This window comes from Mesorhizobium sp. M0870 (assembly GCF_040319775.1).
In the GTDB taxonomy this organism is placed as follows: Bacteria; Pseudomonadota; Alphaproteobacteria; order Rhizobiales; family Rhizobiaceae; genus Mesorhizobium.
The window spans coordinates 166389-223086 of record NZ_JAMYOI010000004.1 but is presented as its reverse complement, the minus strand read 5'-3'; the positions used below and the strand labels follow the sequence as shown (position 1 = coordinate 223086).

At 62.9% G+C, this 56698-nt stretch carries 51 protein-coding genes and 2 tRNA genes (2 of these 53 only partly in view); 20 read left to right on the top strand and 33 right to left on the bottom strand.

Annotated elements, in window-relative coordinates; genetic code table 11:
* Positions 1-182, bottom strand: partial view of a DUF308 domain-containing protein gene (locus NKH97_RS07365; protein ID WP_352795897.1) — the 5' end (the start) only. The gene continues 376 nt to the left of window position 1, outside the view; 182 of the gene's 558 nt are visible here — the first part of the coding sequence; its start codon is at positions 180-182; its stop codon lies beyond the left edge, outside the window.
* A 139-nt stretch (positions 183-321) separates the two neighbouring features.
* On the opposite strand from NKH97_RS07365, the gene NKH97_RS07360 reads away from it, so the two are divergent.
* Both NKH97_RS07360 and NKH97_RS07355 read left to right on the top strand, forming a co-directional pair.
* A complete protein-coding gene (locus NKH97_RS07360; RefSeq protein WP_352795895.1) occupies positions 322-909 on the top strand; it encodes a TetR/AcrR family transcriptional regulator in 588 nt (195 codons plus the stop codon).
* A gap of 82 nt (positions 910-991) precedes the next feature.
* The gene (locus tag NKH97_RS07355; RefSeq protein ID WP_023812303.1) at positions 992-2170 is read left to right on the top strand and encodes a BaiN/RdsA family NAD(P)/FAD-dependent oxidoreductase; all 1179 of its coding nucleotides are present in this window, start codon (positions 992-994) and stop codon (positions 2168-2170) included.
* A gap of 2 nt (positions 2171-2172) precedes the next feature.
* Here the strand turns inward: NKH97_RS07355 and NKH97_RS07350 are convergent, their stop codons facing one another.
* The 6 genes from NKH97_RS07350 to NKH97_RS07325 are packed head-to-tail and all read right to left on the bottom strand — an operon-like array spanning position 2173 to position 4505.
* Positions 2173-2574 (bottom strand): DUF1801 domain-containing protein, encoded by a 402-nt coding sequence (locus NKH97_RS07350; RefSeq protein ID WP_023812302.1) that lies wholly within the window; start codon positions 2572-2574, stop codon positions 2173-2175.
* A gap of 41 nt (positions 2575-2615) precedes the next feature.
* The gene (locus NKH97_RS07345) at positions 2616-3008 is read right to left on the bottom strand and encodes a VOC family protein (protein ID WP_352795892.1); all 393 of its coding nucleotides are present in this window, start codon (positions 3006-3008) and stop codon (positions 2616-2618) included.
* 29 nt (positions 3009-3037) lie between these two features.
* Positions 3038-3472, bottom strand: coding sequence for a DUF1801 domain-containing protein (locus NKH97_RS07340; RefSeq protein WP_352629347.1), 435 nt, complete (start codon positions 3470-3472; stop codon positions 3038-3040).
* A gap of 11 nt (positions 3473-3483) precedes the next feature.
* The gene (locus NKH97_RS07335; RefSeq protein WP_023812299.1) at positions 3484-3705 is read right to left on the bottom strand and encodes a hypothetical protein; all 222 of its coding nucleotides are present in this window, start codon (positions 3703-3705) and stop codon (positions 3484-3486) included.
* 54 nt (positions 3706-3759) lie between these two features.
* On the bottom strand, positions 3760-4185 hold the full coding sequence (locus NKH97_RS07330; RefSeq protein ID WP_023812298.1) for an SRPBCC family protein: 426 nt from the start codon (positions 4183-4185) through the stop codon (positions 3760-3762).
* Complete coding sequence (locus NKH97_RS07325) at positions 4182-4505, bottom strand: ArsR/SmtB family transcription factor (protein WP_023812297.1); 324 nt, start codon at positions 4503-4505, stop codon at positions 4182-4184. Before NKH97_RS07325 ends, NKH97_RS07330 begins: the two co-directional genes overlap by 4 nt.
* A gap of 155 nt (positions 4506-4660) precedes the next feature.
* On the opposite strand from NKH97_RS07325, the gene NKH97_RS07320 reads away from it, so the two are divergent.
* The 3 genes from NKH97_RS07320 (at position 4661) to NKH97_RS07310 (ending at position 7973) form a co-directional block, all read left to right on the top strand.
* Entirely contained in the window at positions 4661-5221 is a 561-nt protein-coding gene (locus tag NKH97_RS07320; RefSeq protein ID WP_023812296.1) for an RNA polymerase sigma factor, read from the top strand.
* Between the two features lie 2 nt (positions 5222-5223).
* Positions 5224-7338 carry a YfbK domain-containing protein gene (locus tag NKH97_RS07315; RefSeq protein WP_352795889.1) on the top strand — a complete coding sequence of 705 codons (2115 nt, stop codon included), beginning with the start codon at positions 5224-5226 and terminating at the stop codon, positions 7336-7338.
* 365 nt (positions 7339-7703) lie between these two features.
* Positions 7704-7973 carry a hypothetical protein gene (locus NKH97_RS07310; protein ID WP_352795887.1) on the top strand — a complete coding sequence of 90 codons (270 nt, stop codon included), beginning with the start codon at positions 7704-7706 and terminating at the stop codon, positions 7971-7973.
* 16 nt (positions 7974-7989) lie between these two features.
* On the opposite strand, the gene bmt is transcribed toward NKH97_RS07310, so the two are convergent.
* Positions 7990-9012 (bottom strand): betaine--homocysteine S-methyltransferase, encoded by a 1023-nt coding sequence (gene bmt, locus NKH97_RS07305; RefSeq protein WP_023812293.1) that lies wholly within the window; start codon positions 9010-9012, stop codon positions 7990-7992.
* A 132-nt stretch (positions 9013-9144) separates the two neighbouring features.
* Positions 9145-10002 (bottom strand): helix-turn-helix domain-containing protein, encoded by an 858-nt coding sequence (locus tag NKH97_RS07300; RefSeq protein ID WP_023812292.1) that lies wholly within the window; start codon positions 10000-10002, stop codon positions 9145-9147.
* A 230-nt stretch (positions 10003-10232) separates the two neighbouring features.
* On the opposite strand from NKH97_RS07300, the gene NKH97_RS07295 reads away from it, so the two are divergent.
* Together NKH97_RS07295 and NKH97_RS07290 are read left to right on the top strand one after the other, a co-directional pair.
* Positions 10233-11243 carry a fatty acid desaturase gene (locus NKH97_RS07295; protein WP_031213520.1) on the top strand — a complete coding sequence of 337 codons (1011 nt, stop codon included), beginning with the start codon at positions 10233-10235 and terminating at the stop codon, positions 11241-11243.
* A gap of 91 nt (positions 11244-11334) precedes the next feature.
* A complete protein-coding gene (locus NKH97_RS07290) occupies positions 11335-12162 on the top strand; it encodes a phosphate/phosphite/phosphonate ABC transporter substrate-binding protein (RefSeq protein ID WP_023812290.1) in 828 nt (275 codons plus the stop codon).
* On the opposite strand, the gene NKH97_RS07285 is transcribed toward NKH97_RS07290, so the two are convergent.
* The 3 genes from NKH97_RS07285 to NKH97_RS07275 all read right to left on the bottom strand — a co-directional run bounded on the left by NKH97_RS07285 (position 12127) and on the right by NKH97_RS07275 (position 17810).
* Positions 12127-13482, bottom strand: a complete 1356-nt coding sequence (locus NKH97_RS07285; protein ID WP_023812289.1) for a M24 family metallopeptidase — start codon at positions 13480-13482, stop codon at positions 12127-12129. The genes NKH97_RS07290 and NKH97_RS07285 overlap by 36 nt on opposite strands.
* Before the next feature lie 9 nt (positions 13483-13491).
* Positions 13492-16062 carry a GcvT family protein gene (locus NKH97_RS07280; protein WP_128303962.1) on the bottom strand — a complete coding sequence of 857 codons (2571 nt, stop codon included), beginning with the start codon at positions 16060-16062 and terminating at the stop codon, positions 13492-13494.
* Between the two features lie 170 nt (positions 16063-16232).
* Entirely contained in the window at positions 16233-17810 is a 1578-nt protein-coding gene (locus tag NKH97_RS07275; protein ID WP_023812287.1) for a trimethylamine methyltransferase family protein, read from the bottom strand.
* Positions 17811-18062: 252 nt separating this feature from the next.
* Between NKH97_RS07275 and NKH97_RS07270 the strand changes: the two genes are divergently transcribed.
* The 7 genes from NKH97_RS07270 (at position 18063) to NKH97_RS07240 (ending at position 28211) form a co-directional block, all read left to right on the top strand.
* Positions 18063-19238: an MFS transporter gene (locus NKH97_RS07270; protein WP_352609560.1), complete on the top strand. Its 1176-nt coding sequence runs from the start codon at positions 18063-18065 to the stop codon at positions 19236-19238.
* 195 nt (positions 19239-19433) lie between these two features.
* Positions 19434-20573: an MFS transporter gene (locus tag NKH97_RS07265; protein ID WP_502897072.1), complete on the top strand. Its 1140-nt coding sequence runs from the start codon at positions 19434-19436 to the stop codon at positions 20571-20573.
* A gap of 61 nt (positions 20574-20634) precedes the next feature.
* Positions 20635-22707, top strand: coding sequence for a prolyl oligopeptidase family serine peptidase (locus tag NKH97_RS07260; RefSeq protein WP_352795880.1), 2073 nt, complete (start codon positions 20635-20637; stop codon positions 22705-22707).
* Positions 22708-22963: 256 nt separating this feature from the next.
* Positions 22964-24343 (top strand): aspartate aminotransferase family protein, encoded by a 1380-nt coding sequence (locus NKH97_RS07255; RefSeq protein ID WP_352795878.1) that lies wholly within the window; start codon positions 22964-22966, stop codon positions 24341-24343.
* A gap of 143 nt (positions 24344-24486) precedes the next feature.
* Complete coding sequence (locus tag NKH97_RS07250; RefSeq protein ID WP_352795876.1) at positions 24487-24852, top strand: hypothetical protein; 366 nt, start codon at positions 24487-24489, stop codon at positions 24850-24852.
* Positions 24853-24933: 81 nt separating this feature from the next.
* The gene (locus NKH97_RS07245; protein WP_023812283.1) at positions 24934-25578 is read left to right on the top strand and encodes a cytochrome c oxidase assembly factor Coa1 family protein; all 645 of its coding nucleotides are present in this window, start codon (positions 24934-24936) and stop codon (positions 25576-25578) included.
* Between the two features lie 194 nt (positions 25579-25772).
* Complete coding sequence (locus NKH97_RS07240) at positions 25773-28211, top strand: GcvT family protein (protein WP_352439873.1); 2439 nt, start codon at positions 25773-25775, stop codon at positions 28209-28211.
* A 330-nt stretch (positions 28212-28541) separates the two neighbouring features.
* Here the strand turns inward: NKH97_RS07240 and mmsB are convergent, their stop codons facing one another.
* A complete protein-coding gene (mmsB, locus tag NKH97_RS07235) occupies positions 28542-29426 on the bottom strand; it encodes a 3-hydroxyisobutyrate dehydrogenase (protein WP_352609570.1) in 885 nt (294 codons plus the stop codon).
* A 24-nt stretch (positions 29427-29450) separates the two neighbouring features.
* A complete protein-coding gene (locus tag NKH97_RS07230) occupies positions 29451-30617 on the bottom strand; it encodes an isobutyryl-CoA dehydrogenase (protein WP_352609572.1) in 1167 nt (388 codons plus the stop codon).
* Between the two features lie 149 nt (positions 30618-30766).
* Here NKH97_RS07230 and NKH97_RS07225 point away from each other — a divergent pair, with 149 nt between their 5' ends.
* Together NKH97_RS07225 and NKH97_RS07220 are read left to right on the top strand one after the other, a co-directional pair.
* On the top strand, positions 30767-31381 hold the full coding sequence (locus NKH97_RS07225; RefSeq protein WP_352609573.1) for a dimethylsulfonioproprionate lyase family protein: 615 nt from the start codon (positions 30767-30769) through the stop codon (positions 31379-31381).
* Positions 31381-32856 (top strand): cobyric acid synthase, encoded by a 1476-nt coding sequence (locus NKH97_RS07220; protein WP_023812277.1) that lies wholly within the window; start codon positions 31381-31383, stop codon positions 32854-32856. Before NKH97_RS07225 ends, NKH97_RS07220 begins: the two co-directional genes overlap by 1 nt.
* A 277-nt stretch (positions 32857-33133) precedes the next feature.
* Here the strand turns inward: NKH97_RS07220 and NKH97_RS07215 are convergent, their stop codons facing one another.
* From NKH97_RS07215 to NKH97_RS07200, 4 genes are all read right to left on the bottom strand, one after another.
* Entirely contained in the window at positions 33134-33553 is a 420-nt protein-coding gene (locus NKH97_RS07215; RefSeq protein ID WP_023812276.1) for a VOC family protein, read from the bottom strand.
* Between the two features lie 72 nt (positions 33554-33625).
* Positions 33626-34456 (bottom strand): helix-turn-helix transcriptional regulator, encoded by an 831-nt coding sequence (locus NKH97_RS07210; RefSeq protein WP_023812275.1) that lies wholly within the window; start codon positions 34454-34456, stop codon positions 33626-33628.
* Positions 34457-34558: 102 nt separating this feature from the next.
* A complete protein-coding gene (locus NKH97_RS07205) occupies positions 34559-34729 on the bottom strand; it encodes a hypothetical protein (RefSeq protein ID WP_023812274.1) in 171 nt (56 codons plus the stop codon).
* Between the two features lie 51 nt (positions 34730-34780).
* A complete protein-coding gene (locus NKH97_RS07200) occupies positions 34781-35566 on the bottom strand; it encodes a TSUP family transporter (protein ID WP_023812273.1) in 786 nt (261 codons plus the stop codon).
* 148 nt (positions 35567-35714) lie between these two features.
* Between NKH97_RS07200 and NKH97_RS07195 the strand changes: the two genes are divergently transcribed.
* Entirely contained in the window at positions 35715-36146 is a 432-nt protein-coding gene (locus NKH97_RS07195; protein ID WP_352609576.1) for a TerB family tellurite resistance protein, read from the top strand.
* Between the two features lie 21 nt (positions 36147-36167).
* Here the strand turns inward: NKH97_RS07195 and NKH97_RS07190 are convergent, their stop codons facing one another.
* The 5 genes from NKH97_RS07190 to NKH97_RS07170 all read right to left on the bottom strand — a co-directional run bounded on the left by NKH97_RS07190 (position 36168) and on the right by NKH97_RS07170 (position 42787).
* A complete protein-coding gene (locus NKH97_RS07190; protein WP_023812271.1) occupies positions 36168-37790 on the bottom strand; it encodes an ABC transporter ATP-binding protein in 1623 nt (540 codons plus the stop codon).
* A complete protein-coding gene (locus NKH97_RS07185) occupies positions 37787-38656 on the bottom strand; it encodes an ABC transporter permease (RefSeq protein ID WP_023812270.1) in 870 nt (289 codons plus the stop codon). Before NKH97_RS07185 ends, NKH97_RS07190 begins: the two co-directional genes overlap by 4 nt.
* Positions 38653-39600, bottom strand: a complete 948-nt coding sequence (locus NKH97_RS07180; protein ID WP_023812269.1) for an ABC transporter permease — start codon at positions 39598-39600, stop codon at positions 38653-38655. The genes NKH97_RS07185 and NKH97_RS07180 overlap by 4 nt, the downstream gene beginning before the upstream one ends.
* A gap of 265 nt (positions 39601-39865) precedes the next feature.
* Positions 39866-41344 carry an ABC transporter substrate-binding protein gene (locus tag NKH97_RS07175; RefSeq protein ID WP_023812268.1) on the bottom strand — a complete coding sequence of 493 codons (1479 nt, stop codon included), beginning with the start codon at positions 41342-41344 and terminating at the stop codon, positions 39866-39868.
* 162 nt (positions 41345-41506) lie between these two features.
* Positions 41507-42787, bottom strand: a complete 1281-nt coding sequence (locus NKH97_RS07170; protein ID WP_352795869.1) for an acetylornithine deacetylase/succinyl-diaminopimelate desuccinylase family protein — start codon at positions 42785-42787, stop codon at positions 41507-41509.
* Positions 42788-43009: 222 nt separating this feature from the next.
* Between NKH97_RS07170 and NKH97_RS07165 the strand changes: the two genes are divergently transcribed.
* Positions 43010-43438: a L,D-transpeptidase gene (locus NKH97_RS07165; protein WP_023812266.1), complete on the top strand. Its 429-nt coding sequence runs from the start codon at positions 43010-43012 to the stop codon at positions 43436-43438.
* Positions 43439-43499: 61 nt separating this feature from the next.
* On the opposite strand, the gene NKH97_RS07160 is transcribed toward NKH97_RS07165, so the two are convergent.
* The 10 genes from NKH97_RS07160 to NKH97_RS07115 form a co-directional block, all read right to left on the bottom strand.
* Positions 43500-44483: a lipid A biosynthesis lauroyl acyltransferase gene (locus tag NKH97_RS07160; RefSeq protein ID WP_352795962.1), complete on the bottom strand. Its 984-nt coding sequence runs from the start codon at positions 44481-44483 to the stop codon at positions 43500-43502.
* A 13-nt stretch (positions 44484-44496) separates the two neighbouring features.
* A complete protein-coding gene (locus NKH97_RS07155) occupies positions 44497-45525 on the bottom strand; it encodes a zinc-binding dehydrogenase (RefSeq protein WP_352773731.1) in 1029 nt (342 codons plus the stop codon).
* A 37-nt stretch (positions 45526-45562) separates the two neighbouring features.
* Positions 45563-46834 carry a beta-ketoacyl-ACP synthase gene (locus NKH97_RS07150; protein WP_352679782.1) on the bottom strand — a complete coding sequence of 424 codons (1272 nt, stop codon included), beginning with the start codon at positions 46832-46834 and terminating at the stop codon, positions 45563-45565.
* A gap of 51 nt (positions 46835-46885) precedes the next feature.
* Entirely contained in the window at positions 46886-48076 is a 1191-nt protein-coding gene (locus NKH97_RS07145; protein WP_128303982.1) for a beta-ketoacyl-ACP synthase, read from the bottom strand.
* 56 nt (positions 48077-48132) lie between these two features.
* Positions 48133-48414 carry an acyl carrier protein gene (locus tag NKH97_RS07140; RefSeq protein ID WP_010909964.1) on the bottom strand — a complete coding sequence of 94 codons (282 nt, stop codon included), beginning with the start codon at positions 48412-48414 and terminating at the stop codon, positions 48133-48135.
* A 233-nt stretch (positions 48415-48647) separates the two neighbouring features.
* A complete protein-coding gene (locus tag NKH97_RS07135; protein ID WP_352795866.1) occupies positions 48648-49790 on the bottom strand; it encodes a slipin family protein in 1143 nt (380 codons plus the stop codon).
* A gap of 352 nt (positions 49791-50142) precedes the next feature.
* Positions 50143-50212: transfer RNA gene (locus NKH97_RS07130), tRNA-Asn, on the bottom strand.
* A gap of 2 nt (positions 50213-50214) precedes the next feature.
* Positions 50215-50288 (bottom strand) — tRNA-OTHER (locus NKH97_RS07125).
* A 229-nt stretch (positions 50289-50517) separates the two neighbouring features.
* Complete coding sequence (locus tag NKH97_RS07120; RefSeq protein WP_352795864.1) at positions 50518-51066, bottom strand: histidine phosphatase family protein; 549 nt, start codon at positions 51064-51066, stop codon at positions 50518-50520.
* 103 nt (positions 51067-51169) lie between these two features.
* Positions 51170-54190, bottom strand: coding sequence for a caspase family protein (locus tag NKH97_RS07115; protein ID WP_352795862.1), 3021 nt, complete (start codon positions 54188-54190; stop codon positions 51170-51172).
* Between the two features lie 143 nt (positions 54191-54333).
* On the opposite strand from NKH97_RS07115, the gene NKH97_RS07110 reads away from it, so the two are divergent.
* Both NKH97_RS07110 and NKH97_RS07105 read left to right on the top strand, forming a co-directional pair.
* A complete protein-coding gene (locus NKH97_RS07110) occupies positions 54334-55284 on the top strand; it encodes an AEC family transporter (protein WP_128303984.1) in 951 nt (316 codons plus the stop codon).
* Between the two features lie 223 nt (positions 55285-55507).
* Positions 55508-56698, top strand: the 5' portion of a protein-coding gene (locus NKH97_RS07105; RefSeq protein WP_352720050.1) for an NAD-dependent succinate-semialdehyde dehydrogenase. It continues 267 nt past the right edge of the window; 1191 of the gene's 1458 nt are visible here — the first part of the coding sequence; it begins with the start codon at positions 55508-55510; the stop codon falls past the right edge of the window.

The window sequence follows — 56698 nt, the reverse complement described above, 5'->3', positions numbered from 1 at the left end:
ACCCTGGCGTCAACCAGGTTGGCAAAGGCGTCCCATGCCGGGTAGATCACGAGCAGAAACGCGGCGGGATGGGATTGCCCGCTGAAGAGAATGGCGGCAGCAACCCAGGCGATAGAGAATATGGCGCGTCCAAAATAATAGGATCGCAACCAGTTGGACCGGATCGAAGATTGGCTTTGCATTGGCAGGCTCCTTGTTGTTGCCTACCTACCAGTAGGAAGGTATGTGCTTTGAGTCAACCCGGCGCTCGAACACCTCTCCGTGAGAAGCGAAAACGATGCACAACGTTGACAGTTTGCCTACCAGAAGGTAGGTCGCGATATGAAATCAATGACTTCGACTTCAGAAAAAATTCTCGATATCGCGCAGTCTCTCATCATCGCGGGAGGCTATAACGGGTTCAGCTATGCCGATATCTCGGCTGCGATCGGCATCAGGAAGGCGAGCATCCACCATCACTTTCCGACGAAGGCCGAGCTGGTCTCGGTGCTGGTGGATCGTTACAGGCGGCAGGCCGAAGTGGGTTTGGAGTCTCTCCGGGGAGAACTCTCAAGCCCTGCTGAACAACTGCAGTCCTACATGAACTATTGGCGGACATGCATTCGCGATGCCTCGCCGTCCTTCTGCGTCTGCGCGATGCTCGCCGGCGAGATGCAGATGCTGCCGGAAGAGGTCGCATCACGCGTTCGTGCCCATTTCCAAAATCTCGCGGGATGGCTTACGTCGGTGCTGCGGGCTGGAATGGAGCAGGACTTGTTCCGCTTGAACAACCGGCCGGAGGAGGAGGCCCAGATGCTGATGGCATCGGTTCATGGGGCAATGCTGTCCGCGAGGGCTTTCAGTGATCCCGGGCTGTTCACCACAATCGTCACCCTCCAGATCACCATGCTGCTGGGACGGAATTGCTAGAAAACTGTCGGGCCAAAGTGGTATCAGGCAGCACAATTGGCGCGGCCCCATGTGAGTGGGTCGAGCGGAAACGAATAGCCTGATGCAATCCTATGATGTCGTGATCATCGGCGCGGGTGCCGCCGGAATGATGTGCGCCGTGGAGGCGGCCAAGCGCGGCCGTTCGGTGCTGATCCTCGATCATGCGGCAATGCCTGGCGAGAAGATCCGCATCTCCGGCGGCGGCCGGTGCAATTTCACCAACATCCATGCCAGCCCGAAGAATTTTCTGTCGGGCAATCCGCATTTCTGCATTTCGGCGCTCAGCCGCCACACGCAGCGCGATTTCATCGCCCTCGTCGAACGCCACCGCATTGCCTATCACGAGAAGACGCTTGGGCAGCTGTTCTGCGATGGCTCCGCACGCCAGATCATCGACATGCTGGTCTCGGAAATGCGGGGCAGGGGCGTGGAGCTGGCGCTCTCGGCCAGCGTTGAGGATGTCCGCAAAACCGTGGAGGGGTTTGCGCTCACCCTCTTCACAGGCTTGGTTACTTGCCAGTCGCTGGTCGTGGCCTGCGGCGGCAAGTCGATCCCCAAGATGGGGGCGACCGGTTTCGGCTATGAGCTTGCCGAACGGTTCGGCCTTGCTGTTGTCGAAACGCGGCCGGCGCTGGTTCCGCTGACCTTCGACGCAAACACGCTCGAGCGGCTGGCGCCGCTGGCCGGCAATGCCGTGGACGCGGAAGTCGCCTGCGGCAAGACGCGGTTCTCCGAAGCGATGCTGTTCACGCATCGCGGCGTCAGCGGACCGTCCATCCTGCAGATCTCGTCCTATTGGCGCGAGGGCGATGAAATCCGCATCGCCATGCTGCCGGGAGTTGACGTGGCGGACCTCATCCGCGTGGCCAAGCGAAGCAATGGGCGGCAAGCGGTACAGACGGTGCTGGCAAATCATCTGCCGAAGCGGCTTGCGCAGTCGATCGCCGAGCGCACCGGGATCGACGGCAACCTTGCCGATCTTTCCGACGCCCAGATGAAAACCATAACTGCCGCAGTCAATGACTGGCGCATCAAGCCTGCCGGCTCGGAGGGCTACCGCACCGCCGAAGTGACGCTGGGCGGGGTCGACACCAACGGGCTGGACCAGAAGACGATGCAGGCGAAATCCGTGCCGGGCCTGTTTTTCATCGGCGAAGTCGTCGATGTCACGGGTTGGCTGGGCGGCTATAATTTCCAGTGGGCATGGTCATCGGGCTGGGTGGCGGGGCAGGCGGCCTAGACTTACGTCCGTGGCTTCGTCCCAGCAGCCGCCTTCTTCTTCTTTTTGGCCTGGTTGTAATCGATGGCGGCACGGACGAGGTCTTTCAGGGCGCCCTCGTCGAGCTTTTCGCCCTCGAACATGTCGATTGCCCGCCACACCTTGCCGCCAAAACCGTTGTTGAACAGCTTGTCGGGGTCCGGCAGGCTGGCGCCATGGGAAAAGGTCAGCTTCACCTTGTCTTTGTGGGCGTTGCCGACCACGATGTTGCCGTCGAGGCACCATACCGGGCTGCCCATCCACTTCCACTCCTCGACGATGTCCGGGTCGGCTGCAAGGATGGTCTTGCGGATGCGGGCGAGCGTCTCGCCGCGCCAGTCCGAGAGGCCAGCGATCAATTGGTCGATTTGTTGCGAGGGGGTCATTGGGTGCCTTCCTGTGCCTCGACGCGTTCAACCGCTGCCTGTCACCAGCGCGTCAGTTGGGTGATCTGAACGAGATTGCCGCAGCTGTCGTTCAGCTGGACGATGGTCGAACCGGTTACGTCGGTCGGCGGCATGGTGAACGCGCCGCCCTTCGCCTTGATGCGCTCGTAGTCGCCCTTGACGTCGTCGGTGAAGAACATGATCGCGGGCTGGCCCTGCTCGAAGATGGCTTCCTGATAGGCCTTGGCGGCCGGGTTGTCGTTGAGCGCGAGTTGCAGCTCGGTTCCATCAGGCTCGTCGGCTGAGATCACTGTCAGCCAGCGAAAAGGCCCGTTGCTGAAATCGGCTTTTTTGGCGAGGCCCAGCACGTCGGTGTAGAAGCGCAGTGCGTTTTCCTGGTTGTCCACATACACGCTGGTCAGCTTGATCTTCATCGCTCTTTCTCCTGTGTGTTATTCGGCCGTTACGGGATCCAGCCGGGCTGCGCGGCCGCCTGCTTGACCCAGTCCGCCATCCGCGCCTCGTCGAACTGGTCTTCGCGGATGTCGATCCAGCGCACATCCTTGCTCTTTGCCGTGCCGCCTGGTGGGATCGGCTGCAATGAGATGCCACTGAAAAAGGTCACCTTCAAATAGTGGGTGAAGACATGAAACGACACGAACCAGCCCTGGCCTTCGATGCCGTAGAAGGGCGAGTTCCATCGCACGGCTTTGCGGACGTCCGGCACGTTGCGCTCGATGAGCGCGTCGAGGCGTTCGCCCAGGCCGCGCTTCCAACCCGGCATCGCAGCGATATAGGCCTGCACCGGGGCGTCACCATCGCCCTTGGCGATTTGCGGGTTGCCGCCCGAGAGCAGCACTGGCGCAGCCTTGGTCAATTGACCCTGTGTCTTGACCATTCTACCCACTCCTATCCGCGCGCACGCTGCGCGCCGCGTCCCTTGGCGGCATAGGGCAGCACGAACATGTACAGGCCGCTGAACAGCAGCAGGAAGAGCGGCAGGAGCGGCGAGTAGACCACCCAGGCGGGAGGCTGCCCGAATGCCATGGTGGCGAAGTTGGCGATGACGGTCAGCGTAAAGATGATCGACAGCCAGCGATGAATTTGCCGAACCCACATGTTCCAGTCCAATAGTTCCTCCTGTCAAAACAGCCGACGCGGACCACCGATCCGCACCGGCGGGTTTCAATCTATCCGCGCCAGGACTTGACTCAGATTTGCAAGGTACTGCCGCCACCCGCTCGTCGCGCCCCGGTACGCCTGCTCCTGATCCGGCCGGAAGCCGGACTGTTCCATGCGCAACCGGGTGCCCGTGCTGGTCGGCAGGAGAGTCCAGGTGACGACACTCTCAAGGCCATAGGCCTGCCACGTGTAGGACAGTGTCTTGTTCAGCTCGACGGCTGTTACCTGACAGTCGACAACGATGCTCACGTCAAGTTGCGGTTCCTTTCGCAGCTTGAAACGGTGGTCCACGACTGGCTGGAAGTCGTTCTTCATCAACCATTCCTCGATGAGATGCGGCTGGGTCAGCGCGCGCCAGATTTTTTCCGGCGGATAGGGGATCTCACGTTCGACGATGACGGAGCGCGTTTCGGTCGCGATGTTGGTCATTGGTCCATTCTTTTGAGCAAATTTTCGAGATCATCGAACCGGCTCTGCCAGAACGCATTCATCTGGTTCGTCCAGTCGGTCAGCGGGGAAAGTGCTGCGAGCTGGGCGCTATAATGGGTCTGCCGTCCTTGATGGCGGTCACGCACGAGCCCGGCCTGCCTGAGCACGCCGAGATGCTTCGACACCGCCGGCTGCGAGACCCCCGACTGAGCCGTCAGGGCACCGACCGTCTGCTCGCCTTGCCGGCACAGGCGCTCGAAGATCGCACGACGCGTCGGATCGGAGAGCGTTCTGAAGAGGACGTCGTGAGCGTTGTTCATTTTGGATCGATAACCCGGTGGCTATTGATTGACGTATAACCGCCGAGATATGGATGTGTCAAGCGGGGTGCCGGCGGTCACGATCCGGCGGTTTCCAAAAAAATCTTTCCATTGCCCCAAGGATTAGCCATTAGCCTTCGTCCAACAGGCAAATGATGGCGATGATGCTGGATGAGAGCGAAGCCTCCGACGCCGAACTGATCGGGCGGGCGAAGGGCGGAGACAGGGGGGCCTTCAGCACATTGCTGGAAAGGCACTATGACTTCGTCTATCGCGCTGCCTATCGCTGGTGCGGCAGGAAGGCCGATGCCGAAGACATAGCCCAGGAAGTCTGCGTCAGGCTGGGCAAGGCGATCCGCGACTATCGCGGCGGCGGCGCCTTCACCACATGGCTCTATTCCGTGACCCTGAACGCCGCGCGCGACATGATGCGCAAATCCGCCCGCGAGACAGTCAAGACAGAGGCCTATTGCGTCCATGCACTGATCTCGGGCGAGGCGTCGATCGAACCGGAAGACCCCGCCGAAGCGCTATGGGCCGCGGTGCGGCAATTGCCGGACAAGCAGCGCGACGCCGTGCTTTTGGTCTATGGCGAAGGATTGAGCCACGCGGCCGCCGCCGAGGCGATGGCGATCTCGGAGACGACGGTTTCCTGGCACATCCATGAAGCGAAGAAACGGCTGAAGACGCTGATGCGCGCGGCCGGGGAAGTGTGACCATGGTCGACGACAATGAACTCAACAGACTGCGCGATATCGCAGCACCGGCGCCCGCCAAGGATGCCAAGGCACGTGCCTTCGAGGCCGCCCTGCGCGCCTATGATCAGGAAAATATTTCTGCTGTCTCCCAAGGATCGGTTGGCGGGCTTCGTCTCACAGAGCGAGCACAAAAGCTCTGGAGCGAGATCATGCAAAAGAAACTTATTGCCACGCCGGCCCTTGCCGGGCTCGTCGCCCTGCCGATCGCCGGATACGCCACCTTCCATTTGCTGAGGGAACAGCCGCCCAAATTCGGCGGCGACGAGAAGATCAGCGAGACGCTGGCCGACAAGCCGACGACGGTGAAGCCGACGACCGCCGAGCCGAAGCCGGCTCGCGGCGAGTTGGAGAAGGACAAGAAGGCGGACGCCGATGTGGAAAGCCGCGACGCCACCGATGCGCTTGTGGCGCCGGCCTCGCCGCAGAAATCCGAATCGACCGTTGCTGGGGGCGCTGCACAACAAAATGCGCTGGAGCGCGGTGTGCTGGCCGAGCCTGCGCCACCGGCACCGACAGGTGAATTCGCACTGGATGGCGCTGCAAGTGTACCCAGCACCTCGCGAGCCCGCATGGCGGCGGAGTCGAAGCTGATGGCGCCGCAGCAGCCGGCTATGGCGCCGGCCGACCAGATGCTGCCGCAGGAGGAAAATCGCGACCGTATCGAGGATTTCAAGACCAATCCGGTGCATGCGGCACTCGAGGACCCGGTCTCGACCTTCTCGATCGACGTCGACACGGCGTCCTATTCCTTCGTGCGCAGTTCGCTGAAGGAAGGTTTCGTGCCGCAGGCCGATACGGTCCGCGTCGAGGAGATGATCAACTATTTCCCCTATGACTGGAGGGGGCCGGATTCGGCCTCGACGCCGTTCAACTCGACCGTCAGCGTGATGCCGACGCCGTGGAACACGCAGACCAGGCTGATGCATGTCGCCATCAAGGGTTTTGACGTCAAGCCGACCGAGCAGCCGAAGGCCAATCTGGTGTTCCTGATCGATGTCTCGGGCTCGATGGACGAGCCGGACAAGCTGCCGCTGCTCAAATCGGCCTTCCGGCTGCTGGTCAGCAAGCTGAAGGCCGACGACACCATTTCGATCGTCACCTATGCCGGTGACGCCGGCACAGTCCTGGAGCCGACCAAGGCGTCCGAAAAGGACAAGATCCTCAGCGCCATCGACAATCTGACGCCCGGCGGCAGCACGGCCGGTGAGGCGGGCATCAAGGAAGCCTACAGGTTGGCGCAAAAATCCTTCGTCAAGGACGGCGTCAACCGGGTGATGCTCGCCACCGACGGCGACTTCAATGTCGGCCAGAGCGACGACGATGATCTGAAGCGGCTGATCGAAAAGGAGCGCAAGACCGGTGTCTTCCTGTCGGTGTTCGGCTTCGGCCGCGGCAATCTGAATGACCAGATGATGCAGACCATCGCCCAGAACGGCAACGGTACCGCCGCCTATATCGACACGCTGGCCGAGGCGGAGAAGGTGCTGGTCGAGGATGCCTCCTCGACGCTGTTCACCATCGCCAAGGACGTGAAGATCCAGGTCGAGTTCAACCCGAACAAGGTCTCCGAATATCGCCTGATCGGCTACGAGACCCGGGCGTTGAACCGCGAGGATTTCAACAATGACCGCGTCGATGCCGGCGATATTGGCTCCGGTCACTCGGTCACCGCGATCTACGAGATCACGCCGAAAGGCAGCGGTGGCGAGCAGATCGATCCGCTGCGCTATGGCCAGGCGTCGGTGGACAATGGCGGCGTCGCCAATGCGGATGAATATGCCTTCGTCAAGATCCGCTACAAGCTGCCCAATGAAGACGTCTCGAAGCTGATCACCACGCCGGTGACCTCGGCCAACGAGATTTCGTCGTTCGACCAGGCCAGCACCGACCAGCGTTTCTCCGTCGCGGTTGCAGCCTTCGGCCAGAAGCTGCGCGACGAGGATGCGACTGCGAAGTTCGGTTACGACAAGATCATGGAGATTGCCACTGCCGCTCGAGGAGCCGACCCGTTTGGGTACAGGTCCGAGTTCCTCTCGCTTGTGCGCCTTGCCTCGGCGCTGGGCGGCAACCGGTAGTGGTGATGACGGCCGGTTTCTTTCAGATGGGATCGTTCTGATACGGGAAACCGACCAACGGGCGGGTGAGGCAGGCCGGCGAGGGGTTCATTCCCTTGCCGGCCTTTTTTTCGGATCTATTGATATTCAGGTGAGGCCGGCCTGCAAATGGAGGTTCCCTGCGCTTCCGGTGCTCACGTACTTAAGTACGCTCCGCTCCGGTTCTCGGAAACCACCATTTTCGGCTCGGCCTGACCTGAATCTCAACAGATCCGAGGCGCAGCGTTAACCTGCAGAATCGTTAAATTGCGCCGCATTTCCGGTACCAGATCGCAACCCCCTCCTTGCTACACGGGACAGGTCGACGGGGCTTGAGGGAGCTGGAATTGCAGATCAGGACTATCGCCAACTCGACACCTCCGGCACGGGCCGCCTCGGCGGTTTCATCAGCCCCATCATCCGAATCCAAGCGTATCAGCGACGATGTCGCGCAGGCGCGCCACACTGCCATGTCGGCGCTGACCAACGACCGCTTCCGCATCATGCTGGAGCAGATAACCGATCCGGTTTCATCCGGCGCGCTTATGACGATGCACGGCGACAATGTGGTCGATTTCAAGTCGGCGCAGTCAAGCTACGCCGACAACAGCGAATAATCGAAAACCGATAAGATCAGGCCCGGCTGCGGCGGCGCTCGCGGCGGGCTTCACTGGTCTCGGCGGTGTTTTCCGTCGCCACCTTGTTGCGCATCGGACCGATGCGTTCGACGATCGCGGCAACCGTCGGACGATCCGCCCTGGTGTGCGCGTCGAGCGCCTTGCGCATGGCGGCGAGGTGCTGGAACGAGGTGCCGCAGCAGCCGCCGATAATTTTGGCGCCGCCATCGACGGCGAGCCTGACATAGTCGGCCATCAGTTCGGGTGTGCCGGAATAATGGATCTCGGTGCCGCGGAATTCGGGAATGCCGCAATTCCCCTTGACGATCACCGTCGCTTCCGGCTTCGCCTCGGTCATGTCGAGCAGCGAGGCCAGGATGTCGGAGGCGCCGACGCCGCAATTGGCGCCAACGCCGAGCGGCGCCTGCGACAGCCCGTCGGTGACGCCGTGGATATCCTTCGGCAGCAGACCCATCATGGTGCGGCCGGCGGTGTCGAAGGAACCGGTGTAGGTGTAGGGCAAGCCGACGCGGATGGCCGCCTCGGCGGCGGCGCGGATCTCGTCGGGAGCCGACATCGTCTCGATCCAGGCAACTTCGGCGCCGCCGGCCTTGAGACCCTCGATCTGTTCGGCGAAGGCGTCGACCGCCTCGTGATAGGTCATGGCGCCCAGCGGCACCAGCAATTCGCCGGTCGGGCCGACCGAACCGGCGACGATCACCTTGCGGCCGGCTCTGTCGGCGACGGCACGAGCAAGCTCGGCGGCGCGCTTGTTCAGCGCATGCGCGCGGTCCTGCGCATGGTGAAGCTTCAAACGGTGACGGGTGCCGCCGAACGAATTGGTGAGGATGATGTCTGCGCCGGCATCGACGAAATTCTGGTGCAGGCTGGTGATGGTGTCGGGCGCCGTCTCGTTCAGCAGTTCGGGCGCCTCGCCGGCCTCCAGACCCATGGCGAATAGATTGGTGCCGGTGGCGCCATCGGCCAGCAGCACGCCCTTTTCAGCCAGCAGCGCATCGATCGGGTTGGTGGTCGTCATCGGATTGGCTTTCATGTTCGAAGTCGGATAAGGATATAAAGAAGTCTTTATGTGTAGTCAATGAATAGCTAGGACGGAGTTCGCCCATGGCGCCTTGAGCCATGGCGCGGTGGTGATCTTGGCTGCCGAAAATCAGACAGTGCCTGTTGGGAACGACATGCCGGCCAGCCTGTGCGCAAAGCCGGACGCCTCGTGCGCATTGATGTCGGCAGCCCGGATCAGATTGTCGAAATGCTGGATCAGCGTCTGGATCGGCTGGGTGGCGTTGAGCACCAGATACATGTCGCCGACATAGATGGCGGCACGATAGGGGCCGAAGATGGTGTAGGGGATCGAATAGCGCATCCGCCCATCATAGAGAAACAGCCGGAAGGTCGGGTAGAGGTCGTCGAGCAGCGTCGCCATGTGCAGCAACTGGGCGCGCCGGTCGGCTTCGGGGAAACGGTCCCAGACACCCAGCCCGCGGGCGAAGATCTCCAGCGTGTGGCGCGGCATGCAGACTTCCATGTCGGTTTCCGGGCGCCTGTTGTAGTCGATGCGGTATTGCGTTTCTCCGGCCTGCGCCAGGCGGCTCTTGTTGGTGATGCCGGCTTCGTAGTCGACCAGCGCTTCGGTGCGCAGAAGATCGGGAATGCCGGCAGGCACGTAGCGGATCTTGGTGCCGGCCGCCTCGGCATGCCATTTGGCCAGCAGGGTGCGGTCGAAGCCGTCGGGTGCCTCCTCGATCTCCAGGCTCTCGCGGATTTCGCCGGTGAGGCCCTCGTCCTGGCTGAGACCGAGTAGCCAGTCCAGCGACACTTTGAACTCGGCGGCGATGTTGAGCAGCGTTTCGGCGCGGGGCAGGCGGGTCGAGGCGCCGGACAGCAGCTGCGATAGCGCCGAGCGGTCGATGCCGACCGCGGTCGCGAAGGCCGACTGGTTCAGGTCGGAGCGTGTCAAGAGCATTTTCAGGCGTTCGCGGAAGATCGTCGACAGGTCGCGCTTGTCCATGTGCGGGCTCCACCTCGATTGAGGAAAAATTTGCGCCGAATCGCTTCCGAGCGCGCCTCAGGCGTAAATGAATCCCTAAGTTTGTTTACAATGTATAACATGTGCGGCCGAAAATGCGCAATCGCAACAGTTTGTGCACTTTGTCTCGTTGAGTGGAATCATTTCTCCTGACACTATGCTGTCAGGAGCCAATTGGGGTTTCCGGCGACTGAGGGACAGTGGTCGATAGCATGACGAGCAAGAGCATCAGGCGACACAGCGCACCGGCCATCGAGTGGCCGACCGTGGTACTCGCCTTTTTCTGTTACGCAACTTGGCTCGCCACCGGTTTCCTGCTCTGGCCATCCTACCCCGTCCTGGCGCTCGCCATCCTGGCTTTGACCGCCGCACTGCAATCGTCGATCATGCACGAAGTGCTGCACGGGCATCCGACACGCAATGCACGGGTCAACGAAGCCTTCGTGTTCCTGCCGATCGGTCTGGTCTGGCCATTCCGCCGCTTCAAGACCATCCATCTGCGCCACCACGCCGACGAGCGGCTGACCGACCCGTTGGACGATCCAGAGAGTTATTACCAGGCGCTCTGGCAGCATGACGAGCTGCCGCCGACGATGAAATTCCTGCTCAAGATCAACAACACCATGGCCGGCCGCTTCGTGCTCGGCCCGTGGCTGTCCTGCGTCGGCTTCTTCATCGACGACGCCAAGCAGATGTTCGCCGGCGACAAGGCGATCCGCAAGGCGTGGCTGCTGCACGCGATCGGCCTTGCCGTCGTGCTGCCGATCGTCCAGTTCGGCTTCGGCATCCCGCTGTGGCTTTACATTCTCGTGCCGGTCTGGCTCGGCCAGTCGCTGATCTCGATCCGCACGTTCGCCGAGCATCAATGGTCGGAACATCCGGAAGGTCGCACGGTGATCGTCGAGCGTTCGCCGCTGTCGTTCCTGTTCCTCAACAACAATCTGCACTTCGTCCACCACAAGACCCCGACCGTGGCCTGGTACAAGCTACCCAAGCTGTTTCGTGACCGCCGTGAGGAATGGCTGCGGATGAACAATGGCTATGCCTATCCGAACTATTTCGCGCTGATCAAGGCTTACGCCTTCAAGGCAAAAGAGCCGATCGTGCACCCGGTGCTGCGGCGTCAAGCCGAGCCGGGCAGGGCCTTCAAGCCGCGCATCAGGGCGCGCAGCATCAGCGGGCTTGGCAGTGCGCCGGTTCCCGCCGAGCCGCCCAAGGAATAATCCGGCCTATCCGGGGGTCCGTGTCGGCCAATTCTGATTGGACGCCGCGTTTTTGCGATCCTTTTTCCCGACATGATGATTTGATATCGGCATGAGTGAATTGGTTGCGGCGTTGCCGATGTATGATTGGCCCGAAGTGCGCGGCGAGGTCGACGCGCAATGGGTGCTGCTGCGCGATGCTTTCCGGGGAAAGGGCATTGACGCGCCGGAAACCATCGCGCGTCGCAATGGTGACCTGCCGCCGGTGCCGGGCGGAATTCGTGATGCTGCCGGTGCATTGATCGCACCCGATCCAGCGACATTGCCGCCGGACGAACTCGATTTTCACAGACTGTGGCTGCACCCGGCGCTGCTGTTCGCGCAGACCTGCTGGGGGCCGATGGAACTCGGCCTGTCCAGGCATGTGCAGGTGGTCGCCCAGCCAAGCTACGACGCCTACGAAGGCGGGCAGGGCGAGCTCTATTCCAGCGCTATCGTCATGCTGGCGGATGGCGCGCCGTCGGTTGCCTCGCCCAATGACGGCAGCCCGCTGGTCCCACTCGATCGCATCCGTGGCAAGCGCTTCACCTTCAACAGCCTCGATTCGATGTCGGGGTTCCTCGGTTTGACGCGCGACCTGGAGGCGATGGGCGAGAGCCTTGACCTCTTTGCCTCGCGCAGCGAAAGCGGTGGGCACCGTTCCTCGATCGTGGCAATTGCCGAGGGCAAGGCCGATATAGCGGCCATCGACTGCGAGAGCTGGGCACTGGCGCAGCGTTTCGAGCCGGCGGCGAAAAAGGTGGTGGTCATCGGCTGGACCGGGCGGCGCAAAGGCCTGCCTTACATCACCGCCGCGGTGACACCGGAAAAGACGGTTGGGGCGTTGCGCGAGGCCCTTGCCGGGCTAGCCGAGCAGCCTCGCATCCAACGGGTAGGTTGAGAGCTGTTCGTTGCCGGTCTCGGTAATCAGGATCTGTTCCTCGATCTTGACGCCTTCGCGCCCGCCAAGCCGGCCGATATAGCTTTCCACGCACAGCACCATGCCCGGTTCCAGCACGCCGTCCGGCGTGTCCGATGTCCAGTCGCTGGCATGCGGTAGTGTCGGATACTCGTCGGCCAGGCCGACGCCATGATAGAGCACGCCGTATCGCGTCGGGAAGCAGTCTCCCGGTGGCACGGCCGAGCGCTCGACGAGGTCGCGAAACGAGATGCCCGGCTGCATCAGTGCCGTGTTGTGCTCGATCTGATCGGCGGCGATACGGAACAGGTCGCGCTGTTCATTGGTCGGCTTTGCATCGCCGCACAGCCATGTCCGCGACAGGTCGGCGCAGAAGCCGTAGGGGCCGATAAGGTCGGTGTCGAAGGCGACGAGGTCGCCTGATACAATCTTGCGTGACGAGCATTCCTGGAACCATGGGTTGGTGCGCGGACCTGACGTCAGCAGCCGGGTCTCGATCCATTCGCCGCCGCGCGCGATGTTGCCGCGATGCAGTTCCGCCCACAACTCATTTTCGGAAATGCCAGGCTTCAGCGCCTGTTCCATTTCGCCCATCGCCGCCTCGCAGGCGACGATGGCGCGGCGCATGGCGAGGATTTCGTCAGGCGACTTGATCAGCCGCGCATTTTCCATCACCGCTTCGCCATTGCCGATGGAGATACCAAGCCGCGCCAGTTCCTCGACGCCTTCCGGGTTGATGTGATCGACGGCGATGCGGCTGTTGCCGCCGCCATGCTCTTTCACCAGATCGGCGATCCCGGCGGCCCAGCGGCGGACTTTTTGCTCGGTCAACTCGCCGCTATAGAGGTACATCCACGACACCGCCGGCCGCACCTCGTCGACGACGCCGGAATGATCGGACAGGTGCTCGCAGGAAAAATAGTCGAACAGCACCACCGGGCCGTCGGTGGCGACAAAGCAATGCCGCGTCGGGTTGTGCGCCACCCACAGCTGCATGTTGGTCGAGTCGGTGGCGTAGCGGATGTTGACGGGGTCGTAGAGCAGGGCGCCGGCATAGCCGCGCCGCTTCAGCTCGGCGCGGATACGCTCCAGCCGGTATTGACGCATGGCAGGCAGATCGGGCGCGGCAATGCCTGCCGCGGCCCATTCAGCTTCGGCCTGCGCGCCATAGCCCAGCACATGCTGGTTGAGCGAAGCCGCCTTCCGGCGGGAGGCGTCGCGGAGGGCCTCGATCGAGCCTGGCTCGAACGGCATGATCTTGCGATGGCGGCCAAAGCTGCCCTTCGGCCCCGCGCTGTCCATGGTCGAACCTCAGGTCCGCATCTTCTCGCCGCTCGGGTCGAAAGGCGCTTCGACGTTGATGCGGGCCGGCCGGCGGTGTCCGAGGATCTCGATCTCGAACAGGCCCGCGCTTTCGTCCTCGGCAAGAGCCGCCGGCACATAGCCTTGCGCCATCGACTTCTGCACATAATGCGCATAGCCGCCCGACGTGACCCAGCCAACCACGCGCCAGTCGCCGTCGACGATGCCGCGCACGGCGGACGCGCCTTCGGCAGCCTTGGAGCCGCGTATTTCCTTGCCGCCCTTGTCGAAGCGTGGCGCGCCATAGCCATGCGGCTTTTCCACCGTGCCGTAGTCCTTGCTGACCTTGGCCCAGATCGGTTCGTCGCCCATGACGTCGGCGTCGGCGGCATCGACGATGAAGGAGACGCGGCGCAGCTTCGGACCCTCGACCTGTTCCTTGGCGGCAGCCTCGCGGCCGATGAAGTCGTTCTTCTCCAGTTTGATGAAGCGGTCCATCGCCCCTTCGAACGGGCCGTAGATCGGCCGCAACTCGCGGAACCAGGTCGGAAAATTCTTTTCGAGGCGCATGGAGAGCAGCGCGCGCATGCCGAAATCGACAAGGCCGAATTCCTCGCCGGCGTCCTTGATCGCTTTGTAAACCAGGCGCTCGTAGGCCGGCGCCATCCAGATTTCATAGCCGAGGTCGCCGGTGTAGGTGATGCGGTTGACCATGCAGGGCGCCCCGCCGACCGCCATCTCGCGGAAATCCATGAAGCGGAAGGCTTTTGTCGAGACGTCGACATCGACCAGTTTCTGCAGCAAGTCCCGTGATTTCGGCCCGGCGATCGACAGGCCGACCAGGGTCTGGTCGAAGCGGTGGATGCGCACCGTTCCGTCCTTCGGCAGGTGCTTCTCGAACCAGCGCATGTGGTATTTCTGCGCCGCCGACGAGCCCCAGATCATGAAGCGGTCTTCTGCCGCCTTGGCGATGGTGAAGTCGCCGATCAGCTTGCCGAATTCGTTGAGCATCGGCGTCAACACGATGCGGCGGGTCTTCGGCATGCGGTTGGTCATCAGCCGGTTGAGGAAATCCTCGGCCGCGGGTCCCGAGACTTCGTATTTGGCAAAATTGGCGATCTCGGTGACACCGACACGCTCACGCGTGGCGCGCACTTCCTCGCCGATCGGCCCAAAATCGTTGGAGCGGTGGAAGGAGACGATATCCCTGGGTTCCTTGCCTTCAGGTGCGAACCAGAGCGGTGTCTCAAGTCCCCAGCTGTCGCCCATGACGGCGTTGTTGGCCAGCATCGTGTCGTAGAGCGGGGTCGTCTGCGCCGGGCGTGCCGCCGGGAGTTCCTCATTGGGGAAGCGGATGGAGAAGCGGCGCGAATAGTTTTCGCGCACCTTGGCGTTGGTGTAGCGCAGGCCGGCCCATTCGCCGAAGCGGGTGACATCCATGCCCCAGACGTCGAAGCCGGGATCGCCATGGACCATCCAGTTCGACAGCGCCAAGCCGACGCCGCCGCCCTGGCTGAAGCCGGCCATCACGGCGCAGGCGCACCAAAAATTGGTCAGGCCCTGCACCGGGCCGACCAGCGGGTTGCCGTCGAGCGCGAAGGTGAAGGGGCCGTTGATGATCTGCTTGATGCCGGCCTTCTCGATGCCGGGGAAATGCTTGAAGCCGATTTCCAGCGACGGCGCGATGCGGTCGAGGTCGGGCGGCAGCAATTCATGGCCGAAATCCCACGGCGTGTTGACCGGCGACCACGGCTTGCAGGCCTTCTCATAGGTGCCGAGCAGGATGCCGTTGCGCTCCTGGCGGGTGTAGATCTCGCCCTTGAAGTCGAGCACGCCGATCATTTCGCGGCCGGTCGACTTGTTGAACTCCTCGACCTCCGGCATCGGCTCGGTCAAGAGATACATGTGCTCCATGGCCAGAACCGGCAGCTCGACGCCGACCATGCGGCCGATCTCGCGCGCCCACAGGCCGCCGCAGTTGACGACATGCTCGGCCTTCACCGTGCCCTGTTCGGTGACGACGTTCCAGGTGCCGTCGACCTCCTGTGTCAGTTCCACAACGCGGTTGCGCAGCACGATCTCGGCGCCGAGTTTTTTTGCCGCCTTGGAGTAGGCGATGGTGGTGCCCGACGGATCGAGATGGCCTTCCACCGGATCCCACATGGCGCCGACGAAATTGGTCTCGTCCATCAGCGGAAACATCGCCTTGGCTTCGGACGGGGTGATCAGCTCTGTGTCCATGCCGAGATAGCGGCCCTTGGCGTGGGCCAGCCGCAGGAAATCCATGCGCTCTGGCGTATCAGCCATCATCACGCCGCCGGTCAGGTGCAGCGAGCAGGACTGGCCGGATATCTCCTCGATCTCCTTGTAGAGCTGCACCGTATAGGCCTGCAGCTTGGCGACGTTGGGGTCGCCGTTCAGCGTGTGGAAGCCTCCCGCCGCATGCCAGGACGAGCCGGAGGTGAGCTCCGAGCGCTCGATCAGCATGATGTCGGTCCAGCCGGCCTTGGCCAGATGGTAGAGAACCGAGCAGCCGACGACGCCGCCGCCGATGACAACCGCTTTTACGTGAGATTTCATCTAGATAAGTCCGTTTTTGAAGAGATTGAATCGGATGACCCCTCCGGGGGGAGAGGAAGGGCGCCAGCCGGCATAAGCTCGCGCCTTCCCTCTCCGCCGTCGATTGGAGGAGAGGTGTCGAGCGCAGCTCGACGGAGTGGGGGTCGACTGTTCATCAACAACACGGCCGATCAAAAATCGGTCGGCGCGCCGCCTTCGGACCGCCGCTTGGCGACGAAGGCGTTGAGTTCCTCGCGGATGGCCGGGTCCATGTAAGGCTCCTCATAGGACGCCAGCCGCTCCTTCCAGACCTTGTTGGCCTTTTCGAGCGCCGTCGGCGAGCCGGCTTCCGCCCAGGTCTCGTAATTGCGCCAGTCGGAGAGGATCGGCGAGTAGAAGGCGGTCTTGTAGCGGTCCTGCGTGTGCTGGGTGCCGAAGAAATGGCCGCCAGGACCGACCGACTGGATGGCGTCGAAGCCGAGTGCCTCTTCGGAAAGATCGAGAGGGGTCAGGAATTCGGCGACCATCTGCAGCAGGTCGATGTCCAGAATGGTCTTCTCGTAGGAGCAGCGCAGGCCGCCCTCGAGCCAGCCGGCGGCATGCATCATCAGATTGCCGCCGCCCTGGATGGCGCCCCACAGCGAGAACACGCTTTCATAAGCCGCCTGCGCGTCGACCGTGTTGGCGGCGCAAGTGTTGGAGGTGCGGTAGGGGATGTTGTAGCGGCGGGCAAGCTGGCCGCCGACAAGCTGCGCCTTCATGTATTCCGGCGTGCCGAACGCCGGCGAACCAGACTTCATGTCGACATTGGAGGTGAAGCCGCCATAGCCGACGGGCGCGCCCTTGCGCACCATCTGGGCGAAGGCGATGCCGGCAAGCGCCTCGGCGTTCTGCTGCACCAGTGCGCCGGCGATGGTGACAGGCGCCATGGCCCCCGACAGGGTGAACGGCGTGACGACGACGACCTGGCCCTTGCTCGACATCTGGATGATGCCTTCCATCATCGGCACATCGAGCTTGAGCGGCGAATTGGTGTTGATGATGGTGAAGACGGACGGCTCTTCCAGCATCTGCTCGTGGCTGATGCCGCGCGCGATCCTGGCGATCTCGATGCCGTCGACATTGCGCTCCTTGCCGAGCGAATAGATGTGGAACACCTTGTCGGTCAGCACGCTGAGATCGCGGATACATTCGAGGTGGCGGACGGACGGATGGATATCGGTCGGCTCGACCGGGTAGCCGCCCGTGCAGTTCAGGATGTTGTGCATCTGCGCAAGCTTGAGGAAGTTGCGGTAGTCCTGCTGGTTGCCGGGCCGGCGGCCGCGATCGATGTCGGAGCAATTGGGCGCCGACGCCATCATCGAGATGATCACATTGTTGCCGCCAAAGCGCACATTGTGAGCGGGATTGCGGGCATGGATGGTGAACTCCGACGGGCAGTGCGACACCAGTTCCAGGATCATGTCGCTGTCGAAGCGCACCCGTTCGCTGCCGTCGCGCACATCGGCGCCATGCGCCTTCATGATGCTGCGGGCCTCGTCGTGCAGCACGTCGACGCCGATTTCCCGCAGCACGCGCAGGGAAGCGAGGTGGATCGATTCCAGCTCGTCGTCGGAGACCAGCCTGGTTGGCGCCAGCGGGTTCTTCAGCTGGCGAAAAGCCGGCTGCTCGAACGCGGCCGAGCCGCCGGCGCGCTTTCCGGCGCGGCCGCCGCGACGGGCGCGGTCAGTGGCCAATGCCGGTTCCAAGGGTTGTAGGGCGGCGGTCATGATGGTCCTCGTAGGATGCGATAGCGGGCGGCATAATGGACCGGCGGCTGCCCAGCCATTGCGGAGGCGGCGACCACTAGGGCGAGGGAAGCGACATGCCGGAACGGCAGTTGCGCGGCCACGACATCGGCCTGATCCCGCCGCCTCGTTGGCTTAAGCGGATTTCGGCGGCCGGCCCTTCCTTTCCCGGGATCGAACCGATAGCTACTCGGCTTGCCGGCCGGATGGCCAGCAGTTCATTTGGATGGCAGCATGGTCGCGACCGGCTCGAGCGAAGGCGAAGCAGGAACGCAATGGGCAGCGCTTGCCGGCGTCACCGCGGCACTTGCCATGTTCGGCGCTGCGCAGGGGTTGAGCTCGCCGCTGTTCACGCTGCTGATGCAGAAACAGGGCATGTCGCCGGCGCTGATCGGCTTGTCGGCGGCGATGATGCCGCTCGGGCTGATCCTTTCGGCTTCCTTCGTGCCGGCCGCGGTGCGGCTGGTCGGTGGGCGCAACCTGGCGGTCGGCTGCTCGCTGATCGGCGCGCTCTGCTTCCTGGGCATCGGCTATCTGCAGGACTGGGTGGCTTGGTTCGTCATCCGCTTTATCATCGGCGTCGTCATCAACCCGCTCTACATTCTCGGCGAGGTGTGGGCACTGTCGCTGGCGCCGCCATCGCGGCGCGGCAGGGTGATGGGCGTGTTCAACACGCTGATGGGCGCCGGTTACGCCGCCGGACCATTCGCGCTGACCCTGCTCGGTACGTCGGGCTGGGCGCCCTTCATGGTCGGCGTCGCCGGTTTCGCGCTCTGCGCGGTGATCCTGCACGCGGTCTCGTCTAAGCTCACCGGTTTCGAGGATGACGGCCAGCCTGCCAGCGGCCTCGTCGGCTTTGCCAGGATGGCGCCGGCGCTGCTGCTTGCCGTGCTTGTCTCGGCGGCGGTCCAGCAGAGCACCTATGCGCTGGTCCCGGTCTTCGGCGCCAGCTACGGCCTGGCCGAAGCCGTTCTGGCCTCGCTGGTGATGGCGCTTTCCCTCGGAAACATCCTGCTGCAGATACCACTCGGTCTTCTGGCGGAGCGTTTTGGCGCACGCGCCATGATCATCGTCTGCGCGCTGGCAACAACCGTTTGCGCGCTTTTGCTGCCTCTGCTGATCACAACGCCGTTGATCTGGGTCGTGCTGCTGGTGATGGGCGCGGTCGGTTACGGCGTCTACACCATGGCATTGGTCGAACTCGGCAGCCGGTTCAAGGGCTCTGTGCTGGTCGCCGGCAACGCTGCCTTTGCACTGATGTGGGGCGTCGGTGGCATCGTCGGCCCACCCGGTGCCGGCCTGCTCATGCAAGGCATCGGCCCGCTCGGGCTGCCGGTCGTGATCGCCGGCCTCGACGCGGTGCTGGTGATGTTCGCGCTGTATCGGTCGTCCGTGCGCCGAGCTTCCTGACGAGCCCAACCTCCTGACAGGCCCAACCTCCTGACAGGCCCAACCTCCTGACAGGCCCAACCTCCTGACAGGCATTGTCCGGAGAAAGCCGTTTTCGCCTGCCAGGGGCTTACCACCACGTTGCTCAATCGCTAATCCTGCAGCCTCGATAGCGGTGCGCACGTGAATTTGGTTGAATCGAACAAGGACGAGACGATGCAATGGGCAGCGATCACCGGTGTGATCGCGACCGTCTCGGTGTTCGCCATCGCGCAAGGGTTGTCCTATCCGCTGCTGAGTTTCATCCTGCAGCGCCAGGGCGTTTCGCCAGCGATGATCGGCTTGTCGGCGGCCATGACGCCGATCGGTTTCATCCTGTCGTCGCCATTGATCCCGGCGCTGGCGCGGCGGTTCGGGGCAGGGCGCACGGCGCTTACCTGTGCGGCCCTTTCGGCTGTCGTGCTGGCGCTGATCGGCTGGACGCAAAATGTCTATTTGTGGTTTCCCCTGCGCTTCCTGATCGGTGTGGTGACCAACCCGCTCTATGTGCTGAGCGAGATCTGGGTCATCGCGCTGGCGCCGCCGGCCCGGCGAGGGCGCGTCATGGGTGTCTATTCGACGATCATCTCGGCCGGTTTCGCGGCCGGGCCACTGTGCCTGCTTGCAGTCGGCACCGAGGGCTGGCCGCCCTTCCTCGTCGGTATCTCCGCCTTCGTGCTGTGCGGCATCTGCCTGGGCTTGGTGCTGCCGCGTTTGCCCAAGGTCGACGAGGCCGGGCATCAGGTTTCCGTCCTGGGTTTCGTGCCGCTGGCGTGGCTGCTTTTGTTTGCCGTCATAGTCGCCGCCGGCTTCGAACAGGGCGCGCTGGCGTTGCTGCCGGTCTATGGCACCCATCACGGCATCACCGAAACCCGCATGTCGGCGCTGCTGTCGGTGATGATTGCCGGCAACATCGCCATGCAGGTGCCGCTCGGCCTTTTGGCGGAAAGGCTTTCCGCGCTCCTGGTACGGCTTGCCTGCGTCGCGATCACGGTGCTCGGCTGCGTCCTGCTTCCGCTTCTCATCGAGTCGCCGCTCATCTGGCCAATGGTCTTTATCTGGGGCGCGGTTTCCTACGGCATCTACACGATGTCGATCATCGAGCTCGGCGAACGCTTCACCGGCTCCGCACTGGTTGCCGGTAATGCGGCCTTTTCCTTGATGTGGGGCGTCGGCGGTATCGCCGTGCCGCCGCTGGCGGGCGGCGCCATGGATATTCTGGGTGCCGGCGGGCTGCCGATCACGCTTGGGCTGCTGTGCTTGGCGCTGGCTATTGCTAGCCTCGCTGGTCGGCGGAAAGCCTCAATCGTGCGCTGAGAATATCGATACAGCCTGTCGGCGTTGGCCTTTTCAAAGCAACGCGTTTATCGGAGACCTCATGACCAAGCCTGCCACCCAGACGCCGAATTCCACCCCCTCGACCGACGATCCCTTCCTCTGGCTGGAGGACAGGACGGCCAAGCAGTCACTGGACTGGGTACATCGCCAGAACGAGGTCACGGTTGGCGAATTGCAGGGTGATCCGTCCTATCAGGCGTCGTTCCAGACCGCGCTCGACCTGATGACGGCCGAGGACAACATCGCGGTCGGCGCGGCAAAAGCCGGCCATGTCTACAATTTCTGGCAGGACAAGACCAATGTGCTCGGCCTCTGGCGCCGCACGACCGTCGCTTCCTACAAGACCGAGAAGCCCGACTGGGAAACGATCATCGACTTCGACCAGCTTGCGGCGAAGGAGGGGGTAAAATGGGTTTTTGGCGGCGCAAGCCGACTCTATCCGGACTTCAACCGTTGCCTGGTGAGTATGTCGCCGGATGGCGGCGACGCCAGCGAGATGCGCGAATTCGACATCGCGACCAAGTCGTTTGTCGAGGGTGGGTTTCGTGCACCCGCTTCCAAGTCGGGCTTCAGCTGGCTGGATAAGGACACCGTGATTGTTTCGGCCGCTTTCGACGAGGCCGACAAGACCGAGTCCGGCTATCCGCGAGTCATAAAGCTGTGGAAGCGCGGTACCAAGCTGGAAGACGCGACGCCGATCTTCGAGGCGCAGAAAGAGGATCTCGCCGTTGGTGCCGCTGTCGAGTACGACGGTGACAGACGTTATCTGGTCCTGGCTCGAACGCTGAATTTCTTCGCTTCGCACATCTTCCTTCGGCTGCCTTCCGGCGAAAACAAACAACTGCCGCTACCGGACGACATGACCGATACGGCAATATTCAGGGATCAGCTCGTGTTCGGCGTACGCAGTCCATGGACGGCGCCCGACGGCACGGTTTGCAAGCCCGACGGCCTCTATTCGCTGGATCTCGCGCACTGGGTCAAGATCGGCGCGCTCGGACCTGTCGAAACCTTGTTCGAGCCGGCATATCGCGTTTCCATAGCCGGCGTTGCCCGCACGCGGGACCGGCTGTTCATCAGCCTGATGGACAATGTGCGCGGCAAGGTCGTCGTCTGCGAGGGCAAGGATGGCAACTGGTCGCTGAAACCGGTGGCGCTGCCCGAAAATGGCAATGTCGGCATCAGCCATGCCGAGCAGTTCGGCTCGAGCGTGTCCTTCTCCTTCACCGATTTCCTGACGCCGAGTTCGATCATCTGGTCTGACGACAATGGCGAGACGCTAGAAACCGTGAAGTCGCAGCCGGCGCGTTTCGATGCCTCGCCGCTGATCTCGGAACAGTTCGAGGCGCGCTCCAAGGACGGCACGATGATCCCTTATTTCGTCGTCAGGCGGCGCGATCAGAAGGGGCCGGTGCCGACGCTGCTTTACGGCTATGGCGGTTTCGAAGTGCCGCTGCTGCCCGGCTATGCCGGCGTGCGCGGCAGGCTATGGCTGGAAAAGGGCAATGCCTATGTGCAGGCCTGCATCCGTGGCGGCGGCGAGTTCGGCCCGGCCTGGCATCAAGCGGCGCTCAAGGGCAATCGCCAAAACGGATTCGATGATTTCGCAGCGGTCGCGCAGGACGTCGTCAAGCGCGGCATCGCGACAGCAAGCTCACTCGGCATCCAGGGTGGTTCGAATGGCGGCTTGCTGACCGGCGTTTCCTTGACGCAGCATCCCGAGCTTTTCGGCGCCGTCATTATCGAGGTGCCGCTGCTCGACATGCTGCGTTACGCCGAATTGCCGCCCGGCGCCTCGTGGATGGCCGAATACGGCGATCCGTCGAAACCCGAAGACGCGAAGTGGCTTTCAGCCTACTCGCCCTACCAGCATGTCGACGCCGCTGCCGCCTATCCGCCGGTGCTGCTGACCACATCGACCGCTGACGATCGGGTCCATCCCGGCCATGCGCGCAAGATGGCCGCCCGCCTGCAGGAAGCCGGCCATGCCAGGACGCTGTTCTTCGAGGAGACCGAGGGCGGCCATGGCGGGCGTGGCGACCGCCGGCCGCAGGCGGCGCAGACGGCGATGAAATATGTCTTCCTGCAGAGGGCGCTGACAGCCAAGGCCTAGACTCATTCCGTTATGGGCCAAGCAAAGGGTGGTTCTCCTCGACCAGCCTTTGCTCTAAGATGGCTTCCATGGCTCTCGTCAGGATGTTGATTGACGCATTTGAGGCTCGCGCATTGCGGGTCGCGGTGACGCCATCACCGCGTACGCTGCGCGCCGAGCTTTTGCGGCTGTGCGCCCGCATCGGCTATTCGCCACCTCTCTGCCTCTGAAGCATTCGCCCCGGCTTGCCGGATAGAATCCAGAGGAAAGATCAGACATGACCTATCAGAATTATTCGCTGAAGCAGCTTCAGCAGATCGACGCCGCGCATCATCTGCATCCGTTCACCGACCACAAGGAAATGCGCGGGGCCGGGTCGCGCATCATCACCCATGCCAACGGCCCTTTCATCTACGATTCCGAAGGGGCTGAAATCCTCGACGGCATGGCCGGGCTGTGGTGCGTCAACATCGGCTATGGCCGTGACGAGCTGGCCGACGCCGCCTATGCCCAGATGAAGGAACTGCCTTATTACAACTCCTTCTTCAAATGCTCGACGCCGACGCCAGTGCTGCTGTCCAAGAAGCTGGCGGAGATCGCGCCGAAGCACGTCAACCAGGTGTTCTATGGCTCGTCGGGCTCGGAGGCCAACGACACGGCCCTGCGTCTCGTGCGCCACTATTGGGTGCTGGAAGGCCAGCCGGAGAAGAACCGCATCATCTCGCGCAAGATGGCCTATCACGGCTCGACCGTTGCCGGCACCTCGCTCGGCGGCATGGATGGTATGCACAAGCAGCTCAACGGAGCGGTGCCCAACATAGTCCATGTGATGATGCCCTACGCCTATGAACTGGCGCTGCCCGGCGAGAGCGATCATGATTTCGGCCTGCGCGCGGCCGGGGCTGTCGAGGAGGCGATCCTCGAAGCCGGCGCCGACAAGGTTGCCGCGTTTATCGGCGAGCCGGTCATGGGGGCGGGCGGCGTGAAGATACCGCCGGCGAGCTATTGGCCGGAAGTGCAGCGCATCTGCCGCAAATACGATGTCCTGCTGATGCTGGACGAAGTCATCACCGGTTATGGCCGCACCGGCGAATGGTTCGCCGCCCAGACGCTCGGCATCGAGCCCGACACGATCACCACCGCCAAGGCTCTGACCTCGGGCTATCAACCGCTGTCGGCATTGCTGGTTGGCGACCGCATCGCCTCGACGCTGGTCGAGAAGGGCGGCGAGTTCAACCATGGCTACACCTATTCCGGCCACCCGGTGGCCTGCGCCGTGGCGCTGAAGAACCTCGAGATCATCGAGCGCGAAGCGCTGGTCGACCGCGTCAGGAACGACACCGGTCCTTATTTCGCCAAGGCGTTGCAGGAGCGCATTGCCGGACATGATCTGGTCGGCGAGGTGCGTTCGATCGGACTGATGGGCGCGATCGAGATCGTCAAGGACAAGGCGACCAAGGAGCGGTTCCTGCCGGCTGGAAGTGCGGCGGTGACCGTGCGCGATCATGCCATCGCGCACGGCATGATGCTGCGCGCTACCGGCGACACGATGATCCTGTCGCCGCCGCTGATCTGGACCCGCGATACGATCGATATGGCCTGCGATCGCATCTCGAAGGCGCTGGATCTGGCGCAAGCCGATCTGCGCAAGCGGTAGAACTCGACCCCTCGGCTGGGCGCTCCTCGGCGGGAGCGCCCAGCCTTGAGGCCATGCTGACGCGGGGAGCGAACGAATTCCACCACAAGCGCGTAGTGTGTGGGGCTGCGGCTGATTCGGCCGCGACAAGGGGTTTTGTTTCCATGAGAAAGCCCGGCAAGAGCCGACGGACGCAAGAAGCGGCCAGCATCGGCGGCGACCTGATGCTGGCGCCGCTGGTGGCGATGATGCGGCTGCCGTTGATGACCATGGATGGCGGGAGCAGCCAGCCATGGAGCACGGAGACCGCGCGTGCGGTAAACGAGAAGACCGCCGCTATGGCCGAAGGCGTGTTTGCGGCGCAAATGTCCTTCCTGCAATCGGCATCGCGGTTCTGGCCGGAAATCTTTTCCGGCCGCACGCCGTCGCTGTTCAACGGGGTCGCGGCGGAGCGCTCGATCAGCGCCGCGCTGAAGCCGGCAAGCCGTGCCGTGAAAGCGAATTTTCGCCGGCTGTCCAACAAGACCTGACAGAAGTTGCAGAACTTTGATTTTGCGCATTGACGGGCGCATGCGCTAGAATCAGTCAGTACGTCACCGATGGGGGACACGATGGCCGGACAACCGCTCAACCAGCCGGCTGAAATTCCAGCCGAACTCGACCGCTGGAACTGGGGCGCCTTCTTCCTCAACTGGATCTGGGGCATCGGCAACAGCACTTTCATCGCGTTGCTGGCGCTGATCCCTGTCGTCAACATCATCATGATCATCGTGCTGGGCGCGCGCGGCAGCCGCTGGGCTTGGCAGAACCGCGCCTGGCGTGACGCGGAACAGTTTCGCAAGACGCAGCGCAACTGGGCAATCGCCGGCCTTGCCGTCTGGGTTGTCGGGATTGGCGGCTGCGCGACGATGGTGGGCAGCATTCCCTACGTCCTGAAAGGCAGCGATGCCTATCACATGACGATGGACAGGCTTCGCGCCGACGACCGCGTCAAGGCGGCGTTGGGTGATGATTTGACCGACAGTTTCTGGGTCGGCGGCCATCTCAACGTCAATGCAAATGGGGCCGGCGACGCCCAGTTCGGCATTCCGGTCCACGGCGCCAAGGGCAAGGGCACGGCCTATTCGACCGCTGTCCGGACAGCCGGCACATGGAGCTTGCGCCTGCTGGTCGTCAGGGTCGAGGGAACCAATGCGCCGATCGTGCTGATCAACGAAGATCATGTCCCGATCCCGAATGCTGCAATCGGAATATAGCTGGGCAAAACGCAAAAAAAGCAGCCTAAACACGGGCGCGAAGGCTGACAGTTCGGTCGGCTTTGTGGCCCAACAATCGGGTCACCACTGCTGCGTTCCAGACAAGGAAATATGCTGAAAAGCCGGATGCTGTCTGACAGTATGCGCATGCGTTCATGTGGGCCGGTGGCAATTTCATACAAGGGCACGCGCATATGGTGAGTTCCTTTCGTGCGGTCGTGGTCGGTGGCGGCTGTGTGGGTGCCGGCATTCTCTACGGCCTGGCAAAGCGCGGCTGGACCGATGTGGCATTGTTGGAGCGAACGCAGCTTACGGCCGGGTCGACATGGCATGCCGCGGGGCTCATCCCCTCTTACGCGCGCAGCCGCAATGTCGGCCGCATGATCGCCAGGTCGATCGAAATCTATGAGGGGCTGGAGGCGGAGACGGGCCAGAACGTCGGCTGGCACAAATGCGGCCAGCTGCGCATTGCCAACACGCGCGACAGGCTGGACGAGTACAGAAGCTACATGGACGTTGCCGAGGTCCAGGGTGTGCGGGCCCGGATCGTATCGCCCGCGGAGGCGCGAGAGATCTGGCCGCTGCTCGACAACAACAGCATGCTGGGCGCCCTCTACCATCCCGATGACGGCCACATTGCACCCGCCGATGTCACCCAGGCCATGGCCAAGGGTGCACGCGACCTCGGCGCGAAGATCCATCTTGATACCGAGGTCGTGGGTTTCGAGCGGATGCCGAGCGGCGAGTGGAGGGTCAAGACCTCGCGCGGTGACATCGTTTGCGAACATGTCATCCTTGCGACCGGCAATTACGCACGCCAGACAGGCGCCATGCTGGGCCTGGACATTCCCGCGATCCCGATCCTGCATCAGTACTGGATCACCGAGTCGGTTCCCGAGGTGGTGGAACGCAAACGGCTTGGTCTTCCGGAGATGCCGATCCTCAGGGACGAGGGTTACGAGGGCTATCTGCGCGAAGAGGGGGACGGGCTGATGTTCGGCCCCTATGAGCGTACCGAGCAGCTCAAGCTGTTCGCCGAAAACGGCGTCCCGGAATGGTTCGGCGCCGATCTGCTCGATGAAGATTTCGACGCCGTTTCCTGGAACTGGGAGCGCGCGACCGAACTGGTCCCCGCACTAGGCCGCGCCGGCATCAAGCGGAATGTGCGAGGGCCTTTCCAGATGACGGCCGATGAACTGCCGCTGATGGGGCAGGCGTGGGGCCTGGAGAATGTCTGGCTCGCCGAAGGGGTGCCGGGGGGCATCCTTTGGGGCGGTGCGATTGGCTACTACCTCTCCGAACGGATCGTGGAGGGTGGCAACAGCATCGACACGGCGGAGCTGGATCCCCGTCGGTTCGGCCAATATGCCAACAAGAACTGGACCCGGGCAAAGGTCCGGGAAGCCTGGGGCACCCACGCCGCACAGCACTATCCAGGCCAGGACATGCCGGCGGCACGACCGCAGAAAACGGCCCCTTCCTATGACCGTCTAAGCCAGCTCGGCGCGGTGTGGGATGTGTTGAACGGCTGGGAGATGCCGAGCTGGTTTGCGCCTGCCGGTGTCGAAGCGCGCAACGTCTACAGCTGGCGCTGGACCCCCAAAGGGAACCACGTCGCCGCGGAGGTCCAGGCTGTCCGCCAGACCGCTGGCCTGGTCGAGATGACACCAATGACCAAGTTCGAGGTCAGCGGACCGGGCGCAAGGGACTGGCTCGACGGAATCCTGGCCAACAGACTGCCGCGTCCCGGTCGCGTCGCTCTTGCCCATCACCTGACGCCGGCCGGCGGCGTGCAGGCCGAGTATGTGGTGGCGCGGCTGCAGAGCGACCTGTTCTATCTCATATCGACGCCGCGCGCAGAGCGCTGTAACCTTGACGATCTCCGCCGGCTGTTGCCGAAGGACGGCAGCGTGCATCTGCGCAACGTCACGGAGGATCGCGGCAGCTTCACGGTGGTTGGGCCGAAGGCGCGCGACATATTGCAGCCGCTGACGGAAATAGATCTCTCCAACGAGGCCTTCCCCTGGTTCAGCGTGCAGTCCGGCACTGTCGGCATGGCCAGCGACGTGCGACTGCTGCGCGTCAACTATTCGGGCGAATTGGGATGGGAGCTCTATCATCCGCTCTGCTATCAGCGGCATTTGCTGGATGCGCTCCTGGCCTCGGGGGAGGCGCACGGACTGAGGCTGGTCGGACTTCAAGCGCTGGAATCGCTTCGTCTCGATAAATCCTACCGCGCCATGTATCGCGACATGAATCTCGAACTGTCGGCCTGGGAGAGCGGCCTCGACCGATTCATGAGCCTCGACAAAGGGGACTTCATCGGCCGCGCGGCACTGGTCGCAAAACAGAAGCAGGGGGCGGCACGCCGGATCGCCACGCTGTCGATCGATACGGACGGTGCGAGCGCGTTCGCCTTCGAGGGCGTCTACCGCGAAGGCGAGCTCGTTGGCCACATCACCTCTGCGGGCTACTCCTACACTTTCGGTCACGACATCGCACTTGCGCTGTTGCCCCTGGAACTTGTGTCGCCCGGTATCGAGCTCGAGGTGTCCATCCTCGGCGAGCGCCGCGCGGCCAAGGTGATCGCGGACTCGCCCTATGATCCGGAAGGCGCCCGCGGGCGCATGTGAGGCATCCCGGAGTACAGTTTCCGGGTTATCGATGTCTCAAAACGTGCTGCAGGGCAAAACGCAAAAACCGCGCTCCATCAGGAACGCGGCTTTGCCAGATACGCATGGCGCTTCGCTACGCAAACACTTTGCGAAACTTATGGCACTTGTCGAAACTTACGGGCTCCGGTACGCGAGACCTGATCCGGAGCGCCGGGCGGATGAGATATGTCCGCCTCGCAGTCCGTTTTATAGGGACATCGTTACCGCGGAGTTATCGAGAGCTTAAGCAAATCTAAATTTGCATTTTTTCCACCGAAGGAAACCGGAAAAACCCGCCAAATCCAAGGGTTACGCTGGGTTACCCCTGAGAAAATTAATTATGCCGGAGAAATCGACGCCGCCATGTCCCTGGGCGTTGAACAAGGCATAGAGCTGGGCTGCTTCGGCACCAAGCGGCGTTACAGCACCCGCACTTTGCGCGGCTTCCTGGGACAATTTCAGGTCTTTCAGCATCAGTGCTGCTGCAAATCCTGGGTTGTAGTCCCTGTTTGCGGGCGAAGTCGGCACCGGGCCGGGCACCGGGCAATAGGTGGTCAAGGACCAGCATTGCCCCGACGAGGTTGAGGCGACGTCGAACAGCGCCTGGTGTGACAGGCCGAGCTTTTCCGCCAGCACGAAGGCTTCGGCGACACCGATCATCGAAATGCCGAGGATCATGTTGTTGCAGATCTTTGCCGCCTGGCCGGCGCCGTCGCCGCCGCAATGGACGATGCGGCCGGCCATCGGCTTCAGGATCGGCTCCGCGGTTGCAAAGGCGTCATCGGAGCCTCCGGCCATGAAGGTCAGCGTGCCGGCTGCGGCACCGCCGGTGCCGCCTGAGACGGGCGCATCGATGGATAGCAGGCCGTGTTTGGCGGCTATGGCGTGCACCTTGCGCGCCGACTCCACATCGATGGTGGAGGAATCGATGAACAGCGCCCCCTTTTTCGCCTTGGGCGCGATGTCTTCATAGACTGACAGCACATGCTTGCCGGCAGGCAGCATGGTGATCACCACGTCGGCATCCTTCACCGCAGCCGGCCCGTTGGCCATGATGACGACGCCATGCTCGCGCGCGACGGTCAAATTCTCGGGCATCAAGTCGAAGCCATGCACTTGGTGCCCGGCCTTGACCAGATTGGCGGCCATTGGATTGCCCATGTTGCCGAGGCCGATGAAGGCGATCGTCGTCATTGTCTCTCTCCCGATTTTGTAACGTCAGCGACCGATCAGCGCCCGCGCGATGATGACGCGCATGATCTCGTTCGTGCCTTCGAGGATCTGGTGTACCCGCAGGTCCCGCACCAGCTTCTCGATGCCGTAGTCGTGCAGGTAGCCGTAGCCGCCGAGCAGTTGCAGTGCGTCGTTGGCGACATTGAAGCCGGTGTCGGTGACGAAGCGCTTGGCCATCGCCGACCATTTGCCGGCATCCGGCGCCTTGCTGTCGAGCTTCGAGGCGGCGGTATAAAGGAAAATACGCGCCGCCTGCAGCTCGGTCTCCATGTCGGCCAGCCTGAACTGCAGCGCCTGGAACTGATTGATCTTCGAGCCGAAGGCCTTGCGCTCGGCGGTGTAGGAAAGCGCCTTGTCGAGCGCCGACTGCGCGCCGCCCAGCGAACAGGCTGATATGTTCAGCCGGCCGCCGTCGAGCCCGGCCATGGCGATGCCGAAGCCCGCGCCTTCGCCGGACAAAAGGTTTTCCGCCGGCACCTTGCAATCCTCGAAAATCACCTGGCGGGTCGACTGCATGTGCCAGCCCATCTTGTGCTCGTTGGCGCCGAAGGAGAGGCCTGGCGCGTCTTTCGGCACGATGATGGTGGAAATGCCTTTCGGCCCCTCGGCACCGGTGCGCACCATGACGGCGTAGACATCGCTGTCGCCAGCGCCGGAGATGAACTGCTTGGTGCCGTTGAGGACATAGTCGTCGCCGCTCCTGACCGCACGGGTCTTGAGCGCCGCGGCATCGGAGCCGGAGCCGGGCTCGGTCAGGCAGTAGCTCGCCAGCCATTCCATCGACGTGAGCTTGGGCAGGAAGAGCTGGCGCTGCTCGTCATTGCCGAAACGGTCGATCATCGAGGCCACCATGTTGTGGATCGAGATGAAGGACGAGAAGGCCGGATCGGCGTGCGCAAGCGCCTCGAAGATCAGTACGGCATCGAGCCGGCCGAGCGCGGAACCACCGACGTCATCGCTGATATAGATGCCGCCAAGGCCGAGCGGCCCGGTCTCGCGGATCACGTCGGCCGGGAAATGCTTGTTGCGGTCCCAGTCTAACGCATTCGGCGCGACACGGTCTGCGGCGAAGGCCTGCGCCATCTCCTGGATGGCGCGCTGCTCCTCGTTAAGTTCGAACTGGCTGGTGCTCGCATCGACCGCGGCGTCCATGGCGTGCTCCCTAATCTTCGACCTGTTGGCCTGTCGTTTTTGGCTTTGCGCGCGCACCAATCTAGACCAATGATGCCGCCGCGCAACCCGAGCCTATCAACCGGCCATTTGGGGAGCGGCTGTGCATCAATGCATGTCCGGAGCACAATGTGACGACAAAATTCGATGAACTGCTGGGCCGGTTCCACGCATACCTTGCGTCCGTGGATCACGCCTTGGTGCGCGAAGCCGTGGCGCGCATTGGCTGGGGCATGCCGGCCCGCACGCTGGAGCCACATCCGCTTGCCTGCCAGCGCCATCTTGATCGCGCCGCCGAACTGGCGCCGTCGGATGCCAAGCCGCTGGTGCAACTGCTTGCCGAGCGTCGGAATGATTTCCGCTGGGGGCAGACCTACAGCGAGGCGGATTTCGGAAAAGAGTTCATCGACAATTACGGCTGGCTGGAAGTGTTCGGCAACCGAGGCCACTTCGCCAATGACGCGGTCGCCGCCGGCGTGCTGATCCTTGGGCCTGATATCGTCTATCCCGACCACCATCACATTGCCGAGGAAATCTACATTCCGCTGACCGGCGGTACCGAATGGCGCATGGGCGAGAGCGGCTTTTGCATGCGCACGGCCGGCGAGGTCGTCCACCACGCGTCCAACGTCAATCACGCCATGCGCACCGGCAAGGACCCATTGCTGGCGCTCTACATCTGGCGCGGCGGGCCGCTGGCGCAGAAATCCGATATTACCGGAACCGTGGCGCAGGGCAGGGGCTGATGGCCAAAGCGATCATGCTGCAAGGCACGGGTTCGGATGTCGGCAAGACGGTGCTGGTCGCCGGCCTCTGCCGGGCGGCAAAAAAGCGTGGGCTGAAGGTGCGGCCATTCAAGCCGCAGAACATGTCGAACAACGCCGCCGTCGCCGACATTCCGGGCGACAACAATCATGGCGGCGGCGAGATCGGCCGCGCGCAATGGCTGCAGGCGATCGCTTGCGGTGTTGCGCCATCGGTTCACATGAACCCGGTGCTGCTCAAGCCGCAGACCGATGTCGGCGCGCAGGTCATCGTGCAGGGCAAAATGTTCGGCGAAGCGCGGGCGCGCGACTACCAGGCGATGAAGGGCCGGCTGATGGATGCCGTGCTGGACTCCTGGGGCAAGGTCGGCGAGGGCGCCGATCTGGTCATCGTAGAGGGCGCCGGTTCGCCGGCCGAGATCAACCTGCGCAGCCGCGACATCGCCAATATGGGCTTTGCCACGCGCGCCGACGTGCCCGTGGTGCTGGTCGGCGACATCGATCGCGGCGGCGTCATCGCTTCGGTCGTCGGCACGCATCTGATCCTGCCGGAAGAGGACCGGCGCATGATCGTCGGCTACCTCATCAACAAGTTTCGCGGCGACGTTTCGCTGTTCGACGACGGTCTGAAGTCGATCGAGACATTCACGGGATGGCGCTGTTTCGGTGTCGTGCCGTGGCTGAAGGCGGCGGCACGCCTGCCTTCGGAAGATTCGGTGGTGCTGGAACGGCTGGCATCCGGCGAAGCGCGCGCGCTGAAGGTGGCGGTGCCGATGCTTGGCCGCATCGCCAATTTCGACGATCTCGACCCGCTCAAGGCCGAACCGCAGGTCGAGGTGGTGTTCGTGCCGCCGGGAAGGCCGCTGCCGGCCGATGCCGGACTGGTGGTCATTCCGGGCTCCAAGTCGACCATCGGCGATCTCCTGAAATTCCGCGAGAACGGCTGGGATCGCGACTTGCTGGCCCATCGCAAGCGCGGCGGCCATGTCGTCGGCATTTGCGGTGGTTTCCAGATGCTCGGCCGTGCTGTCCGCGATCCCGACGGCGTCGAGGGCAGCGTCACCGAAGCCGAAGGGCTAGGCCTGCTCGACGTCGAAACGGTGATGGAACCGGAAAAGACGGTGCGCAATATCAGCGCCCGTTCGGTGCAATTCGACCTGCCGCTCGAAGGCTACGAAATCCATCTCGGCCGCACCACCGGACCGGATACGCTGCGGCCGTCGGCAATCATCAATGGCATCGAGGATGGGGCGGTGTCGGCCGACGGCAAGGTGTTGGGTACTTATATGCATGGCCTGTTTGGCGCCGATGGCTTTCGCGCTGCCTACCTTGCGAGCCTTGGCGTCAGCGGCGGCGGCGTCGATTATCGCGCCGAGGTCGAGAAAGCGCTGGACGAGATCGCGGCCGAGCTGGAGACTAATCTCGACTGTGACGCGATTTTTGGGTTGGCTCGATAGATCCCCGTTGGCGAACCACCTTGGCAATTAGCGATAAACGCCGATCACGTCGTCATCCACGGGCGGAGCAAGGAGCGTAGCGACGCGGCGCAGACCCGAGGATCCATGCCGCAACTTCGAAGCGTTGCTTCGGTGCAGAATTCTGCACCGCTGCACTCTACGACTGAGGTCGCGGCATGGATCCTAGGGTCTCCGCGACGGAGCTTCGCTCCTGCTTCGCCCTAGGATGACGAAGTTGAGGACGCCTCGGTCAATCCCCAGCCAGCAGCGCAATAACTCAGGCCTTCTCGCCAGCCTTCGGCCAGTAGGTGCCAAACGACCAGACATTGCCTTCCGGGTCGCGGCAGATGAACTCGCGGCTGCCATAGTCGCGGTTGGTCAATTCCTGGATGATTGTGGCGCCGGCCTTCTTGGCCTTGGCATAGGCGGCATCGGCATCATCGACTGCAATGTAGATCGACTTGCCGCCGCCTGAGCCGGGCTCGCCGACCATCTTGCCGTAGTCGTCGTCGCGCACCGTGCCCAGCATGATCATTGAGGAGCCGAAGACCAGTTCGGCATGGTGCACGACATCGCCTTCGCCATAGCGGGCCCGGACGCTGAAGCCGAAAGCTTCGCCCAGCCAGTCGATCATTCTTGCCGCGTTCTTGTAGCGCAAAGCGGGATAGAGGCGGGGCGTTTCAGTGGTGGTTGGCATGGGAACCTCCTTCATTTGGGTTGGTCGACAACCCACCCTGCTCAAAGGCCGTTCCGGCGTCTTGAAGAAATGTTACCTGACAGAGAGCGCGGTCGGCGTTTCGCCGGCGAGGTCGCGAAACTCGCGCACCAGATGCGCCTGGTCGGCATAGCCGCAATCGGCGGCGATATCCGCCCAGTCGGCTGCCGGCTGTCTCGACAGGCCGAGCGCCCGGTTGAAGCGGACGATGCGCGACAGCGTCTTGGGGCCGATGCCGATGGCGTTGGAAAAACTGCCGGCGAGATGTTTGCGGCTCCAGCCCAGTCTTTCGGCGATCGATGCAATGCGGGTCCGGCCGCCGGATGTGATGATGCGGTCATAGGCCCAGGCGATTTCGAGCGGCGTTTCCGCGGCGTTCTCGAGACGGGCGGTGACGAAGGCTTCGGCCACGTCGAAACGCGTGGCCCAGTCCGGCGCGTTGCCAAGCCGTTCACGCAGCGCCATGCCTTGCGCGCCAAGCACGTCGTCGAGGGCGACCATGCTGTCAGCCAGCTCGCTCATCGGCAGGCGGAAGAAACGGCGTGCGCCAAGCGGCGTGAAGTTGACCTGGACGCAGCAGGCGCCGCCGAAGGATTCGATCACCACCGGTCCGGCATAGAGACCGGCGGCGAAACTGGCGAAGCGGTCATTGTCGCCGGGCGCCTTGCCGAGGCCGATGGCGAAGGGTTCGGCGAAGCTGATGACCAGCGGTACGGTGAGCGACGCGTATTCGACGTTGCGCATATGGCCGGGCGCCATTTCGCGATAGCCGCAAATGTCTGACACAATGCCCTCAAGTCGAGGGTCGGGCAGGCGCCGGCGCATCTCGAACCGCCCGGCGACGGATCGGTCCTGCTCTTGCTGGGGTTGCATATCGACGGGCATTGGCCATCCTTGCGCCAAGTCAAATCTAGCAGACTCGAGGCCGGAATCAAAAGCGCCCGGCTTTTGGCCGGGCGCTCCTCGTCCCCACTTCAAGGGAAATGGTCAGGCGCCGCGCATCAAGCAGCCGCCGGCAAGCACGATGAAAGCAATAAGTACGATCCACACCGATGCGAGTGGAATGAATGCAAGAACGCCAAGCGCGGCGAGGACGCCGATGATGGCGATAACAACGGAGATGATAAAAACGATCTGGGTAGGTGCGCTAAGATTCATGTCTGCCTCTCCAACATGATTCGAACAGCGGCATTCTATCAGGGCGCGTGATCACACACCAATCAAGGCGCGCAGTGGGTTCGCCGGGTCGGCCAGCAGCTTCACAGCAAGCGCCAGGCACACGATTACCAGCAGCGGCTTGATCAGTTTCGCGCCGATGCGCATGGCCAGGCTGGCGCCGACGCGGGCGCCGAGGAACTGGGCAACGCCCATCATCAGGCCGATCTTCCAGTAGACGACGCCGAAGGCCGCGAAGACGATGAAGCCGCCGATGTTGGAGGCGAAGTTGAGCAGCTTGGTATGCGCCGTCGCCTTGAGCACGCCATAGCCGGCGAGCGCCACGAAGGCCAGCATGTAGAAGGAGCCTGCGCCCGGTCCAAACAGGCCATCGTAGAAGCCGATGGCGGGCACAAGGATCAGTCCGAACAGGAAGGGCGACAGCCGCTCGGCGCGGTCGATGTCGTTCATGTTGGGCTTAAACGCGAAGTAGAGCGCGATGGCGATCAGCACGATAGGCAGGGCAGCACGCAGAATGTCACCCGGCACGATCGTTGCCAGCAAGGCGCCGATGGCGCTTCCGACAAGGGCCAGAAGCGCCGACGGCAATTGCCGGCGCAGATCGACATGACCCTTCGATGCGTAGTGGATGGTCGCCGAGCCCGAGCCGAACATGCCTTGCAGTTTGTTGGTGGCGAGCGCCTGGACCGGTGTGAAGCCGGCAAGCAGCAGCGCCGGCACCGTGATCAGCCCGCCACCGCCGGCGATCGAATCGACAAAACCCGCGGCAAAGGCGGCGAAGGCGAGCATGGCGACGGTCTGGATGCTAAGGTCGATCATCTGATGTATGGGGGTATCCGGCCGGCTGAAATATCGGGCGTTCGACCACGGCCACCCTGTTTGCGCAAGGTCGATTCCGCGCTACCTCTATCCAAGCGCATCGCGCTTGGATTTGTATTTGTGTGGTTAACCCGGAAAGAGGCTCCTGATGGCATTCGCATTGCTGGACCAGATACGTCAAATATTCGACGGCGACCCGGGTGTGCGCAAGGTGGCGGACGATCCGGTCCTGTCGGCGGAACTGCTGATGTTGTTTCGCATGATCCTGGCCGACGGGTCTGTCAGCGAGAGCGAGATGGTTGCCTTCCGGCGCATCTGCAAGGACGCCTTCGGCATTGCGGAAAGCAGTATCGACAGCGTCATCGAATATCTCAACGAGTTCGGCTACGAGACCAATGGTTCGCAGGCGATCGCACTGTTCCGCGACCTCGATGTCGAGCGGCGCCGGCAATTGGCCAAACATATGGCGGAGATTGCCAAGGCGGATTCGCAACTGGCCGAGAGCGAGATACGCCTGCTGCGCCGCACGCTCGACCTGCTCGATATCAGCCCGGTCGATGTGGTGAAGCCGCAGGAGTGATTGGGCCGCCTTCTCTCCTGATCAGCCTTGCTCTCGCAGCCGCTTCGCGATTGCCCGGTGCAAGTCAGGGGCGGCGGTGACAAGCGCCTTGGCAGCCTCGGATTGCGGGTGGTCGAGCACCTCGCTCGTCTTGCCGCGCTCGACAACCTTGCCGTCATGCATGACCAGCACCTCGTCCGTGATGGCGCGCGCGACGGTCAGGTCGTGGGTGATGAAGAGGTAGGCGATGCCGAGCTTCTGGTTGAGTTCGGCGAACAGATCGAGGATCTGGGCGCGGATCGAGACATCGAGCGCCGAGACCGGCTCGTCGGCGACGACCAGCTTGGGGCGGGTGATGATGGCGCGGGCGATCGACAGGCGCTGGCGCTGGCCGCCGGAAAATTCGTGCGGGTATTTGTCCATGTCGCTGATGCCGAGACCGACTTCGTGCAGCGCATGCGCCACCATCTCGCGGCGTTCGGCGCGCGTCGGCTTTTTCTCCAGCACATGCAGGGGTTCGGCGATCAGTTTTTCGACTTTCTGGCGCGGGTCGAAGGAACCGTAGGGATCCTGGAAGACGACCTGCATGTTACGTCGCGCCGGCTTCAGCTCGGCTTCGCTCTTGCCGGTGACGGTCTCGCCTCGGAACCGGATCGTGCCCGAGCTTGGCTGGTCCAGCGCCAGGATCATGCGGGCGAGCGTTGACTTGCCGCAACCGGAGCGGCCGACCAGCGCCACTGACTGACCCGGCGCCATCGACAGGGAGACATCGTCGACGGCTCGGATACCAGGCGCGCGTTTGAACAATGAGGTGCGTCGGCCGGGATAGTCGCGGGTCACGCTTTCGACCTGAAGCAAAGGTTGGCCCGTCTCGATGTCATGCGGCCTGGCGCGCGCCGGCACATGCATCGAGGCCTGCGCCAGCTGGCGCGTGTAGGGGTGGGTCTGTTCGGACAGCGTGCGCGCCGTGTCGCCGGCCTCCATCACCTCGCCATGGCGCAGGATGGTGATGCGGTCGGCCATCTCGGTCACCACGGCGAGGTCATGCGAGATCAGGAGCAGGCCCATGCGGCTTTCGGCGACGAGGTCGCGCAACAGGTCGAGGATCTGTGCCTGCAGCACCACGTCGAGCGCCGTCGTCGGTTCGTCGGCGATCAGCAGCTTCGGCTTCAGCGCGCAGGCGATGGCGATGACGACGCGCTGGCGCTGGCCGCCGGACAGTTCGTGCGGAAAGCGCGCCATCGGGAATTTCGCCTCGGGCAAGCCGACGCGGTCGAGCATCTTTCGCGCCCGGTCTTCGGCTTCGGCGCGGTTGGCCTTGGTGTGCCAGCGGATGCCTTCGGCGACTTGTTCGCCGATGGTCTTGACCGGGTTAAGCGCGGTCATCGGCTCCTGAAACACCATGCCGATGTCGTCGCCGCGCAGCGCACACATCTGGTCCTCGGTTGCTGCCAGGATGTCGATACCGTCGAATGTGACGCGTCCGGTGGCGCGCGCGGCATGGGGCAGAAGCTGCATCACCGTCAGCGCGGTCATCGATTTGCCCGAACCGGATTCGCCGACCAGCCCCATTACCTCACCGGGCGCGACGGAAAGCTCCATACCCCTGAGGATCTGCGTGTCGCCGATAGTCAGCGACAGGTTCTCAATGTCGAGCAGGCTCATCGCTGCCGCCGCGATTTCGGATCGAGGATGTCGGCAATGCCGTCGCCCAGCAGGTTCAGTCCCAGCACGGCGACGACGATCGCCATGCCCGGAAAGATCGCCATCCATGGCGCCACCACCATGCGGGTCTGCGCGTCGAACAGCATGCGGCCCCAGCTCGGCATCGGCGGCTGGGCACCCAGGCCCAGATAGGAAAGCCCGGCCTCGGCCAGGATGCCCAGCGCGAACTGGATGGTGCCCTGCACCAGGAGCAGCGTGGCGATGTTGGGCAGCACATGTTCGATTGTGATCTGCGTGCTGCTCTTGCCGGCGGCGCGCGCGGCCAGAATGAACTCGCGCGGCCAGATCGCCAGCGCGCCGGCGCGGGCGACACGGGCAAAGACCGGAATGTTGAAGATGCCGATGGCGATGATGGCGTTGATCGCGCCCGGCCCGAAGATGGCGGTGATCATGATCGCCGACAGCAAAGCCGGGAAGGCGAAGACGAGATCGTTCAGCCGCATCAGTGCCTCGTCGACGAGGCCGCCGCGTGCCGCGGCAAAGGCGCCGAGCGGCACGCCGACCCCCATGCCGATGCCAACCGCGACCAGCGCCACGGCAATCGAATTGCGGGCGCCGACCATGACCATCGACAGGATGTCGCGGCCGAAATGATCGGTGCCGAACCAGTGCGTCAGAGAGGGGGCTTGCGTCTTGTCCGATATCACCAGTTTGGTGACGTCGTAGGGCGTCCACGCATAGGAGACGATTGCCATTGCCAGGATCAGCAGGGTGATGACGAAACCGGCCACGAAGGCGGTGTTCCTGAATGCCTTGGCCAGGATGCTGCCGAACGTCTCCTCTGGGATGTCGATGTGCAGTGTCATTGCCGGCTTCTCAGGCGCGGATCGACAACCGCATAGGAAAGATCGACGAGAAGGTTGACGGCGATGACGGCGGCGACCAGCAGCATGACGACGCTTTCGACGACGATCAGATCGCGCTGGGTGATCGCCTGGAATACCAGCCGGCCGAGGCCGGGCAGATAGAAAACATTCTCGATGATGATGGTGCCGGCAAGCAGGAAGGCGAATTGCAGGCCCAGAATGGTCAGGACCGGGATCATGGCGTTGCGCAGTGCATGCCGCCACAAGACTGCGCGATAGGGCAGGCCCTTGGCGCGGGCGGTGCGGATGTAGTCTTCGCTCAGCACCTCGATCAGCGCCGAGCGGGTGACGCGCGCCAGGATCGCGGCTTGCGGCAAGGCAAGTGCGACCGCCGGCAGCAGCAGCGATTTCAGGGCTGGCCAGACGCCGGCACTCCAGCCGGGAAACCCACCGGCCGGGACCAGCCGCAGCCAGACGGCGAACACATAGATCAGCATCAGCGCGAACCAGAAATTGGGCACGGCGACGCCAAGCTGTGCGGCACCCATCGAAATCGTATCACCGGCGCGTCCACGCCGGCTGGCGGAAAACAGGCCAACGGGAATCGCGATGATGGTGGAGAGCGCAAGTGCAATCAGCGCCAGCGGCAGCGAGACGGCAAGCCGCTCGCTCACCAGGTCGATGACCGGCACCGAATAGGTGTAGGAACGGCCGAAATCGAGGCTGAGCAGGCCGCCGGCCCAGTGCAGATAGCGCAAGGCCAGTGGCGCGTTGAGGCCCATCTGGTTGCGGAGAAGTTCGATCTGGTCGGCGCTTGCGTTCATGCCCAGCATCAGCCGTGCCGGATCGCCGGGCAGGATCTCCAGCACGGCGAACACCACCATGGAAGCCAGCAGCAGCGTGGCGATGGCGACGGCGATGCGTTTTAGGAGATAGGCGGTCATGGAAGCGGAGGCACTGTTATTTTGTCCACCGGGCAAAGGTTGCGTTCCCGCACACCCCCCTCTGTCCTGCCGGACATCTCCCCCGCAAGGGGGGAGATTGTGCTCTCATCGAGGCTTTCGCCAATCGTTGACGGTGCGCAGACCAAGAAGGTTGCAAAGGGTGCACCATCGGCCAAACTGCCGATCTCCCCCCTTGCGGGGGAGATGCCCGGCAGGGCAGAGGGGGGTGTGACGGAGCGCAAGTTCCGCCAGGCAGCCTGAGTCTTCAATCCGACCACTTCACCTTGGTCAAATCATTGGCCTGGATCGGCGCGTTTTCCCACAGCCCTTGCAGCTTGGCGTCCCAGACTCCGACCTTCGGCAATTCGTAGAGGAAGCCGACCACGGCGTCGTCGGCCAGGATCTTCTGCGCTTGCCCCAGCAATTCCTTGCGCTTGGCTTCGTCGGAGGTGACACCGAGGTCGGCAATCACCTTGTCGAAGGCCGGGTTGTCGTAGTTGAAATAATAGTCCTTGCGCGAATAGATATCGATGTCGTTGGGCTCGGTGTGGGAGACGATGGTCAGGTCGTAATCCTTCTTGGTGAACACCTGATCCAGCCACTGTGCCCATTCGACCGGGATGATTTCCAGATCGATGCCGACGTCGCGAAGTTGTGAGGCGATGATCTCGCCGCCGAGCCGCGCATAGGCGGGCGGCGGCAGTTTCAGCGTCGCCTTGAAGCCGTTCTCGAGGCCTGCCTCCTTCAGCAGTTCCTTGGCCTTGGCGACATCATGCGGGTAGCGGCCGGTGAGGTCGACATAGTCCTTGTTGGCCGGCGACATATGCGAGCCGATCGGCTGCCCGAGGCCGGCCGAGGCGCCGTCGATGATCGCCTTGCGGTCGAGCGCGTAGGAGATCGCCTGTCTTACCTGCAGCTTGTCGAAAGGCGGCTTCTTGTTGTTGATCGACAGGATGGTCTCACCCTCGGTCGCGCCGATCACAACCTTGAAGCGCGGGTCGTCCTTGACCTGGGCGACGCTGTCGGCATCGAAGAACGGGAAAGCCTGGATGTCGCCCGAGAGCAGCGCCGGCACATAGGCGGCTGCATCCGGCACGATGCGGAACTCGGCCTTGTCGAGGGACGCCGGCGTACCCCAGTAGTTATCCGATTTGACCAAGGTGATCGACGATCCCTTGGCCCAGCTCTGGAACTTGAACGGGCCGGTGCCGATCGGTTTCTCCTTGTTGGTATCGGCAGATTCCGGCGCCACGATTACCGCGTCGCCCCAGCCCATATTGTAGAGGAACGAGCCCTGCGGGTTTTTCAGCGTGACCTTGACGGTTGCCGGGTCGACCACGTCGACTTTGTCGATGGCGGCGAACAGGCCCTTTTGTGCGTTGACGGAATTTTCGGCGCGGGCTCGATCGAGCGAGAATTTCACGTCGCTGGCGTCGAAGTCGGTGCCGTCATGGAATTTCACGCCGGTGTGCAGCTTGAAGGTGTAGACCTTTCCATCATCGGAAATGGTCCAGCTTTCGGCCAGATCCGGCAGCACCTCGCCATTCGGCCCGATGCGCGTCAGGCCTTCGAACACATTGGCGTAGAGAACCTCGTCGATCGCCGCGGCCGCCCCGGCGGTCGGATCGAGATGCGGGGGTTCGAGCGCGATGCCGATGACCAGGTCGGTTCGCGCGGCAAACGCAGAGGTGCCGGCGGCCAGCGACAGCACCGCGGCCGCCAGAATGGTTTTCCACAGTTTCATCGTGCAACTCCCCATGCGTTCAGACACGTGCTCGAACCCGGGCGATAGAAGCGTGATTTCGCCACGGAGTAAATTGCGTTTCGTTCTGCCCATTGGCGTGGCCGGGAATCTTTTTGTCCTGGCGACCGCATCGGCAGGTCGAAGCTTGTCGCGGTGCGCACCTTATTCCGTGGCTGTGCCGCGCAGCAGCACGTTGAGCCCTATTGCCATCACCTTGGCCGATTCTACCATGTCCGATATGCCGACCCATTCGTCCGGCCGATGGGCGAGGTCGAGAATGCCCGGCCCATAGGCAATGCAATCATAGATATGGCCGATGCGGGCTATGTGCTTCTGGTCGTAGGTGCCGGGCGAAATGACGTAGTCGGGTTCGCGGTCGAAGATCGCCATTATGCCTTGCGCAACCGCCTTGACCACCGGGGCGTCGCGCTCGGTCATCAGCGGCAGCACTTCCATCAGGTCGCGGATTTCGTAGTCGAATTTTGTCCGCTCGCGCTTTAGCCGGTCGAGAATACCGGTCAGTTCGCCTTTGACGGTGTCGAGATCTTCCTCCAGCAGGAAACGGCGGTCGATGGTCAGCCGGCAGGAGTCGGGCACGTTGGGCGACGGCAGGCCGGGCCGGAAGTCCTCGGTCTGGCCGCCATGGATCGAATTGATGTTCATGGTCGAGCGTTTTGCCCCTTCGGGCACGACCGGCATGCGCGTCATCTTGCGGTCGAGTGCGGGGAACAGCTCGTCCTCGAAAGCCCTCAGCACGGCGCCCATGTGACGTACGGCATTGTCGCCGAGAAACGGCATCGAGCCGTGCGCGATCTCGCCCTTGGTCTCGATCTCCGCCCACCAGACACCGCGATGACCGAGACAGATGCGGTCCTTGTTCAGCGGCTCGGGAATGATGACATGGTCGACCCTGGGCTTCGAGAAATAGCCGAGCCTGGCCAAATGGGCGACGCCGCCGAAACCACCGGACTCCTCGTCGACCGTGCCGGATATTTCGATGGCGCCGGGAAAATCGGGGAAGACTTCCAGGAAGGCTTCGGCTGCGACGATCGAGGCGGCAAGACCGCCCTTCATGTCGCAGGCGCCGCGGCCGTAGACCTTGCCGTCTTTGACGATGCCGGCAAAAGGATCGACGGTCCAGCCGTCGCCAGCTTCGACCACGTCGATGTGTGAGTTGAAGTGGACGCAGGCGCCTGACGATCTTCCGTCGAAACGGGCAACGACATTGACGCGCGGGTAGCGGTCGGTGTCGCCGGGCGTGCCTTCTGCGCGGATGAATTCGGTCTCGAAACCGCTCTTCTTCAGCCGCGCGCCGAGATATTCGGCGCATGGCCGATAGGCCTCGCCGGGTGGATTGATGGTCGGAAAACGGATCAGCTCAGTGGTCAGCGCGACGACATCGTCGCGCCTGTCATCGATTGCCCGGAGGAGTCGCTCGTTCATACCCAGAGTTGAGCAGCGATCTCAGCGGTTTTGCAAGCCCGTTGGTGATCGAGCCTGGGCGGCGTGTCGTTGCGGCAACTATTGCGGGAAATCGTTCAAATTCGCTGCTTTGGATTGGCGAATTGGTCAAGGTGTGTGTGTTAGCCCGTTCATCTGCCATTAAAAAGATGAAAGACAATTTGAGGGCAGACAGGTTAGGGGCAATCAAAGGGGTTTGATCGCATGAAAAAGACAGTTCTCATGGCAGCCGTGTTTGTTGCGATGCTGTTCGGTGCTTCGGGGCAGGGCTGGGCAGCCAGCCTCGTTGCAAATATTGACGTGTCGTCGCAGACGATGACCGTCAGATATGGTGCGTCGGTTTACCGGTGGAGCGTCTCCACCGCGCGCAAAGGCTACATTACCCCGCGCGGCAGCTATCGGCCGCAACGGACGGCGCGGATGTGGTATTCGCGCAAATACGACATGTCGCCGATGCCTCATTCCGTGTTCTTCCGCGGCGGCTATGCCATTCACGGCACCGGCGCGGTGAGGCAGCTCGGGCGCCCGGCATCGCATGGCTGTGTGCGCTTGCACCCGACCAACGCCGCCGCCTTCTATGCGATGGTTCGGCAAGCCGGCTTCGGCAATACGCGGATTGTCGTGACGAACTGAAGAGATTCAGGTTCGCTGTTGTCGGCTGGCGCAGGGCTAACACCCTCGCCAGCAGTTCTGTTTAAGCGTTTGGGACCGCTTTTGCCTGCGAGGGCCGCTTTCGACGCCCGCCGCTGATCTCCCACCTTTTGTGGAACCACATCCACTGGCCGGGATCTTCTCGCACCCAGCGTTCGACGACATCGTTGAGACGCTGGGTGGTGGCGTGGACATCGACGCTGCCGTCAGCGGTGCGCGGCAATGTCAGCTTGTCCTCGATTTCGAGCCGGAAGCGGTTGCCTGGCAGCCTGATGCAGCGCGCCGGATAGACGTCGCAGTCATAGTGACGGGCAAGGGTGGCCAGCACCCGATTGCTCTGGCACGGACGGCCGAAGAACGTCGTATCCAGTCCCTTGGAGAATTTCTGGTCGACAAGGATGCCGATGTTGCCGCCGTTCTCCAGGACCCCGGCCAAGGCGAATGAAGCACCGGCCATCGATGGCAGCAACGAGCCCATGGTCGAGCGGCGCGTCGAGAGGATGTAGTCGGCAAGATAAGGATTGTTGGGCGGCCGAAACAGCGCCGTGATGTTCATGCCGAAGGTCGCCGCCGCCACCGGCAGCAATTCGAAATTGCCGAGATGGCCGGTAAAGACGATGTGCGGCTTCTGTTCGCCAGCGATTTCGACGAAGTGGTCCGCTCCTTTGACCTCGATGCGGGCGGGCTTGATGGCCGTGGGGTCATAGTCGAAGAGGGCGTCGAGAAAGATGTATTCCGCGGCAAGACGGGCCATGTTGCCCCACATGTCGGAGGCGATCGCCTGGATCTCGGCTTCGCTCTTTTCCGGATAGGCCTTGCGCAGATTGTCGACGGCAACCTGATGGCGTCCCACCCGGGGGCCGACTAGGCGTGCGACGCGGTCGGCGAAATTCAGCGCACTGTCGGCCGGCAGCAGACGCAGGACCGAGATGATCATCATCGCCGCCCGCGCCACCAGCCAGTAATTGAGCTGGCGCAGTTGCCTGCCGTAACGAAATTTTAGATCCCGGCGGAACTTCTTGAACACAGAGGTCAAGGCTCTAGCCGACGCGCAGGATGATCTTGCCGAACACGTCGCGGCCTTCCATGCGCTTCAGCGCGGCATCTATACCGTCGAAGTCGACTTCGGTGTCGATGACAGGTGCGACCTGTCCCGCCGCCATTTTCTGCATGGCGTTTGCCATGTTCTCCATGCGGCAGCCAAAGGAGCCAAGCAGTTTCAATTGCTGCTGGAACAGCTGCATGAGGTTGATCTGCGTCGACACGCCGGAAGTCGAACCGCAGGTCACCAGGCGGCCGCCACGCTTCAGGCACAACATCGAGGCGGCAAAAGTGTCGGCGCCGACATGTTCGAAGACGACATCGACGCCCTTCTTCTTGGTCAGCTTGCGCACGACGCCCTCGAAACGGTCGTCGCGGTAGTTGATGACATGGTCGGCGCCGAGCGCCTTGGCCTTGTCGATCTTGTCGTTGGAGCCGACCGTGGTGATGATGGTGCAGCCCATCCGCCTGGCCAGCTGGATGGCCGCCGAGCCGATGCCGGATCCGCCGGCATGGATAAGGATCGTCTCGCCGGGCTGTAGCCTGGCGTTGTCGAATAGCATGTGCTCGACCGTGCCGAAGGTGACGGGCGCGACCGCCGCGCCGATGTCGGTCACGCCGGGCGGGGCAGGGACCAGCAGGCGAGCCGGCAGGTTGATCTTCTCTTGCGCGAAACCGTCGAGATGGAAACCGTGCACACCCGAAACATGTTCACAGAGGTTGTCGCGGCCTTCGCGGCAGGCTCGGCAGAGGCCGCAGGTGCGCGCGCCGTAGATCGATACCAATTGTCCGGGCAGCAGGCTGGAAACGCCGGGGCCTACCGCCTCGACCTCGCCGGAGGCTTCGGCGCCGACGACCAGAGGCAGCTTGCGCTTGGCGAAGGCCATGCCGCGCCAGCCCCAGACGTCGATATGGTTCAGCGCCACCGCCTTGATGCGCAGCGTGACTTCGCCAAGTGCCGGCGGTGAGGGGGGCGGCAGGTCCACCGTTTCAAGACGGCGGTCCTCGATAAGTTGCAATGCGCGCATTGGGCCTGTCGGTTTCGGTCTGGCTGAAAAAGGTCGCTTAGACCGGTTCCCGCGCCATGACAAGGCAAGTGTTCTGGCCGCCGAAGCCGAAGGAGTTCGACAGAACTGTGCGAACCTCGGCATTGCGCTTCTTGTTCGGCACCACGTCGAGCACGATCGCGGGGTCGGGATTGTCATAGTTGATGGTCGGCGGAATGACGCTTTCGCGCATCGTCATCAGCGAGAACGCCGCCTCGACGGCGCCCGCCGCCGACAGCGTGTGGCCGATCATCGATTTGTTCGACGAGACCGGCATCGAGCCGATCCGCTCGCCGAACACGGTCGACAGCGACAGATGCTCCATCTTGTCGTTTTCGGGCGTCGAAGTGCCGTGAGCGTTCACGTAGTCGATCTCGTCTTCGCTCAAGCCGGCATCGGCAAGCACAGCACGGACCGCCGCGATCGCCGGCGAAGCGTCCGGCTTCGAGCGGGTGCGGTGGAAATCGTCCGCCTTTTCGCCGCAGCCGCGCAGGATGCCAAGAATCGTGGCGCCGCGCGCCATCGCGGCTTCCAGCGATTCCAGCACGAGAGCGCCGGAGCCCTCGGCCAGCACAAAGCCGTCGCGCTCCTTGGAGAAGGGTTTTGACGCCTTTTCGGGAATGTCGTTGTGGGTCGACAGCGCCGACAGCAGCGAGAAGCGGATCAGCGCCTCGGCGGTTGCCGAACCGTCGGCGCCGATCGACAGCGCCCGGTCGCATTCGCCGCGGCGGATCGCCTCGACGCCGAGTTGGATCGCGGTGGCGCCGGAAGCGCAAGCGGTCGACAGCGTGATCGGCAGCCCGCGTGTGCCGAAACGGTCGGCGAGCCGGCCGGCAATCGAGCCGAACTGCGTGGTCTCGAAAATGTCCAGTTCCTTCAATCCGCGCGCCACCCGCAGCAGCCGTTCGCCGCCGGAGTCCAGTTTGTTGGAATTGTAGAGCGCGAAGCGGTCGTGCCAGTCGAGTTCGACCGGCGGTGAAGCGAGGAAGAGAGGACCACCGAAATCACCGGAATCGAGGCCGGATTCGGCCACGGCCTCACGCGCGGCGGTTTCCGCCAGTTCATAGGTGAGGTGGCTGGAGCCCTTCGAGCTCGATGGCAGGAAGTCGACCATGCCGGAGATGCGGGTGTTGAGATGATCGACCGGAAAACGGGTAATCGGGTGGATGCCCGACTTGCCCGAGGTCAGCGCCGCCCAATTGTCGGCCTTGCCGACGCCAAGCGAGGTCACCACGCCGATGCCGGTGACGGCAACGATCGGCCTGCCCATATGATCGTTCAGATTGGCCATGCGGGAGCCCTCGAGCGTTTATCGTTGCGGCATGGATCGTGGAACACCGCCTCAGGCGGCGTTGATCAGCGCCATGCCCTCGAATTGGTGATAGCCGATCGCCGTTGCAAGGACGGTTGCGGGAACCCCTTCGAACGGCTTCTCGGCTGCGGCATCAAAAACGGGGTAGGCGGCCTTGCGATCGACGGCCAGCGCCGCCAGTGCCACGGCGAAGGGAAACTGTGCTTCCTTCATGTGCCCGGTCAGCGTCGAGAAGCCGCGCGCGGCAATCGCCGGATTGGCGTCGAGCGCTGCTTTCTCGGCGATGGTTGCCATATGGGCGCCTGACGCGCCCGACAGGGCCAGTAATTTGCCGTTCGGCATTGCAGCCTGCTTGAGCAGTGCGGCGATCTCGGTGTCGAGTTCTCCCCGTGGGCGCCTGGCGCGGCCGGAGACGACCGGCCCAAGCTCGGCATAAATCTTTCGTCCGCGGCTTGTCGCGTGTTCGCGCTGCTCCAGCACCAAGAAGGCACCGCCGGATCCAGTCACGACGCCGCCGCCCTCAGCCCCCTGTCTTTGCCAGACCGGCTTCCACGGGCCGCGATGCAAATAGCCGGCGAGTTCATAGCCGAGCAGCATGTCGGAATGTTCGGTCTGGAAGGCGCCGCCGACCAGGATGTGCGTCGACTGGCCGGAGCGGATGCGCGCGGCTGCCGTCTCGACGGCGGCGACACCGGCACCTTCCTCACCCATGAAGGTTCTGGATGAGCCCGTCACCTTGTGGACGATGGAGATGTTGCCGGCGAGCAGATTGGAAAGCTGGGCCAGGAACAGTGTCGGCCGCAATTCGGTGGTCAATTTCTCGTTGAGCAGCACATCGCGGTCGTTGCGGCTTTCCGAAGCGGCGAGAATGGCGGCATCGACCGCCTCGTCGCGTTCGCCGCCGCCTGCGGCCACAACCATGTCCATGGTCGTGCAGAGTTCGTCATTGCCCTTGATGCCGGCGTCGTCCAGCGCCAGGCCTGCGGCATAGGTGCCGAGCCTCTGCCAGGTTTCCATCTGGCGCTGATCGCCGCGTTTGGCGATCTGCAGGTTCCAGTCGATCTCCGGCAATGGATGGACGGTATAGGGTGCAAAGCGCGCCGCTTCGAGCACCGGTTCCAGGCCCGGCTGCGCGAGCTTCTGCCAATGGGCGTCCGGACCTTCCCCCAGCGAGGAGACAAGGCCGATACCAGTGATGACGACGTCGCGGGGGCTGCTCATGAGCGGCTTTGTGGGTCAGGCGGCAGGGCGCGTCAAGATCACGCGCTCAACCGAAGTCAGGCGGTCTTGGCGGCAACCAGTGCGTCGATCTTGGCGCACAGGTTCTTCATGACGAAGTAATCGTCGGTCGAAGCCTTGCCGTCGTTAACTTCCTGGGTCCACTTTTCCAGCGGCACCTTGATGCCGAATTCCTTGTCGATGGCGAAGACGATGTCGAGGAAATCGAGGCTGTCGATGCCGAGATCGTCGATCGTGTGGCTCTCGGGCGTAATGGTGTCGATATCGATCTCGCTGGTGTCGGCAATGATCTTGGCGACTTTGTCGAACGTGGTGGACAAGGGCTTTTCCTTCGGTTGCGGGCGGAATCTGTCCGCATCTTGTTTGGGCGCTGTCTAATCGGTTTTTCCCGGCAGGAAAAGGCCTGATACGCCGGGCGCAGATGGGTAGGGTATCCAGGAAACGCAAGAAGGGCCGCCGGTTTACCCAGCGGCCCTTCTTGTTGACGCTACGTCAGCCTTTGTTTCGAGGCATGTCGTTTTCCCAAAACCGGAATCACTTTGGGCGACATGCATCAGCTGTCGCGGAGCTTGACCACATCGTTCAGCAGCCCGCCCGTTCCGTTGTGGACGGTCAGCCGCTCGACCTTGCCGGCGATGGTTTCCAGAGCCTCAAGCTCCTTCAACCGCAGCATCACCGGGTTTTCCGCCATCACCCTGGCCGTGTTGAGGAGGGAACGCGTCGCGTTCGTCTCCTCGCGGCGACGGATGATGTTGGCCTCGGCCTGCTTTTCGGCCGACACCACCTGGTTGAGGATCTCGCGCATCTCGCCCGGCAGGGTGACATCCTTGAGGGCGATATCGCTGACCTCCACCCCGATCTCGGCCATATCAGCGCGGACCTTGCCAGCGGCTTCTTCGTCGATCGTCACCTTCTTTTCAAGGATCTGATCGAGTGTCAGCGCGCCAAGGGTCTTGCGGAAGGCGTACTGCAGGGCGCGGTAAAGGGCTTCGGAGAAGTCCTTCACCATGCTCACCGCCTTGACAGGATCGACGACCCGGTATTCGGCTGCGATGTTGACGCGGATCGTCACGCGATCCTTGGTCAGCACTTCCTGCCCGGCAACGTCGAGCGACTGGCGCTTGAGGTCGACGACCTTGATCTGCACCATGCGTCCGACGTTCCAGAAGCCATGCACGCCCGCCGTCAGCGTCCTGACCAGGACACCGTCGATGAACAGCAGCCCGGCCTGACCGTCGACGACCGGGTGGGCGGACATCAATTCCGCCTTCCGGGCCTGGCCGAGCCGGCGCATGACCGCCGCATCGATGGCGAGATCGACCGATGTGTCGATCAGCGTCACCTTCCACGGACCGGCATCCGTCCACAGCACGAGCTTGCGGTCCGGCGCCAGAACGGCGTGCAGATTGCCGTCACGCTCGATGATGGCGACATCCGTGCGCCCGGTGCGAACGACGGTGAAATGACGCGCGGCCACATCCGGGAGCTTGTCGAACAACGCCTTCTCGTATGCCGAAACGAATTCCGGGTTCTTCAGATCGTGCCGGGACACTTCAAGGCTGCCGCGCCGGTTGGCGAGCCAATGTTCGCCCGGCAGCAGGACAGTCTTGATCTCACCCTTATGGAGGGTGAGGGCACGTTCGTTTTCCTTTACGAGGACGCGCTCGCGTCCAAGAACCTTGTCGAGAATTGTCATTGTTTCACTCCTGTCGGGCATGGCCCCATGCGAGGCGTCAAGTCATGCGTCGATCGTTCCTTTCGTTTCTCGTTTCACATCGTCGTCTTGCGTCATCGTCCGGGCACGAATGATCCGGGGACTGGTGGCATCAATCCGTGGCGGGCCTTCGGGAGCGGATCGCGGGGCAGCGAAGCGGGCGCCGGAGGCCGAGCTTCCTTTGCCGGCGACACTGCGCCTTGATCGTCACCGCGGGCCTGGCCGCGAGCCGATGGCGAAAGACGCTTGGGATGATCCGCGCCCGAGGGCTTGGGCCATCCGTTCAGTCTTTCGCATTCCAGTCCCCTGACCGTTTTTCGGATGGCTTTTCAGGCCAATGGAGAAGGAATCGAACCTTCGACAGTCAGATTAACAATCTGATGCTCTAACCAAACTGAGCTATCCGTGGTGCAGATGAAGGGAATTGAACCCCCGACCTCCGGACCCAAATCCGGCGCTCTCCCGCTGAGCTACATCCGCGATCCCAATCCCCAAAGCGGCGCCGTATACAGGGCGGCAAAGCCGCCTGCACGGGCGGAGGCGAAAGCTCCAACCGTTGTGCTCGCTTCGGTTCTCGTGACCGGGAGCGCGCCTATAGCCCCTGCGACGGGTTGTCGCAAGCGGCATTGTCGTGGCGGATTTGCGGCTTCTTGCGGCGGTGGCATTTCGGCAACACCGCTTTCGACGTCAGCGATCGCGCGCAGGGAGCTCAGAAGGTGACCCGGCCGAGCACGCGCAGGCTATCGCCCTGCGGCTCCACGACCACGGCCTCGCCTTCGCGCGGCGAGATGCCGGTCAGCGCCACGATGTCTTCCAGATGGGTGACCATGACCAGATTGTCGGAGCCGGAATAGGCGCGGATTTCTTTCAGGATCGCCGCGATCTGCTCGGCTTTCTGCGCCTCGTCGCCCTTCAGGAGATCGAGCGGAGCAAACAGCTCCGGCTCGGCCTCGAAGGCGATGCGGGCAGTATCGAGGCAGCGGCAATAGCGGCTGGACAACACGCGCTCGATCGGTGCCGCACGGGCGGCAAACAGAGCGCCGATCTTGCTCGCCTGTTGCTTGCCACGGGCCGACAGGTTCATCTGGGTGGCGCAACTGTCGATGTCGAAATTGGCCGGGTCGGTGGTGCCGGTGACCATGGCATGGCGCAGCAGCACGACATGTCCGCCATCGCGCAGCAGCGCCCAGCCTGCATCCGTGGCGTGGGCCACGCCGGGAATAAGAAACAGGAACAACGCCAAGGCAAATCGAATCATCCGCTATCCTTCTCCGGTTCCCGGCAATGGGTTCCGGTGACGGGACATATAGGGACGGTAAAGCCAGCCGAAAGACAAGGCGCGGTCGGCGGGATGCGTAGACCTACTTCTTCGCCATCTGCTTCTTCACCAGATCGATCTTCTGGTCGGTGAGCGGGATGGGGATTGTGTAGCCGGCTTCGGTAAAGCCCTGCTTGGCGTTCTCGAAGAATTCGATCGCCTTTTGATATTCGGCCTTGCCCCCGCCATAGCTGGCTCGGTTCCAGCTGACGTCACCGAGATTGTTCTGCGCGAAGGCCCATTGCATGGGCAGGCTTTCCCTGGTGAATACCTTCAGCGTCGCCGTGAAGGCGACTTCGGCATCGCCGAGGTACTTGTCGGTGCGTTCGAGATTGCCGAGGTTGAGCAGGCTCATGCCGATGCCGTTTTGTGCGTTGGCCCAGTCGACAGGTGCTGCGTCGACAGTCAGCACGTCGAGTGCTGCCCTGCGGGCTGCGATGGACTCAAGCAAGGTCTTGGGGTCGGCATTGCTCATGCTCAGCCAATGCAGCGCCGAGCCGAGGCCCGCCTGGGTCAGCGCCCATTGCCGCGGGTTCGTCTCGCGCTTGTACTCGCGCAACGCATCGCGGTAGGCGGCAATGGCTTCACCGTAATGTTCCAGCTTGTCGGTCACGCCGCCCAGAAGCTGCAGCGTGTTGCCGAGATTGTAGTGGCTCATTGCCCAGTCGAGGGGAAATTTTCGTCTGACATAGACCTGCCGGGCCGCCTGGAAGGCGCTTGCCGACTGCTCGAGCTTGGCCGCATCGCGGGTGCGCTGGCCAAGCGTCTGGTAGATCGAACCGAGATTGTTCTGTGCCGACGCCCAGTCCATTGGGAAACGCTGCCGGGTAAACACTGTCAGCGCATCGTCATAGGCCGCCGCGGCCTCTTCGAGCGCGCCGGTGCCCATATCGAAGCGAGCGACACCGCTCAGCGCGTTGCCGAGGTTGAGCCTGCTGGTCGCCCATGAGACGGGGAAGGTTTCACGGGTTCGCACTTCAAGCGCGGCACGGAACGCGTTGGCCGCCTCGTTTATCTTCGCCTTGTCGTTGAGCTGAATGCCGAGCGACACCAGCGTGTTGCCGAGATTGTTCTCGACCATCGCCCATTCAACCGGCGCCTTTTCGCGTGTGTATTCCTCAAGTGCCAGCCGGTAGGCCGCCTCGGCTTGCGTCAGATGTTCGCCGGCGGCCTCGCGCTCGGAAAGCGCATAGAGCGCCAGGCCGAGATTGTTCTGCGAAGCGGCCCAGTCGAGCGGGACCTTGTCGCGCGGGCGTTTTTCGAGTGTGGCGCGCATCGCCACCACCGCCTCGTTCAGGCGTTTCGGGTCGCTCTCACGTTCGCCGATCTTCAACAGCACATTGGCCAGATTGTTCTGCGCGGCGGCCCAGTTGAGATCGTCCTTCTCGCGCTCGAACACGACAAGGGAATCGCGAAAGATCCGCGCTGCCTCTTCAAGGCGCGCGGTCTCCGTCTCTCGCTCGCCGATGGTCTGCAGCACCACCGCCATGTTGTTGCGGGTGATCGCCCAGTCGCGATTCTGTTCGCCGTTGGGGATGAAGTTCAGAATGGTGCGATAGGCCTCGATGGAGTGCTGCAGCGCATCGAGGTCGCCGGTGGCGTAGCCGTAGGCGTTCAGCGCCTCGGCTTGCTGGTTCTTGTAGTTCCAGCGCAGCTTGTCGTCCCATTTTTCGGCCAGCGAAAACGCCTTGGCATAGTCGCCGGCGGCGGATCTGTAGTCGAAGACCAGCCCCGAGGCGTCGGCCCGCCTGGCGTAGATCGCGGCATCGGCAAGACGCTTCTGCTTGACGAGGTCTTCGGCTTCATCGACCGCATCGTCGGTCTGCTCGACCCGGCCGACTGCATCGTCGAGGAATTTCCGCGCCGTCACGATGGCGCCCTGGCCGATCGCCTTGTCGGCGGAGGCGATCAGGCGTTTGATCTCCGGATCGTCGGTGCGCAGCGCGGCGCGCTCGGACATCATCTTCTTCAGGCGCTCGGCCTGGGCGTCGAGCATCTTTTGCAGGTCGGACGGATCCTCCGGGATCTTTTCCGTGCCGAGCGCCTTCAGCACGCCATAGAGTGCATCGAGCGGCACGCCTTCCTGCAGCGAAGCCAGTTCCACCTGCGCCCGTTTGGGGTCGGGCAGGTCGGAAATCGTCAGCAGTAGCTGGCGCCGCTCGCCGGTGATCAGCCCGTCGTCGCCGGTCGGCTCTGCTGGTGCGACACCAAAATAGAGCAGGCGGCGCAGGCTCTCATTGACCCAGGGGCGCTGCTTTGCCTTTGTGTCGAGATAGACCTCCTCGGTCACCATGCGCATGACCGAGCCGAACTCGGTACCCTTCATCGCCGCGAGGTGGCGCAGCAAAGCGGACGCATAAGGGCTGTTTTCGCCGGCGGCGCCATCGAGCGCTGGACGACCCGGTTCTGCGGCAAAGCCGACCACCGTACCCAGGCTCGCGTCGGCCGCCGGCGCATTGCCGAGCGCCTTCGCGCCGCGCACCGGCTCCAAGCCGCCGGCGCCGATGGGCGAGGCGGAAGCGGTCGGTGAGCGCCGGACCATGGCATCGGCGGGGAATGGATTGGTGCGGCAGGCGTCGAGCAGCATGATCGTCACCGGCACTGTCTTTTTCAATGCCTCCATGACGGCCGATATCGGCACAAGGCTGGTGCCGGCATCCTTCAGCGACGGGACGTCGGCATCGACCGGAACCAGATAGTTTTCGCCGCCGGCCTCGATGCCATGACCGGAGTAGTAGATGAAGGCGACATCGGCGCCGTCGGCATCTTCGGTGAACCGCTCCAGGTCGCGCTTCAGCTTGGTGGCGTCGCGGTCGGTGACGCTGCGGGCGTCGAAGCCAAGGTCGGTCAGCATCTTGGCCATGTCGCGGGCGTCGTTGGCGGGGTTGGGCAGGGCGGCGATGTGCAGGTAATTCGACTGGCCGATGATCAGCGCCACGCCCTTAAGGCTTTTTGTCTCGGCAACTGCAAGCGCGGTCGCGGCAAGGCAAAGCAGTGCGGCGATGAAAGCCGTCAGCCATGCCCGCCGCAAAAGATTAAGCTTCGAGGTTTCGACAAAGGTCATTTGTCGTTCGCATCCGCCCTGATGATCCAAGCCCTCTATAACGCTGCCAATGGACCATGATCAAATTTGGCCATGATCAAATTAGGGCATGATCAAATTCGGGCGCGATTGCGCCGCGGCCGTGGCTCGCCTATCCCTGAAAAATGTCGCCGCTCACCGAAACCGTTCTTTTCGTCTTCAGCCTCGTCGCGCTCGGCTATCTCACCGGGCTCACCGGCTATCTAAAGCCGGCCAGCGGGGACGGCATCTCCGAATTCGCCATCAACGTGGCGATGCCGCTGCTGCTGTTTCGGACGATGGTGAATTCCGATTTCCATGGCGTGGCGCCATGGTCGCTGTGGGGCGCTTACTTCACCGCGGTTGCAATGACATGGGCTGCCGGCCATCTGGTGACGACGCGAATCTTCGGGCGGGACGCACGCACAGGTATCGTCGGTGGAGTGTCGTCGTCCTTCTCGAATGTGGTGTTGCTGGGCATTCCCTTCGTTCTCGGCGTATTCGGGTCCAGCGGATTCGAAGTGCTGTCGCTGCTCGTTTCCGTGCATCTGCCGACCATGATGATGGCGTCGATCATCATGTTCGAGATATTTGGCCGCGGTGGCAGCGAGCCCGTACACCCGCTGCGCATCATCCAGAGCTTTCTGAGAAGACTGTTCACCAATCCCCTGATCATCGGCATCCTGGCCGGGCTGGCATGGCGCCTAACCGGCGCGCCGCTGCCGAACCTTGCCACACGGCTGGTCGATGCGCTGGCTGACACTGCCGGGCCAGTGGCGCTGTTCGCCATGGGCCTCAGCCTGCGCCGCTTCGGTATCTCCGGCAATGTCCGGCCGGCTCTGGCGCTTTCGGTGCTGAAATTGTTCCTGATGCCGGCTCTGGTTCTCGGTCTGGTCTGGCTGCTTGGCCTGCCGCCATTGACGGCCAAAGTGGCGGTGGTGGTGGCGGCGCTACCATCCGGCATCAATTCCTATCTCATCGCCGTGCAGTTCAACACCGGCCAGGCGCTGGCGTCGAACCAGATGACAATCGCCACGGCGAGCGCGGTTGTTACAACCGCCTTCTGGCTGACGGTGGTGCTCCACGTTTTCGGATAGGATATGTCGATAGTCAGATAGTGCGGCCAGCGATCGGCACGGCATATGTCCGGCCTGCTCTCGCCTCGGGCTGGTCCAACCCCTATATGCCATCTTGCGATTGCTTGCGGGCCTTGCCCTCGGTAAAGAGCAGTGGCTCCGGCGTGCCGGCTTCAGTCCATGGCGCACGCTCACCGAAGATTTCACAGACCGGCCCGTCAGCGCGCCGAACGGAGGATAGACCATGCTTCAGAAAACCAGCCATTTCATGCGGCAGGCCAATCTCATCAACGGCGAATGGGTGCAGGCCGACAGCGGCCAGACGGTCGACGTCAACAACCCGGCCACCGGTCTCAAGATCGGCACCGTGCCGAAGTCGGGCAAAGCCGAGACCCGCCGCGCCATCGAAGCCGCCGCGGAAGCTTTCAAGACCTGGCGCAAGACGACCGCGCTCGAGCGCTCGAAGCTGCTGCGCAAGCTGCACGACGCGATGATGGACAATCAGGACGTGCTGGCCGAACTGCTGACCATCGAACAGGGCAAGTCGCTGTTCGAATCGAAGGGCGAGATCGGCTCCGCCGCGGCCTATATATTGTGGTTCGCCGAGGAAGGCCGCCGCACCTATGGCGACGTGGTGCCGTCGCCGTGGGCGGATCGCCGTATCCTGGTGACCAAGGAACCGGTCGGCGTCATCGCCGCCATCACGCCGTGGAATTTCCCGTCCTCGATGCTGGCCCGCAAGCTCGGCCCGGCGCTCGCCGCCGGCTGCACCGCAGTGGTCAAGCCGGCCTCGCAGACGCCGTATTCGGGCCTCGCCTGGGGTGCGCTCGCAGCGGAGGTCGGCTTCCCCAAGGGCGTCGTCAACATCCTGACCGGTTCGGCAAGCGAGATCGGCGACGAGATCTGCGCCAATCCGCTGGTGTCGAAGATCACCTTCACCGGATCGACCGAAGTCGGCAAGCTTCTCATCCAGAAGTCGTCGGTCACCGTCAAGAAAGTGTCGATGGAGCTCGGTGGCAACGCGCCGTTCATTGTCTTCGATGACGCCGACCTCGAGCGTGCGGTCGCTGGTGCGATCACCGCCAAGTATCGCAATTCCGGCCAGACCTGCGTCTGCACCAACCGCTTCCTTGTCCAGGCTGGTGTCTATGACAAGTTCGTCGAGAAGCTCGCTGCCGCCAGCAACGGGCTGAAGGTCGGCTCCGGCCTCGAGGACGGCGTGCAGCAGGGGCCGCTGATCGACGAGAAGGCGGTCGAGAAGGTCGAAGAACTGATCGCCGACGCCACATCCAAGGGCGGCAAGATCGTTGCCGGCGGCAAGCGCCATGCGCTCGGCGGTTCGTTCTTCCAGCCGACGGTCATTGCCAATGCGACGCCCAAGATGCGCTTCATGAAGGAAGAGATCTTTGGCCCGGTCGCACCGGTGTTCAAGTTC

Excerpts from the sequence above, each read along its gene's own strand:
- NKH97_RS07360 (WP_352795895.1), top strand. The coding sequence starts at position 322 with ATGAAATCAATGACTTCGACTTCAGAAAAAATTCTCGATATCGCGCAG.
- NKH97_RS07355 (WP_023812303.1), top strand. The coding sequence starts at position 992 with ATGCAATCCTATGATGTCGTGATCATCGGCGCGGGTGCCGCCGGAATG.
- NKH97_RS07350 (WP_023812302.1), bottom strand. The coding sequence starts at position 2,574 with ATGACCCCCTCGCAACAAATCGACCAATTGATCGCTGGCCTCTCGGAC.
- NKH97_RS07345 (WP_352795892.1), bottom strand. The coding sequence starts at position 3,008 with ATGAAGATCAAGCTGACCAGCGTGTATGTGGACAACCAGGAAAACGCA.
- NKH97_RS07340 (WP_352629347.1), bottom strand. The coding sequence starts at position 3,472 with ATGGTCAAGACACAGGGTCAATTGACCAAGGCTGCGCCAGTGCTGCTC.
- NKH97_RS07330 (WP_023812298.1), bottom strand. The coding sequence starts at position 4,185 with ATGACCAACATCGCGACCGAAACGCGCTCCGTCATCGTCGAACGTGAG.
- NKH97_RS07325 (WP_023812297.1), bottom strand. The coding sequence starts at position 4,505 with ATGAACAACGCTCACGACGTCCTCTTCAGAACGCTCTCCGATCCGACG.
- NKH97_RS07320 (WP_023812296.1), top strand. The coding sequence starts at position 4,661 with ATGGCGATGATGCTGGATGAGAGCGAAGCCTCCGACGCCGAACTGATC.
- NKH97_RS07315 (WP_352795889.1), top strand. The coding sequence starts at position 5,224 with ATGGTCGACGACAATGAACTCAACAGACTGCGCGATATCGCAGCACCG.
- bmt (WP_023812293.1), bottom strand. The coding sequence starts at position 9,012 with ATGACGACCACCAACCCGATCGATGCGCTGCTGGCTGAAAAGGGCGTG.
- NKH97_RS07300 (WP_023812292.1), bottom strand. The coding sequence starts at position 10,002 with ATGGACAAGCGCGACCTGTCGACGATCTTCCGCGAACGCCTGAAAATG.
- NKH97_RS07295 (WP_031213520.1), top strand. The coding sequence starts at position 10,233 with ATGACGAGCAAGAGCATCAGGCGACACAGCGCACCGGCCATCGAGTGG.
- NKH97_RS07290 (WP_023812290.1), top strand. The coding sequence starts at position 11,335 with ATGAGTGAATTGGTTGCGGCGTTGCCGATGTATGATTGGCCCGAAGTG.
- NKH97_RS07285 (WP_023812289.1), bottom strand. The coding sequence starts at position 13,482 with ATGGACAGCGCGGGGCCGAAGGGCAGCTTTGGCCGCCATCGCAAGATC.
- NKH97_RS07280 (WP_128303962.1), bottom strand. The coding sequence starts at position 16,062 with ATGAAATCTCACGTAAAAGCGGTTGTCATCGGCGGCGGCGTCGTCGGC.
- NKH97_RS07275 (WP_023812287.1), bottom strand. The coding sequence starts at position 17,810 with ATGACCGCCGCCCTACAACCCTTGGAACCGGCATTGGCCACTGACCGC.
- NKH97_RS07270 (WP_352609560.1), top strand. The coding sequence starts at position 18,063 with ATGGTCGCGACCGGCTCGAGCGAAGGCGAAGCAGGAACGCAATGGGCA.
- NKH97_RS07265 (WP_502897072.1), top strand. The coding sequence starts at position 19,434 with ATGCAATGGGCAGCGATCACCGGTGTGATCGCGACCGTCTCGGTGTTC.
- NKH97_RS07260 (WP_352795880.1), top strand. The coding sequence starts at position 20,635 with ATGACCAAGCCTGCCACCCAGACGCCGAATTCCACCCCCTCGACCGAC.
- NKH97_RS07255 (WP_352795878.1), top strand. The coding sequence starts at position 22,964 with ATGACCTATCAGAATTATTCGCTGAAGCAGCTTCAGCAGATCGACGCC.
- NKH97_RS07250 (WP_352795876.1), top strand. The coding sequence starts at position 24,487 with ATGAGAAAGCCCGGCAAGAGCCGACGGACGCAAGAAGCGGCCAGCATC.
- NKH97_RS07245 (WP_023812283.1), top strand. The coding sequence starts at position 24,934 with ATGGCCGGACAACCGCTCAACCAGCCGGCTGAAATTCCAGCCGAACTC.
- NKH97_RS07240 (WP_352439873.1), top strand. The coding sequence starts at position 25,773 with ATGGTGAGTTCCTTTCGTGCGGTCGTGGTCGGTGGCGGCTGTGTGGGT.
- mmsB (WP_352609570.1), bottom strand. The coding sequence starts at position 29,426 with ATGACGACGATCGCCTTCATCGGCCTCGGCAACATGGGCAATCCAATG.
- NKH97_RS07230 (WP_352609572.1), bottom strand. The coding sequence starts at position 30,617 with ATGGACGCCGCGGTCGATGCGAGCACCAGCCAGTTCGAACTTAACGAG.
- NKH97_RS07220 (WP_023812277.1), top strand. The coding sequence starts at position 31,381 with ATGGCCAAAGCGATCATGCTGCAAGGCACGGGTTCGGATGTCGGCAAG.
- NKH97_RS07215 (WP_023812276.1), bottom strand. The coding sequence starts at position 33,553 with ATGCCAACCACCACTGAAACGCCCCGCCTCTATCCCGCTTTGCGCTAC.
- NKH97_RS07210 (WP_023812275.1), bottom strand. The coding sequence starts at position 34,456 with ATGCCCGTCGATATGCAACCCCAGCAAGAGCAGGACCGATCCGTCGCC.
- NKH97_RS07205 (WP_023812274.1), bottom strand. The coding sequence starts at position 34,729 with ATGAATCTTAGCGCACCTACCCAGATCGTTTTTATCATCTCCGTTGTT.
- NKH97_RS07200 (WP_023812273.1), bottom strand. The coding sequence starts at position 35,566 with ATGATCGACCTTAGCATCCAGACCGTCGCCATGCTCGCCTTCGCCGCC.
- NKH97_RS07195 (WP_352609576.1), top strand. The coding sequence starts at position 35,715 with ATGGCATTCGCATTGCTGGACCAGATACGTCAAATATTCGACGGCGAC.
- NKH97_RS07190 (WP_023812271.1), bottom strand. The coding sequence starts at position 37,790 with ATGAGCCTGCTCGACATTGAGAACCTGTCGCTGACTATCGGCGACACG.
- NKH97_RS07185 (WP_023812270.1), bottom strand. The coding sequence starts at position 38,656 with ATGACACTGCACATCGACATCCCAGAGGAGACGTTCGGCAGCATCCTG.
- NKH97_RS07180 (WP_023812269.1), bottom strand. The coding sequence starts at position 39,600 with ATGACCGCCTATCTCCTAAAACGCATCGCCGTCGCCATCGCCACGCTG.
- NKH97_RS07175 (WP_023812268.1), bottom strand. The coding sequence starts at position 41,344 with ATGAAACTGTGGAAAACCATTCTGGCGGCCGCGGTGCTGTCGCTGGCC.
- NKH97_RS07170 (WP_352795869.1), bottom strand. The coding sequence starts at position 42,787 with ATGAACGAGCGACTCCTCCGGGCAATCGATGACAGGCGCGACGATGTC.
- NKH97_RS07165 (WP_023812266.1), top strand. The coding sequence starts at position 43,010 with ATGAAAAAGACAGTTCTCATGGCAGCCGTGTTTGTTGCGATGCTGTTC.
- NKH97_RS07155 (WP_352773731.1), bottom strand. The coding sequence starts at position 45,525 with ATGCGCGCATTGCAACTTATCGAGGACCGCCGTCTTGAAACGGTGGAC.
- NKH97_RS07150 (WP_352679782.1), bottom strand. The coding sequence starts at position 46,834 with ATGGCCAATCTGAACGATCATATGGGCAGGCCGATCGTTGCCGTCACC.
- NKH97_RS07145 (WP_128303982.1), bottom strand. The coding sequence starts at position 48,076 with ATGAGCAGCCCCCGCGACGTCGTCATCACTGGTATCGGCCTTGTCTCC.
- NKH97_RS07135 (WP_352795866.1), bottom strand. The coding sequence starts at position 49,790 with ATGACAATTCTCGACAAGGTTCTTGGACGCGAGCGCGTCCTCGTAAAG.
- NKH97_RS07120 (WP_352795864.1), bottom strand. The coding sequence starts at position 51,066 with ATGATTCGATTTGCCTTGGCGTTGTTCCTGTTTCTTATTCCCGGCGTG.
- NKH97_RS07115 (WP_352795862.1), bottom strand. The coding sequence starts at position 54,190 with ATGACCTTTGTCGAAACCTCGAAGCTTAATCTTTTGCGGCGGGCATGG.
- NKH97_RS07110 (WP_128303984.1), top strand. The coding sequence starts at position 54,334 with ATGTCGCCGCTCACCGAAACCGTTCTTTTCGTCTTCAGCCTCGTCGCG.